The organism is Paenibacillus sp. sgz302115 (assembly GCF_056120445.1).
In genome coordinates, this window is the sequence record NZ_JBVYOK010000005.1 from 115,343 (window position 1) to 173,013 (window position 57,671).

General features: G+C 50.5%; 55 protein-coding genes, 2 pseudogenes and 1 riboswitch. Of the genes and pseudogenes, 9 read left to right on the forward strand and 48 right to left on the reverse strand.

All coding sequences use genetic code 11. From position 1 onward, the window contains the following. Positions 1-25 precede the first annotated feature (25 nt). From AC0LWN_RS12475 to AC0LWN_RS12610, 28 genes are all read right to left on the reverse strand, one after another. Positions 26-910 carry a carbohydrate ABC transporter permease gene (locus AC0LWN_RS12475; RefSeq protein WP_474665687.1) on the reverse strand — a complete coding sequence of 295 codons (885 nt, stop codon included), beginning with the start codon at positions 908-910 and terminating at the stop codon, positions 26-28. A gap of 28 nt (positions 911-938) precedes the next feature. Beyond that, positions 939-1,820 carry a carbohydrate ABC transporter permease gene (locus tag AC0LWN_RS12480; protein ID WP_474665689.1) on the reverse strand — a complete coding sequence of 294 codons (882 nt, stop codon included), beginning with the start codon at positions 1,818-1,820 and terminating at the stop codon, positions 939-941. A gap of 85 nt (positions 1,821-1,905) precedes the next feature. Then, positions 1,906-3,264, reverse strand: a complete 1,359-nt coding sequence (locus AC0LWN_RS12485; protein WP_474665691.1) for an extracellular solute-binding protein — start codon at positions 3,262-3,264, stop codon at positions 1,906-1,908. Positions 3,265-3,377: 113 nt separating this feature from the next. Further along, positions 3,378-4,178, reverse strand: coding sequence for a response regulator transcription factor (locus AC0LWN_RS12490; RefSeq protein WP_474665693.1), 801 nt, complete (start codon positions 4,176-4,178; stop codon positions 3,378-3,380). Next, complete coding sequence (locus tag AC0LWN_RS12495; protein WP_474666068.1) at positions 4,162-5,868, reverse strand: cache domain-containing sensor histidine kinase; 1,707 nt, start codon at positions 5,866-5,868, stop codon at positions 4,162-4,164. Before AC0LWN_RS12495 ends, AC0LWN_RS12490 begins: the two co-directional genes overlap by 17 nt. Positions 5,869-6,113: 245 nt before the next feature. Further along, entirely contained in the window at positions 6,114-6,392 is a 279-nt protein-coding gene (locus tag AC0LWN_RS12500; protein WP_474665695.1) for a hypothetical protein, read from the reverse strand. A gap of 69 nt (positions 6,393-6,461) precedes the next feature. Next, positions 6,462-7,568, reverse strand: a complete 1,107-nt coding sequence (locus AC0LWN_RS12505; protein WP_474665697.1) for an MBL fold metallo-hydrolase — start codon at positions 7,566-7,568, stop codon at positions 6,462-6,464. A 102-nt stretch (positions 7,569-7,670) separates the two neighbouring features. After that, the gene (locus AC0LWN_RS12510) at positions 7,671-8,384 is read right to left on the reverse strand and encodes an HAD family hydrolase (RefSeq protein ID WP_474665699.1); all 714 of its coding nucleotides are present in this window, start codon (positions 8,382-8,384) and stop codon (positions 7,671-7,673) included. A gap of 59 nt (positions 8,385-8,443) precedes the next feature. Next, positions 8,444-10,030, reverse strand: a complete 1,587-nt coding sequence (locus AC0LWN_RS12515; protein ID WP_474665701.1) for a histidine kinase N-terminal 7TM domain-containing diguanylate cyclase — start codon at positions 10,028-10,030, stop codon at positions 8,444-8,446. A 180-nt stretch (positions 10,031-10,210) separates the two neighbouring features. Then, positions 10,211-10,459, reverse strand: coding sequence for a type B 50S ribosomal protein L31 (locus tag AC0LWN_RS12520; protein WP_458965130.1), 249 nt, complete (start codon positions 10,457-10,459; stop codon positions 10,211-10,213). Between the two features lie 223 nt (positions 10,460-10,682). Next, a complete protein-coding gene (locus AC0LWN_RS12525) occupies positions 10,683-11,126 on the reverse strand; it encodes a hypothetical protein (protein ID WP_474665703.1) in 444 nt (147 codons plus the stop codon). A 61-nt stretch (positions 11,127-11,187) separates the two neighbouring features. Beyond that, positions 11,188-12,069 carry a GNAT family N-acetyltransferase gene (locus AC0LWN_RS12530; RefSeq protein ID WP_474665705.1) on the reverse strand — a complete coding sequence of 294 codons (882 nt, stop codon included), beginning with the start codon at positions 12,067-12,069 and terminating at the stop codon, positions 11,188-11,190. Continuing rightward, a complete protein-coding gene (locus tag AC0LWN_RS12535; protein WP_474665707.1) occupies positions 12,069-12,857 on the reverse strand; it encodes an SDR family oxidoreductase in 789 nt (262 codons plus the stop codon). Before AC0LWN_RS12535 ends, AC0LWN_RS12530 begins: the two co-directional genes overlap by 1 nt. Positions 12,858-12,903: 46 nt before the next feature. After that, complete coding sequence (locus tag AC0LWN_RS12540; RefSeq protein ID WP_474665709.1) at positions 12,904-13,551, reverse strand: alpha/beta hydrolase; 648 nt, start codon at positions 13,549-13,551, stop codon at positions 12,904-12,906. Between the two features lie 90 nt (positions 13,552-13,641). Then, positions 13,642-14,496 (reverse strand): diguanylate cyclase domain-containing protein, encoded by an 855-nt coding sequence (locus AC0LWN_RS12545; protein ID WP_474665711.1) that lies wholly within the window; start codon positions 14,494-14,496, stop codon positions 13,642-13,644. Further along, the gene (locus AC0LWN_RS12550) at positions 14,486-16,582 is read right to left on the reverse strand and encodes a cellulose biosynthesis cyclic di-GMP-binding regulatory protein BcsB (RefSeq protein ID WP_474665713.1); all 2,097 of its coding nucleotides are present in this window, start codon (positions 16,580-16,582) and stop codon (positions 14,486-14,488) included. The genes AC0LWN_RS12545 and AC0LWN_RS12550 overlap by 11 nt, the downstream gene beginning before the upstream one ends. A 29-nt stretch (positions 16,583-16,611) precedes the next feature. Then, positions 16,612-17,862, reverse strand: coding sequence for a glycosyltransferase family 2 protein (locus tag AC0LWN_RS12555; RefSeq protein WP_474665716.1), 1,251 nt, complete (start codon positions 17,860-17,862; stop codon positions 16,612-16,614). A gap of 26 nt (positions 17,863-17,888) precedes the next feature. Next, the gene (locus AC0LWN_RS12560; protein ID WP_474665718.1) at positions 17,889-19,424 is read right to left on the reverse strand and encodes a hypothetical protein; all 1,536 of its coding nucleotides are present in this window, start codon (positions 19,422-19,424) and stop codon (positions 17,889-17,891) included. Beyond that, on the reverse strand, positions 19,421-20,974 hold the full coding sequence (wsfD, locus tag AC0LWN_RS12565; RefSeq protein WP_474665720.1) for a glycan biosynthesis hexose transferase WsfD: 1,554 nt from the start codon (positions 20,972-20,974) through the stop codon (positions 19,421-19,423). The genes AC0LWN_RS12560 and wsfD overlap by 4 nt, the downstream gene beginning before the upstream one ends. A 33-nt stretch (positions 20,975-21,007) precedes the next feature. Continuing rightward, positions 21,008-22,150 carry a hypothetical protein gene (locus AC0LWN_RS12570; protein ID WP_474665722.1) on the reverse strand — a complete coding sequence of 381 codons (1,143 nt, stop codon included), beginning with the start codon at positions 22,148-22,150 and terminating at the stop codon, positions 21,008-21,010. A gap of 170 nt (positions 22,151-22,320) precedes the next feature. After that, positions 22,321-23,301: a potassium channel family protein gene (locus tag AC0LWN_RS12575; protein WP_474666070.1), complete on the reverse strand. Its 981-nt coding sequence runs from the start codon at positions 23,299-23,301 to the stop codon at positions 22,321-22,323. 37 nt (positions 23,302-23,338) lie between these two features. After that, positions 23,339-23,731: a DUF350 domain-containing protein gene (locus AC0LWN_RS12580; RefSeq protein WP_474665724.1), complete on the reverse strand. Its 393-nt coding sequence runs from the start codon at positions 23,729-23,731 to the stop codon at positions 23,339-23,341. Beyond that, positions 23,728-24,384, reverse strand: a complete 657-nt coding sequence (locus AC0LWN_RS12585) for a signal peptide protein (RefSeq protein WP_474665726.1) — start codon at positions 24,382-24,384, stop codon at positions 23,728-23,730. Before AC0LWN_RS12585 ends, AC0LWN_RS12580 begins: the two co-directional genes overlap by 4 nt. Further along, the gene (locus AC0LWN_RS12590; protein WP_474665728.1) at positions 24,371-25,594 is read right to left on the reverse strand and encodes a glutathionylspermidine synthase family protein; all 1,224 of its coding nucleotides are present in this window, start codon (positions 25,592-25,594) and stop codon (positions 24,371-24,373) included. Before AC0LWN_RS12590 ends, AC0LWN_RS12585 begins: the two co-directional genes overlap by 14 nt. Continuing rightward, entirely contained in the window at positions 25,591-26,292 is a 702-nt protein-coding gene (locus tag AC0LWN_RS12595; RefSeq protein WP_474665730.1) for a hypothetical protein, read from the reverse strand. The genes AC0LWN_RS12590 and AC0LWN_RS12595 overlap by 4 nt, the downstream gene beginning before the upstream one ends. A 24-nt stretch (positions 26,293-26,316) precedes the next feature. Then, on the reverse strand, positions 26,317-26,523 hold the full coding sequence (locus tag AC0LWN_RS12600; RefSeq protein WP_474666072.1) for a hypothetical protein: 207 nt from the start codon (positions 26,521-26,523) through the stop codon (positions 26,317-26,319). 415 nt (positions 26,524-26,938) lie between these two features. Continuing rightward, on the reverse strand, positions 26,939-28,237 hold the full coding sequence (locus AC0LWN_RS12605; RefSeq protein WP_474665732.1) for a nucleobase:cation symporter-2 family protein: 1,299 nt from the start codon (positions 28,235-28,237) through the stop codon (positions 26,939-26,941). Next, entirely contained in the window at positions 28,231-28,845 is a 615-nt protein-coding gene (locus AC0LWN_RS12610) for a xanthine phosphoribosyltransferase (protein ID WP_474665734.1), read from the reverse strand. The genes AC0LWN_RS12605 and AC0LWN_RS12610 overlap by 7 nt, the downstream gene beginning before the upstream one ends. Positions 28,846-28,943: 98 nt before the next feature. After that, positions 28,944-29,047: riboswitch (purine riboswitch) on the reverse strand. A gap of 212 nt (positions 29,048-29,259) precedes the next feature. Between AC0LWN_RS12610 and AC0LWN_RS12615 the strand changes: the two genes are divergently transcribed. Next, the gene (locus tag AC0LWN_RS12615; RefSeq protein ID WP_474666074.1) at positions 29,260-29,844 is read left to right on the forward strand and encodes a hypothetical protein; all 585 of its coding nucleotides are present in this window, start codon (positions 29,260-29,262) and stop codon (positions 29,842-29,844) included. Between the two features lie 161 nt (positions 29,845-30,005). Here AC0LWN_RS12615 and AC0LWN_RS12620 read toward each other — a convergent pair whose 3' ends face one another. Further along, complete coding sequence (locus tag AC0LWN_RS12620; protein WP_474665736.1) at positions 30,006-30,686, reverse strand: S-layer homology domain-containing protein; 681 nt, start codon at positions 30,684-30,686, stop codon at positions 30,006-30,008. A gap of 84 nt (positions 30,687-30,770) precedes the next feature. Further along, complete coding sequence (locus tag AC0LWN_RS12625) at positions 30,771-31,154, reverse strand: winged helix-turn-helix transcriptional regulator (protein WP_458965111.1); 384 nt, start codon at positions 31,152-31,154, stop codon at positions 30,771-30,773. Between the two features lie 130 nt (positions 31,155-31,284). Between AC0LWN_RS12625 and AC0LWN_RS12630 the strand changes: the two genes are divergently transcribed. Together AC0LWN_RS12630 and AC0LWN_RS12635 are read left to right on the forward strand one after the other, a co-directional pair. Then, positions 31,285-32,490 carry an MFS transporter gene (locus tag AC0LWN_RS12630; RefSeq protein WP_474665739.1) on the forward strand — a complete coding sequence of 402 codons (1,206 nt, stop codon included), beginning with the start codon at positions 31,285-31,287 and terminating at the stop codon, positions 32,488-32,490. 53 nt (positions 32,491-32,543) lie between these two features. Beyond that, on the forward strand, positions 32,544-33,386 hold the full coding sequence (locus AC0LWN_RS12635; RefSeq protein ID WP_474665741.1) for an aldo/keto reductase: 843 nt from the start codon (positions 32,544-32,546) through the stop codon (positions 33,384-33,386). A gap of 339 nt (positions 33,387-33,725) precedes the next feature. On the opposite strand, the gene AC0LWN_RS12640 is transcribed toward AC0LWN_RS12635, so the two are convergent. Next, a complete protein-coding gene (locus AC0LWN_RS12640; protein WP_474665743.1) occupies positions 33,726-34,655 on the reverse strand; it encodes an AEC family transporter in 930 nt (309 codons plus the stop codon). A gap of 177 nt (positions 34,656-34,832) precedes the next feature. Between AC0LWN_RS12640 and AC0LWN_RS12645 the strand changes: the two genes are divergently transcribed. Both AC0LWN_RS12645 and AC0LWN_RS12650 read left to right on the forward strand, forming a co-directional pair. After that, entirely contained in the window at positions 34,833-35,171 is a 339-nt protein-coding gene (locus AC0LWN_RS12645; RefSeq protein WP_474665745.1) for a winged helix-turn-helix transcriptional regulator, read from the forward strand. A gap of 149 nt (positions 35,172-35,320) precedes the next feature. Then, positions 35,321-36,040, forward strand: coding sequence for an SDR family oxidoreductase (locus AC0LWN_RS12650; RefSeq protein WP_474665747.1), 720 nt, complete (start codon positions 35,321-35,323; stop codon positions 36,038-36,040). 57 nt (positions 36,041-36,097) lie between these two features. On the opposite strand, the gene greA is transcribed toward AC0LWN_RS12650, so the two are convergent. Continuing rightward, positions 36,098-36,577 (reverse strand): transcription elongation factor GreA, encoded by a 480-nt coding sequence (gene greA, locus AC0LWN_RS12655; protein WP_474665749.1) that lies wholly within the window; start codon positions 36,575-36,577, stop codon positions 36,098-36,100. Positions 36,578-36,774: 197 nt separating this feature from the next. Between greA and AC0LWN_RS12660 the strand changes: the two genes are divergently transcribed. Then, positions 36,775-38,217: an FAD-dependent oxidoreductase gene (locus tag AC0LWN_RS12660; RefSeq protein WP_474665751.1), complete on the forward strand. Its 1,443-nt coding sequence runs from the start codon at positions 36,775-36,777 to the stop codon at positions 38,215-38,217. 671 nt (positions 38,218-38,888) lie between these two features. On the opposite strand, the gene AC0LWN_RS12665 is transcribed toward AC0LWN_RS12660, so the two are convergent. From AC0LWN_RS12665 to AC0LWN_RS12690, 6 genes are all read right to left on the reverse strand, one after another. Continuing rightward, on the reverse strand, positions 38,889-39,071 hold the full coding sequence (locus AC0LWN_RS12665) for a hypothetical protein (protein WP_474665753.1): 183 nt from the start codon (positions 39,069-39,071) through the stop codon (positions 38,889-38,891). Positions 39,072-39,218: 147 nt separating this feature from the next. Further along, positions 39,219-40,919, reverse strand: coding sequence for a carbamoyltransferase family protein (locus AC0LWN_RS12670; protein WP_474665756.1), 1,701 nt, complete (start codon positions 40,917-40,919; stop codon positions 39,219-39,221). Continuing rightward, the gene (locus AC0LWN_RS12675) at positions 40,916-41,485 is read right to left on the reverse strand and encodes a GNAT family N-acetyltransferase (RefSeq protein ID WP_474665758.1); all 570 of its coding nucleotides are present in this window, start codon (positions 41,483-41,485) and stop codon (positions 40,916-40,918) included. The genes AC0LWN_RS12670 and AC0LWN_RS12675 overlap by 4 nt, the downstream gene beginning before the upstream one ends. Then, entirely contained in the window at positions 41,482-42,738 is a 1,257-nt protein-coding gene (locus tag AC0LWN_RS12680; RefSeq protein WP_474665760.1) for an MFS transporter, read from the reverse strand. Before AC0LWN_RS12680 ends, AC0LWN_RS12675 begins: the two co-directional genes overlap by 4 nt. A gap of 167 nt (positions 42,739-42,905) precedes the next feature. Further along, a complete protein-coding gene (gene cmoA, locus AC0LWN_RS12685; RefSeq protein ID WP_474665762.1) occupies positions 42,906-43,637 on the reverse strand; it encodes a carboxy-S-adenosyl-L-methionine synthase CmoA in 732 nt (243 codons plus the stop codon). Then, positions 43,637-45,478 (reverse strand): ThiF family adenylyltransferase, encoded by a 1,842-nt coding sequence (locus AC0LWN_RS12690; RefSeq protein WP_474665764.1) that lies wholly within the window; start codon positions 45,476-45,478, stop codon positions 43,637-43,639. Before AC0LWN_RS12690 ends, cmoA begins: the two co-directional genes overlap by 1 nt. Before the next feature lie 339 nt (positions 45,479-45,817). Here AC0LWN_RS12690 and AC0LWN_RS12695 point away from each other — a divergent pair. Next, positions 45,818-46,144 (forward strand): annotated as a pseudogene (locus AC0LWN_RS12695) (IS1380 family transposase); the annotation flags it as partial. A 237-nt stretch (positions 46,145-46,381) separates the two neighbouring features. Here AC0LWN_RS12695 and AC0LWN_RS12700 read toward each other — a convergent pair. Continuing rightward, positions 46,382-47,863, reverse strand: coding sequence for an MDR family MFS transporter (locus tag AC0LWN_RS12700; protein WP_474665766.1), 1,482 nt, complete (start codon positions 47,861-47,863; stop codon positions 46,382-46,384). Between the two features lie 194 nt (positions 47,864-48,057). Here AC0LWN_RS12700 and AC0LWN_RS12705 point away from each other — a divergent pair, with 194 nt between their 5' ends. Beyond that, entirely contained in the window at positions 48,058-48,540 is a 483-nt protein-coding gene (locus tag AC0LWN_RS12705) for a MarR family winged helix-turn-helix transcriptional regulator (RefSeq protein WP_474665768.1), read from the forward strand. A 520-nt stretch (positions 48,541-49,060) separates the two neighbouring features. Here AC0LWN_RS12705 and AC0LWN_RS12710 read toward each other — a convergent pair. From AC0LWN_RS12710 to AC0LWN_RS12730, 5 genes are all read right to left on the reverse strand, one after another. Further along, positions 49,061-49,348 carry a DUF6509 family protein gene (locus tag AC0LWN_RS12710; protein WP_474665770.1) on the reverse strand — a complete coding sequence of 96 codons (288 nt, stop codon included), beginning with the start codon at positions 49,346-49,348 and terminating at the stop codon, positions 49,061-49,063. Positions 49,349-49,943: 595 nt separating this feature from the next. Further along, positions 49,944-51,041 carry a dual-specificity RNA methyltransferase RlmN gene (gene rlmN, locus AC0LWN_RS12715; RefSeq protein WP_474665772.1) on the reverse strand — a complete coding sequence of 366 codons (1,098 nt, stop codon included), beginning with the start codon at positions 51,039-51,041 and terminating at the stop codon, positions 49,944-49,946. 211 nt (positions 51,042-51,252) lie between these two features. Further along, on the reverse strand, positions 51,253-52,599 hold the full coding sequence (locus tag AC0LWN_RS12720) for a polysaccharide deacetylase family protein (RefSeq protein WP_474665774.1): 1,347 nt from the start codon (positions 52,597-52,599) through the stop codon (positions 51,253-51,255). A 5-nt stretch (positions 52,600-52,604) separates the two neighbouring features. Next, a complete protein-coding gene (locus AC0LWN_RS12725; RefSeq protein WP_474665776.1) occupies positions 52,605-53,327 on the reverse strand; it encodes a hypothetical protein in 723 nt (240 codons plus the stop codon). Between the two features lie 221 nt (positions 53,328-53,548). After that, a complete protein-coding gene (locus AC0LWN_RS12730) occupies positions 53,549-54,091 on the reverse strand; it encodes an acyl-CoA-like ligand-binding transcription factor (RefSeq protein WP_474665778.1) in 543 nt (180 codons plus the stop codon). Positions 54,092-54,145: 54 nt separating this feature from the next. Between AC0LWN_RS12730 and AC0LWN_RS12735 the strand changes: the two are divergent. After that, positions 54,146-54,298 (forward strand): annotated as a pseudogene (locus tag AC0LWN_RS12735) (group II intron reverse transcriptase/maturase); the annotation flags it as partial. 96 nt (positions 54,299-54,394) lie between these two features. On the opposite strand, the gene AC0LWN_RS12740 reads toward AC0LWN_RS12735, so the two are convergent. The 4 genes from AC0LWN_RS12740 to AC0LWN_RS12755 all read right to left on the reverse strand — a co-directional run bounded on the left by AC0LWN_RS12740 (position 54,395) and on the right by AC0LWN_RS12755 (position 57,647). Continuing rightward, positions 54,395-54,682 carry a hypothetical protein gene (locus tag AC0LWN_RS12740; RefSeq protein WP_458965096.1) on the reverse strand — a complete coding sequence of 96 codons (288 nt, stop codon included), beginning with the start codon at positions 54,680-54,682 and terminating at the stop codon, positions 54,395-54,397. A 171-nt stretch (positions 54,683-54,853) separates the two neighbouring features. Next, positions 54,854-55,210 carry a nucleotide excision repair endonuclease gene (locus tag AC0LWN_RS12745; RefSeq protein ID WP_474665780.1) on the reverse strand — a complete coding sequence of 119 codons (357 nt, stop codon included), beginning with the start codon at positions 55,208-55,210 and terminating at the stop codon, positions 54,854-54,856. 115 nt (positions 55,211-55,325) lie between these two features. Then, positions 55,326-56,321 carry an NAD-dependent epimerase/dehydratase family protein gene (locus AC0LWN_RS12750; RefSeq protein WP_474665782.1) on the reverse strand — a complete coding sequence of 332 codons (996 nt, stop codon included), beginning with the start codon at positions 56,319-56,321 and terminating at the stop codon, positions 55,326-55,328. A gap of 774 nt (positions 56,322-57,095) precedes the next feature. Further along, positions 57,096-57,647: a TetR/AcrR family transcriptional regulator gene (locus tag AC0LWN_RS12755; protein ID WP_474665784.1), complete on the reverse strand. Its 552-nt coding sequence runs from the start codon at positions 57,645-57,647 to the stop codon at positions 57,096-57,098. Positions 57,648-57,671 lie beyond the last annotated feature (24 nt).

Sequence of the window (57,671 nt, forward strand, 5' to 3'; positions counted from 1 at the left end):
TGGCGCAGCGCACTCGCCTCACACATTACCCTTTTACAGAACCAGCCGCAATTCCCTCAACAATCCGCTCGCTCATAATCAGGAACACCAACAGAATCGGTAGAATGCTGATCATCAGAGTCGCGCCGATGGCGCCCCAATCCGTAGTGTATTGGCCGATGAAATTCTGCACCCCGACTGTAAGCGTCTTGAAATGATCTGAGCTAATGAATGTGTTGACGAAAATGAACTCATTCCAGTTATAGATCATATTAATAATCGCCGTAGTAGCCAGCACTGAGGAGGTCATGGGCAGCACAATCCGGAAGAACATTTTATTCACGGAGCAGCCGTCGATAATTGCCGCCTCCTCCACTTCCTTCGGCAGTGAGTAATAGAAACCGAGCAGGATCATGATGGTTGTCGGCAGGTTGAAGGCCACATAAGACAGGATGATGGAGACCGGGTTGTCCGTCAAATGAAGCTTGTTGAACGTACTGAATAGAGGAATCAGCGTAGAATGGACCGGGATCATAAGTCCCACCATGAACAGGCCCAGCACAAACGAGCTGCCCTTCCATCTCATACGGGTTACCGCAAAGGTAACAAAGCTGGCAAAGAGTACGGTAAGCGCCAGCGACACCGCTGTAATCCACACACTGTTGATGAAATACTGCCCAATATTTCCGTTCGACCACACATTGGCGTAGTTGCTCCAGTGGGGATGTGCCGGAAGCGCAAAGGGAGCCATATTGAAGACTTCCTGATTGTTCTTCAGCGAGAAAATAAACAGCCAGACCAGCGGCAGCACCTGGATCACAGCCACAGCAATGAGCGCAATATAGAGCAGGCTGTAGCCCGATCTGCGCAGCAGATGGCTTCCGTTCCGCTGCCGCAAGGGCGGATAGCTGTAAGCAGCTTCAGTTCTCATAAATACTCCTCCTTTCCCGTGGGCTGGATCAAGAATATTGAATCGTCTCTTTGGAGGCGGTAGCCTTGCGGATCAGGTAGGTCGCTGCCAGACAGATCAGCAGCAGGAAGAAGCCGATGGCACTGCCATATCCGAAGTCAAAGCTGCGGAACGCCTTATGATACATATAAGAGGCCATCACCTCACTGGCTCCGTTGGGGCCGCCGTCAGTCATCACATAGATGAGGTCAAAATATTTCAGCGACCCCACCACCGACAGCACCACCGTAACCTTAATCACCTCGCTGATCAGCGGCAGCTTGATCCGGGTAGCGATCTGCCAAGGGCTGGCTCCGTCAATCCGCGCCGCCTCCGTCAGCGACTCGGGGATGTTCTTCAGAGCGGCATAATAGATCAGGATATAAAATCCGGCGTACTGCCAAATGATCGGTATAAACAGCGCTATCAGCACTATGGAAGGTTCAGCCAGCCAAGAGGGCGGGTTATCGACTCCCAGCGACATCAGCAGGTCGTTCAGCACCCCATTCGTAGGATGGTAAATTTTCATCCAGAGCTGGGCAATGGCTACCGAGGACAGCAGCATCGGGACCAAATAGATTTTACGCAGCAGATTCGCTCCCTTGATCTTGCCCGACAGCACCAGCGCAATCCCCAGGTAGCCGATCAGACTGACTCCCGAGAATAAAGCGAGCAGCAGGGAGTGCAGGGCACTTTGCCAGAAGTCGGAGTCCTTCATCAGCACCTTGTAATTATCCAGCCCGATAAAGACCATCTTGCTGATTCCATCCCATTGGTTCAGCCCGTAATAGCCGGTCAGCACAATCGGAATATATATAATGCCCATGATCAGCAGCAGGGAAGGCAGCACGTAGAGTGCAATCACCAGCTTATTGGACATCACTTTATCCATGAGGTATATCCTCCTTTCCTTGTGTTGCAGGAACGGAAAACTCCAGCACCCAGGAGACTTCCGTTCCCGCCAATCACCCGAAGCTTCAGTTTCCTTTCTCTATCGCTTCTTTATGCTTGGCCGCGAACTGCTCTGGCGTCACCGCTTTGCCGAATAACGCCTGAATCATATCCAGGTGAACCTGGGCGGCGTTCGGCTTCATCTGCACATCCGCAAACAAAGTGATGCTGCTGGCATTGTTAAGCTCGTTAAGCAGGTCCACATACAGCTGCGGCAGCTTGGTATTGGAGGTATCCACTTTGGTAGCCGGAATAACGCCTGCTGTAGTCACGGAGTCCTGTCCCCATTTGGATACGAAGTATTCAACAAATGCTTTGGCTTCTTCTTTTACCTTGGAGGATTCAGCTACGAACAGGCCGACACCGGGACCGCCTACCCAACTGTTGATGTTTCCTTTGCCGCCGTCTACGGTAGGGAACTTGAAGAATCCAACCTTGTCCTTGAATGCCTGCGGGATATCCGGGTTCGTGGTGAAGTTCGGCAGCTCCCAGGTTCCCATCAGGTACATGGCCGCTTTTTCATTCATGAATTCCGATTTGCCTTCGTCATTGGATAATCCGTTGAAGCCCTTGTTGAAGGCATTCATGTCTACCAGGGACTGCACTTCAGCCGCTGCCTTGATCAGCCCCGGATCTTCGAAGGAGCCTGAACCATTGGTTGCTTTCTTCAGCGTATCGCTGCCGGCAATCCGGTCAGCCAGATACATATACCACAGAGACCCGGTCCAGCGGTCCTTGTTGCCCAGAGCAATAGGGGCCACGCCATTATCCGAGAGCGTTTTCACAACTTTCTTGAACTCATCATAGGTAGTGGGAATCTGCAGATTGTATTTGGCGAAAATGTCCTTGTTATAGTAAATTGGCGAGATATTCAGCTCGATAGGCAAGGCATAGGTTTTGCCGTCCACCGCATAAGCCTCCGTAGTACCGGCAACAAATTTATCCTTCAGCTGTTCACCGCCCAGAATATCATCCAGCGGCGCGAACAATCCGCCCTTCACATAAGGCTCCATGAAGCCTGCCGCCCATGTAATGCCAATATCCGGCAGCTCGTTGGAGGCCGACAGCACCTTCAGCTTGTTCTTGTACTGCTCATTCTCCAGCACTTCCTGTTTGATTGTGACGTTCGGATGCTCCTTCTGGTAATCGTCGATGATCTGGCCAACCAGCTTATTCTGCTGAGCCGAGCTTCCCGCCGGCCATAAGTGCATCATCTTGATCGTAACCTTCTGTGCCGGTGTATCAGTGGATGCCGCTGTATCGGCTGGGGCCGCAGTGCCGTTCCCGGCAGCATTGTTGTTTCCATTCCCCCCGCCGCAGCCCGCCAGAACGAGCGCCAGCATGGATGTCAGTACCAGGCTTTTGGTTATCTTGTTCTTTGGCATTCCTATAACCTCCATATTTTTCGTTTGTGCGGTGGTTGTAACCGCTCTCAGACAAATTTTAACATCACGGCCGGAGGACTATAAGATCACGCTCATTGGCTATAATTCCACTTTTATTGGATTTCGCTCCGCTCATCCTTCATTTGCTGGCGGTACCGGCTTGGGCTTATATCCTCCAGGGACTTGAACACCTTGATAAAATATTTATCCGTGCGGTAGCCTACACGCTCACTGATTTCTCCGATGGGCAAGCGGGTCTGCAGCAGTAGCTCCTTGGCCCGCTGAATTCTCAGGCGGGACAAATACTCGCTGAACGATACACCGGTCTGCTCCTTGAACAGTACGCTGAAGTAGCTGGCATTCAAGTGAAGCCTCCCGGCCACCTCGGCCATAGTCAGCTGCTCGTGCAGGTGCTGCTCCACAAGGGCCAGAGCTTCTTTTACCGGCTCCCCCATGCCCTCCGTATCAGGATCAATTTCCAGCAGCTTGTGATCGGCCAGCTTCTCCAGCTTCTCACGGCGCTGCTGTTCTTCCTCCTGCTTCAGAGCCGTCTCTACGACCTCCAGCAGCTCCCCTTTGTCCAGCGGCTTAAGCAGATAATTGAATGCGCCGAGCCTCAGTGCCTGCTGCACATATTCAAATTCGGCGTAGCCGGAAATAACAATAATAACCGGCTTGCGGATCTGGCCTTCCATGGAGCGGATCAAGTCCAGTCCACTGACCTCCGGCATGCGGACATCGGTAATCAGCAGATGCACCCGCCCATGCTGCAGCCGCTCGCGCGCATCAATTCCATTGTCAGCCGTCTCTATGATATAGCGGCCAGCCGCCCAGACCTCCAGCGTCTGCCGGATGCCCTGCCGCGTTCTCGGTTCATCATCCACAACCAGAATTGTCCTATTGCCCAGGCTCATACGTATGTCCTCCATTATTCGGGATTTCAAAAGTAATTAACGTTCCCTCAGACGGCTTACTCTCAATGTCAAGCCCTTCCATCCCCGTTCCTTCCGCTTCATAGTACAGCTTAAGACGCCGCTGCACATTTACGAGCCCTACGCCCGTTCCCTTGGCAGAGATGGGCGGTCCGCCCGCAAGCGCGCTGCACAGCAGCCGCAGCGTGTCCGCATCCATGCCCGGCCCATTGTCACGAACTGTTATCCGGGTCCAGCCTTCACGGTGAGACGGAGTGGCGCTTACACCAACTGTTCCGCTGCCTACCCGGCTCTCCACCCCATGAAGAATGGCATTTTCGACAATAGGCTGAATAAGCAGCTTGGGCACGGGTACGGCAGCCTCTGCCGGTTCGAGCTCGATATTCCAGGACAGGCGGTCCCCCATCCGCATCTCCATTATTTTCAGATAACGCCTAACCTGCTCCATCTCTTCTCCAAGCGTAACCCATTCATCCGTGTTCGGGTTTCCGATAATGTACCGGAACAGTCTCGACATAACGACCACCAGCCCGGCCAGCTCTTCTTCGCCCTTCTCCTCCAGCGACCAGTTGAACGCTTCTAACGTGTTGAACAAGAAATGAGGATTAATCTGCGCCTGCAGCGCTTTAAGCTCTGTGCGGCTCTGCAGCACTTCCTTCTCGTACACCACCCGGATCAGTTCATTCATGCTCGCAATCATGCCGTTATACGTATTATTCAGTTCCCTCAGCTCCATTGTAGATACCGACTCCTCATTAGGAGTGAGCACCCCGAGCCTGGACTTGCGCATCGCCCGGATCAGATGGATGATCGGCCTCGTGATCATGGTGGACAGCACAAAGGACATAATTAGGAACAACAGGGCTCCGATTCCGCCCGAGACCAGCAGTACCGTCCTCAGAACAGAGAGACCTTCAGTGACATAGCTTACCGGAGTGAGCACCAGCAGCGTCCAGTTTGTCTTGTCCGAACGCAGCTTCACCTGCACATATTCCTTGCCCCGGAAGGTGACTGTCTGGTCCTTACTGGCAAGCAGCGGCAGCAATTCCGCCTGCGGTTCTTCACTGCTGCCCAGCAGCTCGCCTTCGTCATTCACCAGCAGCACAGACTCGCCCCCGTCGCTGCCGGACAGCGGATCATCGAGCTGGAAGTAGCTGCGCTGGATGCGGGCCATTAAATAGCCGCCCCGTGAGAACCAGCGGTCCATCAGGCTGACCTGGCGGATAGCCAGCAGGCTCTCACCATCGCTGGGATCGACGCCAATCCAGACCAGCCTGCCCTTTTGCAGATTAGCTTCGGTGATAAAAGGATCGCTGATTCTTGTCTTCAAGCTGCCGTCTTTGATCGGGAACAGCAGCCGATAATCCGCCGTGTACAGCTCCAGCGAACCCACACTCGGCATATAGGCCTGGTAGCTGGAAATAATCTGCAGCAAGGACTGCCGCTGATTGAAGGACACGGATTTGCCGTTCAGCTCCTCCATCAGCAGATGCTGAACAGTCGGATGATTCGCCACCTGCTCCATTAGACTGTCGATCTGGCCGATCAGCGCATCCAGCCTCCCGTTCGCCTGCACCGCAGTCTGTTGGATGTGACGCTCGGCATTATTTTTCAGCAAATAGGATACCCTGTTGTACACCAATGCCCCGGACACTGCAATAATAATCAGCATAACCAGCAGGAACCCGATGAATATTTGATTCCGCAGCGTATTCAGTTCTTTGACTCTCGCGTACACTTGGAATTCCCTCTTTCCTTGATAGCGTTACCAAGAATAATTTTCCAAAAGTTCTTCCGCTTGTCAAGAAGAATCGGCGCTATAGGAATATCAATCAGGACTTACAGGCAAAAAAATAGCCAACTCCTCAAAGGGAGCCGGCTTGTTGTATCCAAATTTCCTGTAACGCATGCAAGGGATCAGTCGATATATCCGGCTAACCCTTTATCCATTAAGTAGTCCATTTCCGCATCGAGAATGGTCTCCACGGTCAGCTCATCCAGCTTCACATCGCGCTGAGCCACAACATAGTCAACCAGATCATCGCTGTCGATATCAACCTCGCCTTTGGCGTTGGCTTTGGCGTTATTAATGAAAGTCTGCTCATGCTTCAGCACCAGCCGGATCAGCTTGGGGTCCACCTTAGTCTTGGCGGACAGAACCTTCACCAATTCCTGCTCATTTACTTGATCGCTCATAATTGTTAGTCAGCTCCTCGGCATTTATGCGCATTCATTGTAACACAACTCTCCACTCTGCCGCGCCTCTCATTTCCACCATGCACGCGACGGAACCTCCGCCGAACCGGCATAGACCGGCTCGCCGATTCGCGGTGTAGCCAGCCGCACCCCCCGCGCCTTCGCAGCCGCGAAGACACGCTCCACCGGATCGGTCCAGTCATGCATTGACAGGGTGAACGCTCCCCAGTGGATCGGAATCATCAGCGCGCCCCGCACATCGAGATGCGCCTGCACCGTCTCTTCAGGCACCATATGAATGTCTGCCCAGCGCGGATCGTACTGGCCGCATTCCATCAGCGTCAGATCAAATGGCCCGTATTTCTCGCCAATCTCGGCAAAGTGGGGGCCGTAGCCGCTGTCACCGCTGAAAAATATTTTCGTCTTCTCTCCCTGTATGATCCACGAGCACCACAGTGTAGAGTTCCGGTCCAGCAGGCTGCGGCCGGAGAAATGCCGGGCGGGAGCACTGGTGAGGGTAAGACCGGCATAGCGAATCTCATCCCACCAGTCCTGCTCGCGGATTTTCTCACGGCTTATCCCCCACCGTTCCAGGTGAGCTCCGACCCCAAGCGGCACAATGAACATACCTACCTTATCCTTCAATTGTCTGATCGAGCCATAATCGAGGTGGTCGTAATGATCATGGGAGAGCAGAACGGCATCAATGTGAGGGAGCGCAGAAATCTCGACCGGCAGCTGTTTGCTGTAACGCCGGCCCCCGATAAACGGAAATGGCGAAGGCGAGCTTCCCAGCATGGGATCGAGGAACAGCGTCACTCCATCTATCTCCAGCAGAAGAGCGGAGTGGCCGAACCACGTTACCCGGGTGTCCCGGGTCTGTTGAATGGAGCCCGGCTGCAGCGGCTGGGGTACGAGCGGGTACTCCGGTCTTGAGCGGGGATTGCCCTTGATGAAATCCTTAAGGATCGAGAGGCTGCTTCCCGCATTGTTATCCGCCTTCACGGCTATAGCCGGATAGGCAAACTTGCCATCCTTATAATTAAGCGAGCGGCTGAGCGCCTGCTTTTCCTTCTTGGAGGCTCTCCGCCCAAATGAAGGGTAGAACGTCATTACGCTGTAAGCAACTGCAATCAGAACCCCAATGGAGGCCGCAATAATAATTAGTAAGGTCATATAATAGTCCTTCTCTCCGGTGTGTTAAGATCATGGACATATTATACGGCGGCCCAGCCAAGCGGGGCAAATATCGGATCGGCAGGAGAGGACAGGGGGAAGCTACAGATTCCATCCGGGTATTTTACGCAAATCCCCATCCCAGATCTGCACCGTGCTCTGCACCGGAACGTTGTCCGGGGAAGAGGCGGTACGAATAAAGCAGGAGTCGATCCCCACCGCCGTTGCGCCGGCAATATCGGTACGCTGATCGTTGCCAATCATGATCGCCGAGCTTAAGTCCGCGCCATAGGTCTGTGTCAAATAGCGGTAGAACAGCGGATCAGGCTTGCTTATCCCGGCCTCCGACGAAATCGCCACGCCATCGAACAAGTGGAGAATACCCAGCATGGTCAGCTCTGCCTCGATGAAGGTTTTCTGTCCGTTGGAGAGCAGAAATACCTTTTTGCCGCCGGATCTCAAGCGCTTCAGTATCTCTTCAACTCCGTCATACAGGGAAATCCGAATCATGGACAAGGTCCGCAGCCATCTTACCGTCTCATGCAGCCAGGCTTGTCCAGGGTTGCCTCCCAGTTCAAGGGCTACTGACCGGAAGACCTCTTCCATCACAAAATCAGGGAACTCGCAGTGCTGCGCGGCGGCAGCAAGCTGACGGTCCCGTTCCAGAAGAAAACGCCTCTGCAATTCATCCCCGGTAATGCTCAAGCCCTGATAACCAAAATGAAGCGCTAGGCGCTCCCACACCTCGGGCCGCTCCTCATCTGTCTCAATGTCGATCAGCGTGCCATACAGATCAAAAATATACGTCTGATACATCCTTTATCCTCCCATCCCTTGCTTCTATTTCACTATAATGAACTGAGCAGCGGTCCAGCCTACCCTTCCAGCGCTTCGCGCATGGCAGACTCACGGCCCAGCGTCACTCTATTCTTGCCGGTGGCCTTGGACAGATATAATGCATCGTCCGCCTGGCGGTACAGCTCCTCGAAGGTTACATCGCTGCGCTCCGTGAACGCAATGCCAATGCTGACGGTAAGCTGGATGCTATACCTGTCGTCCAAACGGACCACATGCCCGCCCATGGTAGCCCGGAAGCTCTCCGCCTCCTTCAGCGCCGCACTCTCGCTGCCTGCGAAAAAGCACACAGCAAACTCTTCACCGCCGATTCTGCCGGCGATCCCGTTATTTTGGTAAACCTTAAGTATTTTTTGGGAGAAATCAACCAGCGCCTGATCGCCGGCCATATGTCCATATGTATCGTTAATCAATTTGAAATCGTCTATGTCGAACAAGAGCAGCGCGATGCCCGCGCCATCCTGCACGGTATATTGCTGCACCAAACGCATGAAATGCCTGCGGTTATACAGCCCGGTCAGATCATCGACGGTAGCCTGCAGCAGCAGCTCGCGCTCATACCGCTTCTTCTCGCTGAGGTCACTAAGCACAATCAGCATACCGGCAGTATTCGCATTAATCCCTTCAATCGTAATCAGCGAAACGCCGTACCAGGCGTCTTCCCGGCCGGGCGCATCAATCTCGAACTTCCCTTCCATCCTTCGCGCGTAATGCCCGGCAATGTCCTCACAGCGGTTCAGCAGCAGATGGATGCTCCTGCCCATCCACGTACCGGACTTCTGCTCAGGCTCCTCCCCAAGCAGCACGGATAACATGGACTCTGCAGCCGCGTTCACATCAATGATGTTGTCATAGCGGTCGGTCAGCACGATGCCGTCTTTCATATTTTCAAAGATTTTATTCTTAGCCAGCGGATAGAGCGCAAGCCGCGGATCACGGAACAGGGAGAGATACCCGGCAACAATCGGCGGCAGATATGTAAATGCCGTGAAACCTGTAATCGTAATTTTCAGGAGTGGAAGCAGAAAAACAGAAACCACCGGAATCAGCAGCCCCGCCAGCAGCATCAGGTTCCGCCGGAAGTAATACTTGGGTGCATTAAGCAAAGAAATCGCCAGCAAATAGACAGCATACACGCCAAAAAGCTGGTCATACGCAATGAGAAGCATACTGAGGACTGTCGGCTGAACAACAATCCCGCTGACCCCTGCCACTGTAGCGACCCCAATCTCACTCCGCATCAGGTGATGATAAGAATCGGTATAGATCAGCAGAACATCAAGCGCCACCGGAATGCAAAAGAGAGCAAGCCTCCTGGCTAGCCCTTCCGAAGAACGGGACACATACTCTCTGATCACCGCATACGTAAAGATCGTACTCAAAAAGAGCGGAGCCTGCTGCAGATTTTTCCACCAAAGCTTGCCCTGGAACGAAACCGATAAAATTTCTCCGGCCGTAGCCGCGAATATTGCGCTGACCAGCAGCATTAGAATCCATAAATAGCGTCTTCCTGGTGTTGTGCGATGCTTGAATGAACTGACGCCCATGTAGAGACTTAGAACACTGCCCATTAGTAGATAATACGGGTAACCCTGCATCCACGGCATGTCATATTTCCCCTATTTTTCATGATAGCTTTGCCTTATTATATCTCACTCCTTCATACAAATGAATCTTTCTCCCAAAAAAATACTATTGTCCTGAGAACGGGCGTTTGAGCAAAAAAAGAGGACCACCCATCCGCCATCTGCATGGCTGTGGAGTAATCCTCTGTACGGTTCAAACCGTTATTTCTTCTGGGCCAGCCGTTGTTTGAACTTGTCAACACGGCCACCAGTTTCGGTTTCTCTTTGTTTACCGGTATAGAACGGGTGGGATGCGGAACTGGAGTCCACACGGATCACAGGGTAAGTGTTGCCGTCTTCCCATTCCATCGTTTCATTAGACGATCTCGTGGACGAGCTCAGGAATTTGAACCCTACGCTGGCATCCAGAAAAATCACCTGATTGAACTTTGGGTGTATGCCTTCTTTCATTGCCGTAGCCTCCTTTCCGCACATATTCAATCTATATGCTAATCTGAAGCGGTCTCTTGGTCTATTGGAGAATTTACGTTAGACAAAGGGAATTATGTAAATCATTGGATTTACACGCCACAACATTATACGTGATGCCATCCAAGGAGTCAACTACTGATACTAATCCCCGCCGATGTTAATCCCAGGGCGATCGTTTACAGATTTTTTTGAACCCCTGTACTCAAAGTTTCAAGAAATAATGACTTCGGAAGCATTCACCTATTTGCCAGGTAACTGAGTGGAGTATCCCCTCTTCACCCAATTTTACTCCAATAACGTCCAATAACGGCATTTCTGCTGTTATTTCTGGGCGCACCTCCCAATCTCGCTCCAACAACGGCATTTCTGCCGTTATTACCAGGCGCACCTCCCAATCTTGCTCCAACAACGGCATTTCTGCCGTTATTTCCAGGTGTACCACCCAATCTCGCTCCAACAACGGTATTTCTGCCGTTACTACCGGGCGCACCACACAATCTTGCCCCAACAACGGCATTTCTGCTGTTATTTCCGGGAGTATCTCCCAATCTTGCTCCAACAACGGCATTTCTGCTGTTATTTCCAGGTGTACCACCCAATCTCGCTCCAACAACGGCATTTCTGCCGTTATTTCCAGGCGAAGCACCTGCTTACGGTTCCCCTTGTTTCACCTATTTTTAGTTCTTTTTCGTAAGCGACAGCCCTGATTAATCTATCGGCCGCTGCATATAGAGGAGCTCGTTGCCGAGCCGGAAGCCCGCCCGTTCCAGCCAGCCTCGCATCAGGCTGTCGGAAGAAGGGACATGCACCGCACTCAGGCTGACCCCGCTCCCGCTGAAGCGAAATACCCTGTTGAGCAGCAGATGAAGAAGCTCCCCGGCATGCGGCAAGCCATCTCGCAGCTTGCCAGGGTAGAGCTGAATGCCGCTAAGCTGTCCCGTCCCGGAATATACCCGCCGGAACTGGACATACCCGGCAGCGATACCGTCCTGCTCGGCAATCAGGCAGCGTCCATCCTTGAGACTCTGCCAGTGGGTCTGCCAAGGGCCGGAGTAATCGTAGAACGGCAGCTCCGCGGCCTCCGCCGCAGCGCACTCGCGAATCTGCAGGCCGGCGTCCGCAAATTCAGCCGCCCGGGGAACGGACAGCTCTCCCTCCAGGGAGTAGAGCTGGGTGGTTCCTTGTCCGCGGTACCCGTATTTTTCATACAAGGCAATCGCGTTCTTGTTCTGCACAAAGGCTTCAAGTGTCGCTATCCGCGCACCAGCCACCTTATATCTTCTTATATTCTCTTCCAGCAAACGCCCGCCTATTCCTTGACCCCGGTAGGCCGGAAGTACGGCAGTGCCTCCGTTCCAAGCCATTTTCACCCCATTCACTATGCGGTATCCATTCAGTGTGAAGCCTACTGCCTGCTCGCCCGCATAGAGCATGACCGATTCCTCCGGCTGCAGATCCTCCCGGTAGAAACGGCCGAGAAAGGTACGGTAATCCATTTGCATATTGGCGTAGTAATCCTCAAAGCCCGAATTCCAGGCCGTGAGGGCAGCTTGCAACGGAATTTCATTCAATGTTCTGAAAGTAACCATTACAGCGACTTCACCATCCCGCCATCAATCAGCAGCGACTGGCCGGTGATATAGGTGTTGGCAAAAGAGCCGAGGAATACGGCGGCTTTACCGAACTCCTCGGGAGTGCCGGTCCTTCCGATTGGAATCTGAAGCAGCGCTTCCTGCTCAATCTCCTCCCGGGAGATGCCCTGAGCCTCCACCCGCTTACTGTCTAGTTGCAAAATCCGGTCCGTGCCGATGCGCCCGGGCGCAAGCGAATTGATCAGAATGCCCTCCGGCGCAAGCTCAGTCGCAAGAGTCTTGAACAGCGCGCTCACGCCGGCCCGGAAGACGTTCGAGAGGATCAGCCCGCGTATCGGCTGCTTGATGGAGACCGAGCTAACGCCCACAACGCGCCCGCCGCCCTCTGCACGCAGGTAAGGCAGCGCCTCACGGATCATGCGGACCGTGCCCATCAGCGTAAGCTCATAGCCGCCTTGCCAGTCGGCATCGGCCATATCCTCGAAGCCTCCGCCTGGAGGCCCGCCGGCATTCGTGACCAGCACGTCCAGCCCGCCGCCGTATTCGGCCGCAGCCGCAATTGCCCGCCGGATATCCTCCGGGCGGGTCACATCCATCTCCGCCACGGCAACCTCCTGACCGGTTGCCTCTGCGATCGTCCGCCGGGCGGCCTCAAGCTGCGCCAGGCTCCGGCTGGCAATAGTCACCTTCGCCCCTTCGCGCGCGAACTCCAGCGCGGTGGCGAGACCCAATCCCTTGCTTGCCGCTGCAACAAATACCGACTTGCCTGTAAGACCTAAATCCATTCTCTCCGCCTCCTTGTTCCGATAATCGTATTATTCGCTTGTTCGGTCAGTCCAGCGCAGCATCCTGCTTCAGCCAGTCCAGCAGATCACGTTGATTCTCCGGCAGCACGCCATGGCCTGAAGGATAGGTGCGGAAGGTCAGCCGGGAGGTCAGACCTTTGAAATAAGCCGCTGTCTCCTGGCCGATCCTTATCGGAAAGACAGAGTCGTGTTCACCGTGGGAGATGAACAAGGAGACTTGCTCCATATTCTTGATCGCATATTCCGTCTTCACAAATTCGGGGACGTAGCCGTTCAGCGCGACGATGCCTTTGATCGCATCGCCCATTGAAAGCCCCAGCGACATCGAAAGAATCGCGCCCTGACTGAAGCCCAGCAAGTAACGCCGGCCAGGGTCAATCGGGTATCGTTCTGAAGCATACTGGGCAAACTGCTCCAGCTTCTCTACCGCATGATCGAACTGCTCCCGGAGAGGGTTGCCGATACTCTTCAGCTCGTAGTATTGATAACCGGTCCCGACGCTAAGGTCACCGCGTATACCGATCAATATGAATTCGCCGGAGAGCGGCCCGGCAAGCGAGAGCATATCGCGCTCATCGGAGCCTTTGCCGTGCAGCAGGAAGACTACCGGATACTTCTCCCCCTCCTGATAACCCGCTGGCAGACTTATTTCATATTCATAGGGTGCATTCATCGTCTAACACTCCTCCATTTGTATTTGTACTGCTAAGTATATCAAAAAAATAAAGGCGATGAGCCGCCAGCACGCTCATCGCCATCTATACTACACATCATATTCCAGTTGCTTCTTGGCCTGGACAATAAAATCGAACGGATTCTCAATCGTCTCTGCATCATATTGCATGGCGCCGATTTTTAGCCCCAGGTTCACTTTGTATTTGTTCGAGAAGTCCGTATCATTTAATTCCTGCAGCTTCAGCTTTATCCGTTCAATGACAATCTTGGCCCCTTCACGGTCCGTGAACAGCAGCAGGCCCCAGGTGGCGTCCTCCTTGTCCAGCAAATACAGCGCATCATTGGTACGGATGCTGGATTGGCTGAGCTGGGACACATCGTAGATTGCCTCGGACAACTGCTCCCCGGGGATTAACCGGCGAATTTCATTCCAATACTTCACCTTGATCACAAGCAGGGTCAGCGGAATTTGATACCGGGTTGAGATGCCGGTGAACAGATTGGCATCCTTCTGGAACGAAATGCTGTTCCTCAGATCGGTATTCTCGTCAACGGCGGCGAGATTGGCTGCTCTTTTCTCCAGCCGCTCGTTCTCGGCCTGCAGCTCCCGGATGCTCGCAGTGAAAACCCACAGCACCACAGTAAGCAGCGGAGTCATAATCAGCCAGAAATACGTGCCAACGCCAATTGTATCTCCCTGAGATACCGTCTGGTAGAGAATAAAGGAGCCATAGCCGAAGATAAAGGCAAGGTTCAGCACCAATCCTGCAGTTACCGTTGTGAAGTAAGTGACCAGGGCCAGCAGAAACGCAATATTCAAAATAACAATGTTCTGGATGTAATGATCCGGCGAGCCTGCTATATACACGATACATATGAATATCAGTACCAGAAAGACCAGAAAGCCGAGATCGGAAAACAGGCTGCTGCGGTTACGTTTCACGCTTATCACCACGTTTCTTCAGATGTTTGCGAAGCAGCAGAAGCAGCGCCACAATCACCAGCGTGACTGCAAGCACGACCGCTGCCACGAACCCGAGCACATCGCTGCGGTCCGTGATCTGCGCGATAACAGATTCCTTCGCCGCTCCGGTAATGGTTTTGAAGCGGTAGGCGCTGACGTTGCCATCCTTGTCAGCGATTACGCCGTCTCCGTATACCCGCCATTTGTCCTTCTCACTGGCAATCAGCTTGGAGACCAGATAAACCTCCTCCGGGCTGACGCCTGTCACCGCAAGCAGGCCCCGCCCGCTCTCATACGGCGACACCACAAGCTGCAAGGTGCCGATTTCCGCACCGTACCGCTCTTCAATGCTCATCTTCTCATTGGAGACGATTGTGCTTCCGTCCTTGCTGTACCGGAAATACAGCTTATCATTATTGTCGCGGATCACCTTGTTGTTCGCATAAGACCCGATGGCAATAATATTATCGTCCTTCAGAGTAGCGGCTTCAACGGCATCCGTGTAATATTTAACCTCTCCTGTGTTGCCGCCGGCATATTGGCCGAGCAGGTTGAACACATTGGCCATACTCTGATAGGTATAGCTATCCATCTTCTGCGGCAGCACTACAGCCACATGATTGTAGATTCCATCCCGCAGGAACGGATACGGATAATTGTTGAACAGCAGGTCCGTACGGTCCTTGGTGTTCAGATGCATCTCTGTTTCCTTGCTGATATAAGCCCAAGGCATTTGCTCTGTATTCGGAGTACACACAGCACTCAGCATCTCCAGATCAAATGCCACCTTCACCGAGAAGTTGCCGGAGATGTTCAAGCTTTTCGGGATCACCAGATTCAGGGTGTCGCCATTAGCCAGCTCCTTCGACAGCTTCTTGCTGCCAATCGGCGTGTCGCCAACGCTCACCGTCACCAACGAACGGTTAAAATCAAGATTTTCCGCATAGCGGAAGTTCAAGCTGATTTTACCGGAATCCGCAATCGAGCGGTTGGACGGCAAAGCCACAAAATATGTCTGCTCCTGATGATTCGGGCCGGTCAGCTTGTCCCCGGTTTCGGTTAACGTGATGTTGGAGCTGATGGCAAGCGATGGGGAGGCCACCTCAGTAGCATCATCGACGGCCTTCGTATCACTGCTGATCTGGCTTACCAGTTGGGTGTTCTGCATTAGCCGTCCGGCCTTGATCAACAGACTTTCCTCCTTGGAGGTTACGACCAGTGTAGGCTGGCTATCCTTGTTGACCAACTGGATCAAGGCATGGGTACCCAGATCGACGGAGGAATCGAGCAGGCTTCCCAGCTCGCTTGGCAAGTGGTCAGCCATCGCCACCATCACCACAAGCCCTTTATCCTTAACAGCTTCTTCACTGTAAGGCAGCAGGGGCAGTGTCTTGTCATTTATCGTATTGGACTTGGCGAAGCCCGATAAGGTGTAGGTCGCCGCTTCCAGCTCTGCACCGCTGGCATTATCCGGTACGGTCAAGAGGCTGCTGCCGCTTTTGATGTTATCCATGCCGGAGAACCGTGCACTGAAATCACTGATGCCGCCGGTCAGAGCCTTAGGAGTGTAGGCCACCTCAACACTGGAGGTATTATACAGATGCAGCCAGTTCTCTGGCGTATTGTCCACATAACAGACCTGATTATCTGAATTGGCCGTCCGTAGGTACCCCTGAATGCCCAGCGTGTTAACCCCTTTCTTAAGGAAGCCCTTCGGCGCTGGAATTGTCAGGCTCTGCTCCCCGTTATTTTCACGGGAGGGCCTGAAGGAGTAGAACGGGCTGCCGTTCAGCGACAGCGTCACACTGGAAATCCGGTCTTCGTTAATTTGTGAAACCTGAAAATGCAGATTAACCTTCAGGCTGTCCACATTCCAATAGTCCATAACTGTAAAAGACTGCTGCTGCGAGCTTGACCCCTTAAGCAAATTATCGCTGCCACTAAAGAAAGTTTCGTAGGTTAGCCTTCCGTCCCCGGGAACCGCAGCTAGGGCGGACGCCGCCTGGAGCGGGATCAGGAAAAGGGAGAGGCATAGCACCCATATCATCATCTGTTTTTTGTTCATATTCTGTCTCCTGTGTCGCTGATTTCGTTTCAGTAGCGTTCGGTTTTGTACCATTTGGCTTCCCGTTTAAAAATAACGTCCTTGAGGTAGTTATATAAGCCGTAAGCGGCAACGACCATCCATAGCTGGCAGTACGATACATACATGAGCATGATGATCCACAGATTGGACAGACTCATCTCGCCCTTCTCCGTCGTCAGCGTAACGAAGATGCCTACAACGAATAGAATAATCGCGAGCAGCCACAAAAAGCCGCTGAGTGAAGCAATCGTCGTATGCACATAACCCATTGCATGAAGCACCAGCAGTAAATCAGAAGTTACCAATGAGATCAATAGCAGGAAGTAGATGGAAAGATAATATAGTATATCAAAGCGGATTTTAGCCGCTGACTTGTTGAATAATAGCGGGATGTTCTTCACGATCACATAGATATTCCCCTTAGCCCAGCGGGTGCGCTGCTTGAACCAGACCTTCACCGTCTGCGGCTCCTGCTCCCAGGTTACGGATTTCGGCTGGAACTTGATCCGGTAGCCCATCATGTAAATGCGGAAGCTGATCTCCGTATCCTCGGCTATCGCCTTGACGTCCCAGCCGCCGATGCTCTCCACAATGGATCTGCGCATAATGAAGTTGGTCCCGGGAATCGTGCACAGCTTGAACAGCTTCCAGCGCCCTGCCTGGGCCATCCATTGAAATGACAGGGTCTCAATGTTGATGAATCGGGTGAGCAGGCTCGCATCGCGGTTGCGGGTGCGGAATTTGCCGATGACTGCGCCAAGCGTGGAATCCTGCATGATCTCGGCCACCAGGTACTTCAGCGCGGGTCTCTCCGGTGTATTGTCCGCATCGTAGATCGCGATCAGTTCACCTTTGCTGCGGGCGAAGCCGATGTTTAGCGCATTTGATTTTCCTTTGCCGCCTATGACAGAGTCCGTATTGATAATAATGAGATTGCGCTGCGGAAAGCGGCGTTGAATATTCCCCAGCAGTACGGCGCTGTTATCGGAGGAATTGTCGTTAATCACAATGATCTCGTACCGGTCGTGCGGGTAATCGAGGTCCAGCAGGGACTCGACGGTCTTGCTGATGACGACGCCCTCATTATGCGCAGGAACCATGATCGTCACGAAGGGATATTCGCCCTTAATTTCCGGCACAGCTTCTCTTTCGGTCTTCATGTAATACAGATAGCCCGCAATAATCAGAGCCACATTCACCAGCAGCAGGGACCAGATGCAGATCACCGCAATTACCATCAGCACGTCCGAGATCGTCATGTTCCTTCTCCTAACACGAATTTTCGTTACTTCAAATATTTCTTCCGGTACAGCCTGTAACCGAACAACAACAAGACAGCCAGAAGCAGCAGTGCAACAATAATCACCACGATAAAAAATTTATTCTGCACACTGAACAGCTTCGTGAAGCTTTGGAACTGCTTTTCCTTATAGCTATAATCGCTGCTTACAGCTTCCGGGGTATAATCGACATTCAATTCCTTGCCGTTGACCTTAATCACCCCGTCCGAAGAGAGCACGGTGTTCGTGTCTGTAACCACCTTATGGGCTTCCTGCTTATAATCGGCAAAAGCAATCCACTCCTGATCCAGACTCTGCAGCAGCTTCTGCAGCCCTTCTTCACTGTCCGGAAAATCATAGGTGACCGCGATATCCATCGGCAGCTCCGGCGTCGATTTGGAGCTGTGCCCCAGCCTCTGCAAGAATTCCGGTGGCAGACTGTATATGGAAGAGGGGAACGCCTTGGATACATTCGTCCGATCCATATATCTCGCCGCTACATCAGGATACAGCACCGCCGAATCAAAGAAGCTCATCCCCCGCCCTGCATATTCCTTGTCATAGGTCCAGTAGCTTTCCGCACCGACACCCAGCGGAGCCAGACCGTTATTAATCAGAACATTGATAAAACCGTTCATTTTATCGTGCAGCGTATGATCGTTGCTGTTAATAGGAGGTCTAACCGCAGGCACGTTGACAAGGATGCTGCCGTTGCGGGATTGCACAATTTTCAGCGCCTCCAGATAACGTTTCATTGCCGGAAAGTCCGTGTTGCCGAACACTGGCTGAACACTGGCTATGAACGGAATACCGTTCTGGTACAACTGATCCGCCGCCTTCTCCAGAAGCTCCAGATTGGAGAACGGGTAAATCTCTTTCAGCAGCAGATAGGTATGGGGCGTTTCCGGATAAGCAAGCCAGTCCTTCAGCACATAAGCCATCGCGACTGCACTTGCGTCTCCTTGCTTCAAATAAGGCGCATACGTGTATTGTCCACCGCTTACTGCATAAGGCACCTCGCGGTCACCGTTTTGAAATGTCAGACTGCCGTATGACCGTGCCGCCTTGCTTGCCGCAATATAGGGCATTTCCTCTACCTGCAGATATGTACCGGAGAACCCGCCCACCGAGAGCGCCACGCTCCCTTCAGACCACACAGCCGTAGTAAGGTGCATTTCCTGCTTCATGCGGCCCGGGATGCTGTATCCTGTATACAGCAGCTTGCCCCGAAAGCTCTCTACATCCTGTAGATAATCTTCGTTTGTAATGGACAGATCCGCCTTGTTAATAACTGTAATGACTCTGGAGTAGGAATCCAGGGTTCCTTTCTCATACTCATCCAGACTCAACACCGTAACCTTGGTGCTGTAGGCTGCCAGCAGCCGCTGAAGCTCTGCCACATTGCCTTCCCGCGCAGTTCCCTTCGCCAAGCTGTCGTATAGCAGCAGGACATGCTGAGGGGCAGCAGCGGAATGTGCCGGAGCAGGAAGCAGCAGCGCCGCCATGAGCAGCAGCACAATAATCAACCCTCCACGCTTCACACGCTCACGCCCTTTCCGGCTCCAGGATTCGCAGGGAGAGCAGGAGCGGCCCGTTTCGCTGTCGGAAGCTTTCTCCGGGCGCGGAATCCACGGCTGATTACACCGGCCAGAACCAGGAATGACACCAGGTCAAAGGATTGTGTGAACAGAAATTCATGCTTGGCTATATCGGCATCGCCCGCCCCGATGATGGAGACGAAGATCCCGGACAGACCGACGAGCATGGTTGCCACGATCAGCATTAATCTTTGCATGGAGCGGAAATTCCGCGCCTTGACCGCCGCCACGAAGGACGGCATATAGATTCCCGTGATCACCGCCATCCAGAGGAGGATGAAACCGAATGTCCGCGGGGCCAGCTTTTCTTTTAGAACACTGTATAGGGTGAAAAAATGGCTCTGCGCCCGGAATTCTTTTCCCACCGATTTCTCGTAATTCCCCATAGCGGCAGGCTTGATGGTATATGCGCTCTTGGCCGCAGTGTTCAGAATAGAGCCCATCTGATCGGGATGGGTCAGATAATATTTCAGAATCGACACAAACCCGTACCGGCTGTAGAAATCCTTCTCCAGAACATCCGATTTCACATCAACGGTTCCGTATTGGTCGTAATACGTATTTTCCTTCAGAATGGCGTATTGTTCATTGATTCCGAATGACTTCAGGGCCGTCTCCGGATTCTCCGATTCCATCAGCACCCCGCGGGTCATCGCATGATATTGGTTGATATTCACAAATTCCTTGGAAATGTTCAAATAGGTTGCTATTCCGGCGAGCATCATAAGAGCAATAGCAGCAGCCGTAAGGTAACGAAACACACGGTCTTTACGAATCCAGATAAGTGAAACGGCAAACACAGAAATAACCATGCCCACCGGAGCATTTTGTTGCTTGGAGGTAGTCAGGATGAGGGTGCTGATCAGAAAAAGAGCCAGCATAACATAATCGTTATATCTTTTGCGGTATAGCAGCAGCCACGAGGCGAATACGAAGATCATCATGATCATCACCACGCTCTCGCTGAAAAAGGAGTTGAAATAAGCGGTATAACCCGTATCCCCGAAAATAAAAATAGCAATCACCGCAACTATCATTCCCCGCTTGCGGGACATTGTGTATGTAACAGCTTCGATCAATAAGTAGACGGCAGCCACATATAAAATCATATAAATGGCCGCTTGAAAACGGATATCGAAGACCTCTTTGCTGAATACCAGCTTATTGACCACGATGGCCAGCTTGATAAACAGCGATTGGGAGGATACCAGCATCGAGCTATTCTCGTTATAGTATTGATAGATTCCAAACTGCTTCACGAAATAGCCGAAATACCTGCTGTCGTAATCCGGCAAGTTGAAGTACAGACCATTGCTGTAGATAATACGAAAAAAGTCGCCGTTGTCCGCCATCCCCACATAAGGAGCCGTAAACAAAGCGAACGCCGTAATCAATAATACTCCTAAGGCTGCTATCGAAGCGGGCGATACCCGGAGGCCAGTAAGCATGACAGGCTTGCGCGGTGCGGTTTGTAATGTGTTGTCTTCAATCATGCGGGTTCACCCTTCACTGCTTTCGGTTTGGAGTTAATAGGAATAGGCTAATAGAGCCATAAGGTTGTCAAAAGAGTAGGCCTGTCCGGTATCCGTATTTCCGAACCCGCCGTACAGCGGACTTCCGGCATCCGTAACCCGGAATTCATTCATCCGTTCAATGCCCGCCTGATAGAGAGCGTCGTCGCCGACCTCCGCACCAATCATGGCCGCAAGGGCGTAAATCGCCGTGGAACGGATATCATTCAGCGGTTTCCCGTCACGGCTATATTGCCCGTACAGCGTTCCCGCCGCAACCTGCTCCTTGATATAGCGGATGCTCGCCGGCTTCTCCCGGTCAATCTCGGCCAAATGCAGAATGGAGAGCAGTGATTCCACCGTATTAATCCCCTCTGAGCCATAGGTCCCGGTATCATAATTGAATCTAGTCTCATAGAACGGGAATGCATCCGTCAAATATCCCTCTTCGAGAATTCCATCCATATTATGCAATAATATACCGCGCTTTTCTATAGGAATCGCTAAATTTCGCAGAACACTCAGATCAATATAACATAAAGTCATAAACTTGTTAGTATTTTTGTAAACATCGTCATAAAAATCATACATATATCCATCTTTTACATTATTGTCATAGAATCGCTGTCCGTACTTATCAGCCTCTGCGGTGTAGGCGGGTTCCTTAAAAGCTTGTCCGGCCTCATACAAGGCTCCGATCAGACGCAAGTCATCCACTGCCGCGTTCACAGCATATTGCTTCTGCAGCTTGGGACTGTAACGGTAGCTGAAGCCGCCGTCCCTATCAAAGGTTTGCTTCGCCAGAGCCCACCGGGCGGCAAATTGCTCCTTGTTGCCTTCAAGCACAGCCGTTCTCATCAGGAGCGAGGCCGATTCGCTAAGGACCTCATGACCGCTCGCAGCTTCGCCCGATTCGTCTGTTTCCAGCAGATTCGTATACACGCCATAGGGGCCCGTAAGCTGCTTATTTATAAAAGCGTACAGTTCTTGCTGCTCTTTCCGGTTATGGGTGCCCCGGTCAGATGCTGGCGCAGGGGATACAGCCGTGATATCGGCAGTTGCGGCGGAAGGCTCCGGCGCAGATTCAAAATTGCCGCAGGAGGTCAATATGAGTAGAGACAGTACACAAGCGGTCAATGAGCTGAATTTATTTCCCAATCCATCACGTCCTTCAGGATAAGGTTGTTTTGTTGCCTGTACTATTATAACGGTAATATTTATCACAAATTTAACTATATTTCAACTCCCCTGAAAGCAATAAAGCTGCCCATGAGGTCTTATACGACCCGGGCAGCTCTATTGCTTATTGGTATGGATATAATGACCGGTTATCCTTTGATCTGCCGGTAAGTCTCCTCATCCGATATGATGTATAACCGGGCATCCTTGGGGATGGGCTGACCCAGCTTGCGGTTGATGCCCAGATCGCCGCGGTCGGACAGCAGGGTTGCTCCCCGGAGCAGCAGCGCCTGAAAGGCATCACCGTAGGTATGCCAGGCAGCATCCCGGGGGATTTCATAGATGTCGTCCCCATGCTGCCGGCTAAGCAGCTGGGTAATCACCTCGGAATTCCCCTCCTGCAGCGCCGACCTTACGGCAAGCCTTGAGATCGCATCGTGCGAAAGCACGAACTCGTTCACATTAACATGGTGGAAATTCTGAATGTTCTTCTCCTGCATAATTTCCACTGTGGTATGTACCTGGGGAGCAATCCGGTCAAGGCTGGAGGCGATCAGCAAGGTTTTGCCATCCGTCAGCGAGGCTTCATCAATCCGGGTATCCCCGAATACGATGGCTGCTCTGGCTGTTTGAATTTTCGCCTTCAGCAGAACGTCGTCGCTTGAAGCGTCGCCGCTGATGAAGTGAACCTGCTCCATCTGCTCCAGCGGATGCTGCCCGCTCTCATCAATGATCACAATCCGGCAGTCCGGCGCATAGCTGAGAATCTCGTCAACGGCAGCCTGTGTTTTGCGGTTCCAATTAATCACTACAACATGATCTTTCCCGTGAAAGCTCAAGGTCCCGGCTCCTCTCCTTCTTTGCAGCTCACCCATTGCATCAATAATCTTCCCGATAACCAAGCTGAGCAGGCCAATGCCGAAAATGTACAGGAATATGGTAAATAGCTTACCGATTACTGTTTTGGCAAAAAAATCTCCATACCCAACCGTGGCCATCGTAGTCATCACCCAGTAGAAGGCATTGAACCAATTTTGGAAGGTACCCGGTTCCAGCGTAAACGCGATAGTTGCGCTCAGAACAATAAAGCTCAGGATAATCAGTCCGATGGACCGTTTCCTTAGACGCATCAATTTGGTAGAGATTCTGAGTAGGAAATGCATCGGCTTAAATGATCAGACTGCTGACGGCGAAGGCTGTTCCGATGAACACCATGCAGAGCATAGTGCCAACGGCGGTATTTCCCTGCTTCAAATGATCGGAAATTTTGAATCCCGGTGTGAACAGCTCAAAGATCCAGTAAGCGGCGATCAGGCAGACATAGCCTACCGCGAACCAGAGCATCATGAACCAAATCGAAGTATTCGTATACGCTGCTACGCCAAGGATAATCGCCGTGGCCAGGAATTTGCCGCCAAGCGCCAGGGCTACGGCCACATTGCCCTTCTTCAGCTCCTCCATGTCCTTGAACGGAGTCATCAGGGTGAACACAAACATTCCAAGCACTTGAAGCAGAATAATCGTTAATACACTGACTACTAAATTAATAACTATCGTCATTTCGCCCACCCCCGAAATTTTGCATAGGCCGAATCATAATCGGCGAAATCATGCACTTCCTCCAGCACCACAGAGGCCTTCTTTTGTTTCTCCAAAGCCTTGTAGCGGTTATCGTCGATCGGCTGCTTGATCCGGTTGCCGGAAGGCAGCTCAATTACAGCAAAATTTCTGGTTTTGTTCTTGTATTTGGTCTTATACACCCCAACCAGATCCACATCGGTAGTGATCGACACCTTCAGGTTCTTCAGATCGAATATAGCCGACTTCTGATCGCCATAGGATTTGATCGTAGACCAGGAAGACAGCCGGATATCGTTCTTCTGATCGGCATCCGTCACAAGCTCGGCATCCATGAACTGCAACGTCCATATCTTGTCACCGGTAGCATAATTGCCGTCATTCGGAAGCATCTCATTGTCCGGCAATACCGTCATGTCGCTGCCGATCAGATCGCCCACCGTGCCCTCTACTATCCGGTAATCCCACGGCACACGTGATACGCTGTCCGTCGTCTCGGTATCTGTATGAAACACACTATTGCTATTGCCGGAGCACGCGCTGAGCAGCAGCACTGCCATCAGAAGCATGCTGAGCACGGCCCCCGTCCGGGCCAGCCTGCGGCCTCCAGTCCGGCGTTCTCTACCCTTGTTCATCTTCAACCCCCCTCACTCCTAGCGCAATAAAATGACTGGCATTGCCTGTAATCGGTCCGCCTGCCCGGCCCAGAAGCCCGCAGGGCTTGCCGTTGATTACGAACATGCCGGTCAGCAAATGAAGCTCCCCTTCCGCTGTCTGTATGCGGGCCATTTCGGCTCTCTTCTGGTATACCGTAGGAAACAGTACGCTGCTGTCAAAACCATCCTCGTCTTCAATTTCCAGCGACCCGCTGTCGTCGAAGATCCGCACCGAGCCTCCTTCGCGGCCGAAGACGGATTTGGAGACAAAACCGCCGGAGAATACCGGCTTATTATAGGTCGGCAAAATATAGCTCGATATGGCTTGGCGCTCCTCTTCATTGTAGAGCAGACCCAGCTCATACATCCCCCATACTACCGCTACCAGCCCCTTGGACTGCAGCAGAATACTGTGCGGACCGTTGAATAACTGCAGCTTCCCGGTCTCAATGGCATAGGCGAGCGCCTCACCGCCATCGTCCACAGCCATCCACTCCTTGGGGTAAAGGGCGAACATCCGCTGGATCACCCGGTTCTCTCCGTCCATAACGGTTCCTTCGTCGATCCACAGATCGAGACAGTCCACGCAGCGGATATCCAGACCGCTGTGCGCCACCAGCGCCTCAATGGTCCCGGAGTCCTCCATATGCGAACCATAGGCGACACAAGCCGCCGTATCCGGCCGCTCGATAGCCCACGCAGCGGCGAGTTGGTCCTTCATTGCGGTATTCCGGCTGGCAATTCCGGCCTGCTCGCAGATCCACGGCGTAGCGATGGAGGCTTCTACATAGCCGGTTGGCGTATCCGCATTCAGCTCCAGCAGCTTAATGGTCCCGTCGCCGGCTACAGCAAAATCAAATCTCGCGTAGCGGCTGATCAGCCCCTGCTCCGGCATTGGCGTTTCGTCCAGCATCTCCCAGAGTACGGGCGGGATTCCAAGCAGCTCATACAAGTCATGCCGCTGATGAACATAGCGGACTGCCTTGTCGAGAATAGACCAGAGCTTGCTTGACGCTTCCTCCAGCTCCTTGTAGGTCTCGCCGCGCATCACGGCAATCGCATCCATCCAGTATTCCTCGTCCTCCAGGTCGGCCCAGGTAAAGCCCAGCTCATGCAGCCTCGCTACCCGTGGCGCCCGTTCCAGCCCCGACTGATCCAGAAACTCAAATACGCTGTCTGCTGGGATCATCCGCCAAAACCGCTTTTACTGGAGCTGCTTCTGCCGGAGCTTGATCTCGATATCGAGCCTGATTTGCTGCCCTTGCTTGAGCTGGTGGACGAGCTCAGCCCGCTGGATTTGCCCCCTACTCCACCCGCTTTGGATGAAGTATTTCTTCTGGTGATGGAACCGGTGGATGAGGTTGAGGTCCGCGGCTTCACCACTGAGCCTGCCACCGGCTTGTTCTGGAAGCTGCCGCTGTTGTAGCTTGGCGCCTTGTAAGTCTTCTTCGTGCCACCATAGTAGGTCCGGTGATCACTATACCAGCCTCTCGAAGAATAGTTCGAGCCGCTGTTAAACAACATGTGGTACAGCAGCAGATCATCCCAGCCAAAGCCGGAATTATAGCCGCCGTAATTGTTGATCACTGTCGTCCCGCCCGAAGTCGTCGCCCCTTGGTCTTCCTGAACAACCTCTGCGGCACTCTCTTCCGGGTAGGGAATGTTCCAGTCTACATTTTTGTCGAAATAAGCTTTGACCTCTTCGGTAGACCAGGATACCAGCGTCGGCTCCTCTGCGGAGCCGGTTGCGCTCACGCCCCCCGGAACGAATAAAGCATTGGCCAGCAGGGCAATGCCGAGCGAGGTGGACAATACCCGGATCGGCTTGCCTTCAGGGGTGAATAGCTTTGACACGACGGGTTCTTTCGCCTGTTCATCTTTTTCCAACTTGAGACTCTCCTTTCCTGACATTTAACCTTCGACGCGCATCGGGACGAGCAGAAGCTCCAGCTTCCCTTCGTCCACATTCAGCCGTCCTTCAACCGCTTCGAACTCACGGCCGCCGACTACAATATAATTGACATGCTCCAGGGCAGTAATCATATTCATGCTCCAAGTGCGTTCCTCAATGATACGCAGATCGCCTTCCGGCATTTTTTCAAACAGGATGACACTCATTCCATTATCCACTTATTACACATCCTTCCTGATCACTATTATGCTTCTGATACGCTGTCAGCACCATTTCGTTTCACCCTGTCACACGTAAGCGATGAGATTTGGGCGGCTGGAAGCTTTTTCACAACAACCCTAGCAAATTATACCTTGGAATACATTAGCAGATAAAGAAAAAAAGCCGATTTCCGTTATTTCGGAGTCGGCTGACTGATTTTTTATTAAAATTTTTCATATTAGGGTACTGGTCGTAACTGCGGGGAATGTTTGGACTTCCGGCCGCTGTTGTCTGCAGATTTCTTGATTTTAACCGCTCTCCGCGGTAGAAATCCGCAGACAAAGGCGGTCGCTATCGCTCCTCCAGTTCCAAACTTCCCCTCCGCACTCCTACCTTTTTATGTTCAACTTCTATAAATATTCACTTCGCTTCCGGTGCTGCGGCAGCGGAGGCCGCACTCTCCTTCGTTCTGGAGAGGAAGATATTCAGGATGATCGCTGTAAGTGATCCCGAGACAATCCCGTTCTGCAGCAGCATTCTGGCGAACTCCGGGAGCTGGTCGAACATCGAGGGCAGTACAGCCGCGCCTAGGCCTACGGCGATGCTGCACGCGGCGATCAGCAGATTGCCGTCCTTGCGCAGATCCACCTCGGAAAGAATCGACATCCCGGAGGCTGCGACTGAGCCGAACATTACAATCATGGCACCGCCAAGCACCGCATTAGGCACCACCGTCGTGAGTGCCGCGAGCTTCGGCAGCAGCCCCAGCACAACCATAATTCCTCCTGCCGCAAAAATAACATTCCGCGTCTTTACACGGGTCAGCGACAGTAGCCCTACATTCTGGGAGAATGCTGTATAAGGAAAAGCGTTGAACAATCCGCCCAGCATAATGGCGAGGCCTTCGGAGCGCAGGCCATTAACGATTTGCTTTTGCTCAACCTTCTGGTCCGTTGCTTTGCCTACTGCAAAATATACGCCGGTGGATTCCACCATCGAGACAATATTGACGATAATCATCGTAACGATTGCCGTAATGCTGAATTCAGGCCACCCGAAATAGAAGGGCTTGGCAATACTGACCCAGGAGGCGCTGCCTACGCTGGAGAAGTGAACCAGACCCATTGCATAGCCGATAGCCGTTCCGACCACCAAGCCGACCAGTACAGAGACAGAACGCAGAAATCCAGTGGCCAGGCGGTTGACGGCCAGGATAACGAGCAGCGTAATCAGGGCCAGCAGCAGATTGCGGGGTGCTCCGAAATCGGCGCTGCCCTGTCCGCCGGCCACATTATTCATTGCTACCGGAATGAGCGACAGTCCGATGATGGTTACTACAGAGCCGGTCACCACTGTAGGGAAGAACTTCAGCAGCTTCCCGTAGACCGGGGCTGCCAGAACAACAAATAGACCTGATATAATGATTGCGCCGTACGCCGTTGCCAGGTTCGACCCCGAAGCAATGGCAATAATCGGACTCACCGCAGTAAAGGTACAGCCCAGAACGACCGGCAGTCCGCTGCCGAAATGCTTGCTGCTCATAATCTGCAGCAGGGTCGCCAGCCCGCAGGTGAATAAATCCGCCGCGATGAGGTAGGCCATTTGTGCACCGCTCAGATTCAGCGCGCCCCCCACAACGAGAGGCACAATCACAGCCCCTGCGTACATTGCCAGCACATGCTGGAGCCCTAAAGCGAAGACTTTCTTTTTGCTTAACATCCCGCACTCTCCTTGGTCATTTCTTCTGTATTGGTATTGTCAATGAAATGGACTTCCCCCGGCGCCATCGAAGAGATCCGTGCCAGAGCATGCACAGCAATCCCTCTCTTCTCCAGCAGGCCGCGTCCCTCCTGAAAGCTTTTCTCGATCACACAGCCCACACCCAGCAGCTCCGCCCCCGATTCCTCTACAATATCCGCAAGTCCAACAAGCGCGGCCCCAGTAGCCAGAAAATCATCAACAATCAGCACTTTATCCCCGGGTCCGAGATATTTCTGCGAAATGCTGATCGTGTAATCCTCTTGACGGGTGAAAGAATGAACCGGCGCCGAATATACCTTTTCCGACTGTGTAACGGCTTTCTTTTTCTTCGCGTAGATGAACGGGACGCCCAGCGCAATACCCGCAGCCATGGCGAACTGAATTCCGCTGGCCTCGACGGTCAGCACCTTGGTGATCGGCTGATGCCCGAAGATCCGCCCAAATTCCTCTCCGATTTGCAGCGCAAGCTGCGTGTCCACCTGATGGTTCAGGAACGAGTCCACCTTCAGCACCGTATCCGATAGAATCAAACCTTCCTGCCTAATGCGTTCCTCTAACACTTTCATAATGCGAATGATCTCTCCTTTTTTTGTAAAAAAAAGACAGACCCCTTGAGCGTTTCTCTCAAGTGAATCTGTCCTTCCAGGGCATTGCAAAAGAGCCCCAGATGCGCTATTTCACTCATAGTCGGACAATTACAGTGGTTATCCGGTAGAAACTTATGGGCCCTATTCCCAAGATTATATGAGTAGATATGAATGTTCTGTTTGAAACCTTTGTATATCTTACACGCTCTGCCCACTCCATACAAGCAAAATTTTAAGTGTTTCATACAGTTTCCGAATTTTTCATGAAAACATCTCCGCTCCGGGTGACTGTCCGTTTAGGCAGATGCGGGTTTACGGGTCAGCAGCGCCTTTATCCCTCACGCTTTGAGCCATAGCGCATTAATGGTAAGGAAACCTAATTTGAGAGGAACGATGCGGGTGTCTAATCTTAAAGCAAAGGACCGGATAGTCGTCATTATTCAAAAAGGATCGCGGCGGATCATTACCCGCACACCGCTGGCAGGCGTAGACCGGCTGGTGTTCGTCATCAACAACCAATATACGAATGCGGCCAACACTACACAAATCGCCAGCGGGGCCGGCCGAAGCAGCGCCAGCGGCAGCAATGCTGCTATTGCATCACCCTATACCCGCCAACAGCAGAGCGTTGGCGCAGGGGGAGACGCTGCGAACCTGGGAAGCGGAGGCAAGGGACAACGCAGAAGTAAGACGCACCTCCCTCTCCTCTATCCACGCGGCAAAGAAGTGGTGGTTGTGATCAACAACCAGACCGTCAAGCTTCCAAGGGGCAGCAAAAGCTCCTCGGCAACGCAGATCGGCAGCGGCGGCGGAACCTACAGCACGGGCGGAACCAACTCAGCCATCGACAGCCCCGCCACAAGACAGCAGCATGCAGTCGGCGGCGGTGCAGGCGGTCATGCCCTGAACAAAGCCTCCGCCAAGCGGCGTCGGGATAGCAGATATTCCGGGCAGAAGCGGCAGATCACCCGCCGGTAAGTGAATGCCCATGCAAAAACCGCAAGTCTCCCTTATGGGAAGCTTGCGGTTTTTGTTGTTCGCAGCGCCGGATGCCTGGCCAGGAATGGGCCGCATATCCGGTTGTGCTTAAGCCCGGAGCTATCCGCCGCCCTTAAGCGTATAACCTGCCGCCCTTGACCTTACTCCGGGAGGCCTCCAGCCGGAGCCGGATGTGCAGCGATATATTCGAGCGCATTATAGATCATTTCAGCAGCTTCGGCGCGGGTGATGCCGGCAGCCGGATGAAATTTGCCGGCGCTGTCCAGACTGGCGATTCGCAGTGCCAATGCCCGCTGGATGGAGCCGTCATAGCCGTTAGTGAACTCGGCGCTGTCGGCAATGTCCACCGGCATGATTTTGATCATCGGAAGATTGCTGGTCTTCTCAATGGTCAGAATCAGCCAATGGGTGAATTCCTCGCGGGTCCAGTTCTTTGCAGGGTCCAGATCAGCAGGCAGATCCATAGCATTATTCGCGGCAATAATCAGCGCATTTGCATACCAGGCATCATTGCTTGCTTTGACGAAATAGTCCTTAGCCAGTGGTGCTTTGACGAAACGGATTGTGTCCAGGTTAAGTCCGAACGCATTGACGAACATTTGGATACCCTGGGCTGCAGTAACGGGGGCATTAGGCATGAATTGAGCAGCACTTACACCGTGAAGCACACCCTTCTGCTGGAGCGCCACGATTTTATCTCTGGCAGGCGTGCCGGAGAGATCCTGAAAAGCAGCCGCAGCCGCAAAGCTTTGTCCGGCAAAGGTTAGCGCCAGCAGTGCTGCCGCCGATAAAGTCAGCCAATTGAATTTAGTTTTTTTCATTTCTCCTCACCTCTTCCCTTCAGACGAATAACCTGACCAAAGGTTGCAGCAGAGCTGCCTATACTTGGAGACGAGTTTCGCAGATTACGCCTGCACATCTTCCATCTTCTTGTTGTTCAGCACATTGTCTTCCAGCACAGCGAATTTGTCGCCATATTCCTTGATGATATGCCGCTCTCCCCATGCACACAGTGAATCCAGAATCGACTGCAGCGTCCGCCCGTAATCGCTTAGCTCATATTCTACCTTCGGCGGCACCTGGTTATAGCTGATCCGGTTCACAATACCGTCCTGCTCCAGCTCTCTTAGCTGCTGAATCAGCATCTTTTGCGTAATAGCCGGCATGAGGCGCTTCAAATCGCTTGTCCGCAGCTTGCCGTGTGTCAGATGGCAGAGGATGACACACTTCCACTTGCCCCCAATCACCTCCAGCGTAGCTTCGACTGATATATTATATTTCTTAGCCATCGTTGCTCCTCCTCTTATAGTTACTTTTTAGTAACTATATAACTAAAAAGTACGTACTACCCATAATCGCCTCAGTAATTCATAATAGCACTTACCGGCCGGTGATTACCATACTGTAGGAGTGGAAACCATGTCCTTAAATAGAAAAAGAAGTACCCTGGCGCTGCTCGCGCTGGCGATCAGCGCCTTCGCCATTGGAACAACCGAGTTTATCAGTGTCGGGCTGCTCCCGCTGATTGCTGATGACCTGCATATATCCGTGACGACAGCCGGATTAACCGTAACCTTGTACGCGCTCGGCGTAACCTTCGGCGCGCCTGTATTAACGTCGCTGACGACAGCCGTCTCGCGTAAAACGCTGCTTCTCTCGCTAATGCTGCTCTTCATTGCCGGCAACAGTCTGGCTGCCGCTGCTGGCGGAATAACCGTACTGCTGCTGGCCCGGGTAATTTCCGCGCTCTCGCACGGCCTGTTTATGTCGATTGCTTCGACCATCGCCGCCGACCTTGTGTCCGAAGACCGCAGGGCCAGCGCCATCTCGATCATGTTCACCGGGCTGACGGTCGCTACCGTTACCGGTGTCCCGCTTGGCACGTTCCTCGGGCAGCAGCTCGGCTGGCGGGCTGCTTTTATCGCCATTGCCGCTGTTGGTGTTATCGCGCTCATTGCCAACCTGATTCTCATACCGGCAAGTCTGCGCAAGGGAATCCGCACCCCGCTCCGGGATCAGGTCAAGCTGGTGACGAACAGCCGTCTGCTGCTTGCTTTTGCCATTACAGCTCTGGGCTATGGAGGCACCTTCGTTGTCTTCACGTACTTGTCTCCGCTGCTGCATGAGATCAGCGGCTTCAGGGAAGAGACGGTTGCTGTTATTCTGCTTGTCTACGGTATCGCCATTGCGATTGGCAATGTGATTGGAGGCAAGGCCGCCAACCGCAGGCCGTTGAATGCCTTGTTCTATATGTTTGTCCTGCAGGCGGTTGTGCTGCTGGTGCTGACCTTTACTGCTCCCTTCAAAGCTGCAGCTCTGATCACCATTTTCTTCATGGGGCTGCTCGCCTTCATGAACGTGCCCGGACTGCAGGTCTATGTAGTGATGCTCGCAGACCGGTTCGCCCCAAGCGCCCGTGATGTCGCTTCCGCCATGAATATTGCCGCCTTCAACGCAGGCATAGCCATCGGCGCCTATCTTGGCGGTGTTGTCACCGATCATATGGGACTGATTCACACCGCTTGGGTCGGCTCCCTTATGGTGCTTGGCGCGGTAATTCTTACCGCCTGGAGCCGAGCATTGGAGAGTAAGGATGCGCAATCCCTGCAGAGTGATGCGGCCTAACCGGCATTCACTGCTCATTCTCATACTATAACCATTCAGGAGGTTTTTACATTATGGCACAGCATTTACAAGATACGACCCGCTTGCACAGCGGAGTGAATATGCCCTGGTTCGGGCTTGGAGTTTTTCAGGTGGAGGAAGGCGCGGAGCTGGTGCAGGCGGTTAAGTCAGCCATTGCACACGGCTACCGCAGCATAGACACCGCTGCCGTCTATCAGAACGAGCGCGGCGTGGGCCAGGCGGTAGCCGAGGCCTTGAACGAGCACAGTCTGAGCCGCGAGGAGCTGTTCATCACCTCCAAGGTATGGAACGCCGATCTTGGCTATGAAGCAACGCTTGCCGCTTACGAGGCCAGTCTGGAGAAGCTGGGCCTTGCTTATCTGGATCTGTATCTGATTCATTGGCCGGTGAAGGGTAAGTACAAGGAGGCCTGGAGAGCGCTCGAAACTCTGTTCAAGTCAGGACGGGTCAAGGCCATCGGGGTCAGCAACTTCCAGATCCATCATCTGGAGGATGTTATCAGGGATGCGGAAATCAAACCGATGGTCAACCAGGTGGAATTGCATCCCTACTTGTCCCAGCAGGCGCTGCGGGACTTCTGCAAGGAGCAGGGCATCCAGATTGAAGCCTGGTCGCCTTTGATGCAGGGCCAATTGCTGGAACAGCCTGTACTAACGGAGATCGCAGCCAAGTATGGCAAATCGGTAGCCCAGGTGATCCTGCGCTGGGATCTGCAGCACGGGATTGTCACCATTCCGAAGTCGACGAAGGAGCACCGGATTATCGAGAACGCCTCTGTGTTCGATTTCGAGCTGAGCGCGGAGGATATGAACCGGATCGACGGTTTGAACCGTGATCAGCGAGTAGGTCCCGATCCCGACAATTTCAATTTCTGAGCTGCAGCTAGAAGAGACATTGCAGAGATTGCAGAGGTCAACAGTTACCGGTCAGCAGGGAGAGCCGAGTGGAAAAAGTACAACTATTCTAATGACGTTTGGCCCTTTCCAGGCATTTAGGTGGAAAAAGGGTACCTAATTCATCTGCTTGCCCTTAATTTGCCCGTTAACGGAGAAAATAAGTGAACTTTTTCCCACTAGCCGCCTTCCAGCTTCTGAATCACTGAATTTAAGTGGAGCAATTCCCACAAAATATAGCGCAGCCCTTCCTTACATCTGCTGAAAGGAAGGGCTGTTTGCTGTATCCTGCCATGCTGCTCTGACCGCGAGACCTCCATTTTATGCTCCGCCTACAATGGCAATAAGCACCGGCAGCACAAGGAAGGAAGCCAGCGTTGTCCATAGAATGCACCGCGACACCAGCGAAGGCGAGCTGCCGAAGCGTTCGGCCAGCACGACGGAATTGACGGCGACCGGCATGGAGGCCAGAATGAGCAGCACCGCAAACAGCGTTCCGTCGATATCCAGCAGGAGCAGCAGCAATGCGGCAATCAGCGGGGCCAGCAGCAGGCGGACCGTAATGCCGGTCCAGAAGGCGAGCTGCACGTTGCGGGCTGTACGGACTGTTTGAACTTTTACCATCTGGGCGCCGAGAACAGCCAGCACCACAGGTGAATAGGCCCCTGCCACCATGGATACTCCAGAAGCCACTTCATGCGGCATATGCAAGCCGAGCGTACGCAGCAGGAGGGCCAGCAGCGCCGCATAGATGGACGGCAAAGAGAATACCGAACGGATGGCGCTGCGCACGGAGAACTGCGATCTTGCGGCGAAATAGACGCCGATTGTATTGACGATCACCATCTGGGCGATGACATAGACCGATGCCTTGTCGAGACCAAGCTGGCCGAAGGCCAGAAGCACCAGCGGCAGGCCGTAATTCACGCTGTTCGTAAAGGTGGAAATCAAGGTCAGGCCGGCGGCTTCCGGCGGGGCCAGCTTCAGTATTTTGCCAAGCAGCTTGGCGGTTGCCCACAACAGCAGCAGGTTCAGCAGCGCAAAGGCGAGTGTTTTGTACACATCATCGAAGGAAATCTCAGCGGTAGCCAGCGTATCGAGAATAATCGCCGGACTCAGAAAATACAGGTACAGCGTCAAGAGCGGCTTCGTATCCAGGTTTTTGAACCGCCCCAGCAGCGCCCCTGCAAGGACCGGAATGGACAGCGGCACAATCACTTGGGCTAAGGTCGATAACACGGACTGAATCATTGCCAGGACTCCTCTGCTCTATAGTTTCTCCTAATATACCCCCCTCAGGCAAAAGCCGTCTAAGATAAGGAAACAATATGTGTAATAGAAAATACCTATGAGCAGCATGCTTCCCAAAAGATAGTATTGTGATATGATTAGCTAAAACCGTTATTTTTACAGGAGGCTGACTTAGAAATGGATGTTATGGAACCAGTCATTCTGACCAAGGGCACCCCAGGCGAGCCCTGCCCCATTGCCAAAACCCTCGATGTTATCGGAACCAAATGGACCTTCCTGATTATCCGTGATTTGCTGATCTGCGGCACCATGCGCTTCAGCGATCTGATCCGTTCCCTGGAGGGCATCAGTCCGAAGACGCTTGCGCTGCGGCTCAGAGAGCTGGAGAATCACGGCATCCTGGAACGCACCGTATATCCTGAGGTTCCGCCCCGCGTGGAGTATACCCTGACAGCAAAGGGGAAGCAGCTTGAGAACATTTTCATTGAGCTGAAAAGATATGGACTCGCGCTTTAAAAAATATTTCTCCTCACAGCTCAGCAGCCACACAAAACTATACTTTCTGTAACTGCATGTATGAAATGTAACTACTTCCCTAAGGGAAGTTATAGGATTATACTCTCCTCACAGAGCACGAAGCAAGATACTTTGAAGGAGGAATTCACATGTTAACAGGACAAAAGGTAGTTATTATCGGGGGCAGCTCGGGAATCGGTCTTGAAACGGCGAAGCTGGCCGCAGCAGCAGGCGCAGAGGTCGTCATCGCCAGCCGCTCGGCGCATAAGCTGGAACAGGCCAGGGAGGCTATCGGCACGGCAGCCAAAGTAAGCTCCTATGCGCTGGATATTACGGATGAGGAGCAGGTGCAGTCTTTCTTCGGGGAGCTGGAAGCCTTCGACCATCTGGTGGTCAGCGCAGCCGAAACAAGCGGCGGCGCTTTTCTGACCACCGCTACAAGCGCTTCGCGTAAGCTGATGGAGAATAAGTTCTGGGGTCAATATTATGCCGCGAAATACGCTGCGCCCAAGCTGAAGCCCCACGGCTCCATCACCCTGTTCTCCGGGGTCGTGGCCTTCAAAGCGATGGCCGGCTCCTCCATGCTGGGCGCAGTGAATGCCGCAGTGGCAAATCTCGGCCAGACCTTGGCCCTCGAACTTGCTCCGCTGCGGGTCAATATCGTCTCGCCGGGCATCATCGACACCCCTTCACGCGCCGGAATGGCGGCAGAGGCCCGAAATGCATTCTACAGCAGCATAGCAGGCAAGCTGCCAGTGCAGCGGGTAGGCACGGCTGCCGATGTCGCACAAGGCGTGCTGTATCTCATCCATAACGGCTTCGTGACAGGCACCGTACTCCATGTAGAGGGCGGCCATACCCTGATCTGAGCCGCAAGGCGCAAAAATCCCTGTACCCCTTAGCGATAAGGGGACAGGGATTTTGAATTACAACATTTTAATTTCCAGCAGCTCGTATTTAATGATACCCATCGGGGCATCCACATTGATGATGTCGCCCACCTGTTTGCCGAGAAGCTCTTTGCCCAACGGACTTTCGTAAGAAATCTTGTTATCCAGCACATCGGCTTCAGCCGGACCCACAACTCTATATTCAATCTTCTCCGAATACTCCACGTCATTCAGGGTTACGAGGGAGCCGACACTTACCTTGCTCAGATCCATAGTGCTTTCATCCACGATCTGGGCTTTGGTCAGCATTTTCTCCAGAATCATGATGCGGGTCTCCATGAACGACTGGTCTTCCTTGGCGGAGTGATACTCGCTGTTCTCCTTGAGGTCCCCGTAGCTGATTGCCAGCTTTAGCCGGGCCGCGAGTTCCTTCCGTTTCACCGTCTTCAGATCCTTAAGCTCCTCTTCCAGCTTAGCCAAACCTTCTTTGGTCAAGAACACTTCTTCATTGGACATGTCTACAACTCCTATTTTTGCTCGCTTTTATTGTATTTTACCCCATAATCGGCTAATATGCGAAATGAAAGCAAATCGTCACTTTTCACGTACAGGAAAATAGCCCCATAACGTGTAGAATATTCATTGAGTACTTTATACGCTTAAGATAAAGTATATCTATAAAATCCAACAGACAGTCAGGAGCACAAGAGTACATGTTCACGTCAACCCAAAGCTTTCATCGCTTCAAAAGCATCCTTGCCGCCGCACTAACCCTGCTGCTGCTATCCATCAACCCCTCCTTTACCGCTGCAGCACAGTCCGCGGCTCCTTCCGGGGTATTCCCACGCTATGATGTTGTTGTCATCGGAAGTGAAATTCAAGGCGTTCTGCTCGCCAAGGAAGCCGTCAAGGCCGGCCTGAAGGTGCTGATGCTCGATCCCCGCAGCAAGCCGGGCGGAGAGCTGATTCAAGGGCAAATGTTCTTTCTCGATGATGTGAACGATAATAAGCGGAGAAGTCTGGTACAAGGCGAAATCAAGAATCTTTTTACCGGGTACAAAGCAGGGAAGATCCGTAAAGCCGCCGACTTCAACAAATATTACGATAAGCTGATCCAGGGAATTCCCCTGAAGAGCGGAATTGTCATTGATGCGGTTAACACAGAGACTCTAGGCAGCGGCAAAACGTTGAAAACCCTAAGCTATCATGGCAAGGACGGCGCCAAACATACAATTCAATCCCGTTACTGGGTTGAAAATACCGATTTCAATGCCTTGAGCGGCCGGTTGAGTGAAGTGCGGATTCCGGGGATGGAGTCGCTCTACAATGGCAAAAAACCGGACTATATGGCGGCAACCTACATGCTCAATTTCAAGAATGTGGATTGGCGCGCTCTTCATCAGAGCATTCTTGACGATTACCCGTTAACCAATGTACGCAAAAAATACGGTCCCAACACCTATGTCGATTGGCACTTCGCGACCGGATTCAGCAATATTACCAACCACTTTGCTTCCCAAGATAAACAACTGCGGCTGCGCGGATTAAATGCCGCCTATCAGAATGACGGCCAGGTGATCATTAACGGCCTTCTGATTTACGACGTGAATCCTTCCGACCCTAAATCTGTGCAGGCGGCGATTGCAAAAGCCAAAGCCGAAGCGCCCCGCATTCTAAGCTTTTTGAAGGGCAAGATCCCCGGGTTCGCCAAGGCAGAGCTTAACGGCTACCCTGAATACCTCTATATTCGGGACTACAACCGCTATGAGACTAAATATGTTCTCGGTTACTCCGACTTAATGAACAGCCGGATGTTCTGGGATAATGTCAGTATTGGCGGCTACCCTATAGATTTACAGGGAACGCGGGCCATTCCCAGAGGAATCGGCTTCGGCAAGCCAGACCGCTATGGTCTGCCGCTGCGCTCCTTTGAGCTTAAATCCTATGACAATGTGCTGGTGACAGGGAAAAATGTGGGGGCGGGCATTAAGGCCTACGGCAGTGCGCGGATTATGCCAACCACCGCCTTGGCGGCACAGACCATCGGGATCATTCTGGGGCGCGAACGCGACAAGCGGCTGGCTGATCTGAACACAGCGGACTTCCAGAGAATCCACGCCTATCTGCACAAAGATTACAAGATCGTCCTGCAGTAAGCTGCGTCAGGCTGAACTTCAATTCTGCACGAATGCCACAACCGCCTCTCCGGTTCAAATGAACCCGGGGAGGCGGTTGTGCTTTAAATATAGAAGGGGGGTATCCTAAATTCCGAAAGTGACTCTGTTCGGAAAAATGAAAAGATGCTCAAATCTTTGGTAGAATGGTGTTAATCAGAACAACATCACCCAAAGAGAGGAGCACCTTACATATACTATCAAAATCAAGACCGAGTTTTCACTTCAACATGCATCAAGCATGGGCAGCAGCACAATCTTCATGGACTACCTCGAAAAAATCAAGCTTTCATTTCAGGCACGTTGTAGTAACTATCTTGTTCCATGGTTGCACTTCCCTATTCCCGGTTACCATATCCTGCTTTACCTCATCATCGTCTGGATCCTTGACTACAAACGGTTCTTTCATTCCGCAGGCTGCAGCAGGATGCGCTTGGCTAATAGTTTCTCAGGCGACGTTACCCGCAGTATACCCTGCTATACAAAGAATTGATCTGTCTTAACAAGACATGTCCGAATCTCCATGAGGATTTGCGAACTATCAACCACAGGTTATTTTGCCCTGTTAACCGCCTTCCCCTATACTGGACCTAGATTCCATGTTCTCTGAGAACGTAAAAAAGCCACTCGAAGGCAGCTCGCGGATAATAATGTCAATGATACTCATCAATATAATCATTGTCATTTTCCACATCTTCATAACAATTATCGTAAGAGCTATCATATTCAACAATGTAATCCCTACCCATATCATAACAATCCTCAAAAGCGCAGTTGTAGCCATCCTGATCATATACATCCCTATCACTCATGATTCTAGCTGGATCAAGTCTCATACTAATGTACGCTCCCCACCTCAGTGATCTTTATCTTCGTAGACGTTAATACCAATTTTCTCATCGGAAGTTTATCGTCTTATCTTCTGCATAGCGAAAATGAAGATGGATGTAGCAAAAAAATACTGCGGAATCGTTTATGATATATTACCAAATCATATAATCTCCCAGAATCAACGCATCCAGAGAACTCTTTGCAAAACAGCTTATGGCATCAGAGGGGGATTCAACAATCGGCATGCCGTCGAGGTTGAACGATGTGTTGACTACTAAATAAAATCCGGTCAGGTCCCCGAAGTGATGAATCAAACGGTAGAACTTCGGATTGGATTCTTCGGTTACTGTCTGTAAACGGGCAGTGTTATCGACGTGGGTGATCGCTGGTAGGTAGGAACGTTTTTCTTTGCGTACCACCGCGGTGAACATCATCGACTCACTCTCACCCTTGAAATCCATGAAATACTCCTCTGATTTTTCTAACAATACACTGGGTGCGAAAGGTCGAAATGCCTCCCGTTTTTTGATATCAAGGTTGAGTCGATTCAACACTAACTTATCGCGCGGATCAGATATAATACTACGGTTGCCTAGTGCACGCGGACCAAATTCTGATCTGTCTTGGTACCACGCAATGACTTGTCCATTCGCTACCATCTGCGCAGCCTCAACTTCCGTATCTTGCAATGGACGTATATTTAGGTTCGGATAATCTTTTAATATCTCAAGTAAACCCTCCTCAGTCACTTCAAACTGTTTGCCCAAATACAGCGGCATATCAAAGTTCGCTTTCACAGGTTTACCTTCTTTTCTCATCCACTCAGTAATCCCATACAGTGCGTTTCCAATGCATAAACCTTGATCTTGGGGAGCTGGCGGCACAAATACGCTTTCGACATTAGGCAAATTGAGCAATACACTATTTGTCAGACAGTTTAGCGCTACACCACCGCCGACACATATGTGAGATAACGAATGATTAAATAGTAGTCGTTGAGCACGATGAGAAGTCCACCTTTCTAACTGATACTGTACATATTGTGCCATATCTGCATGGATCTGACGTAATGGGTCCTTTGGTTCGCGCGGTCCAGGAATCTCCACACCTAATTTGCCAAAAAGCGCTTGTACATCTTCTACTGCGTCTCCACTATCCGGCACGATGCAATGAAGGTTACCATCGTAATCCTCTTCATATGCATCACCGATCGAGAGCAGTCGATTTGAACCATATGACGCAAGGCCCATTGTTTTGCCTGCATTATGATAATTACCAAGACCTAAGTATCGGGTTAATTTGTTGTATAACTTACCAAAACCGAGTGCGTATGGATAATCAAAATCACGATCCAGCAGGGTAATAGTGTCTCCTTCCGCAAGATAGTAGGAATTGCGCTCGCACGCATTCTCGAACATTTCTGGAGAGACTTTAGGTCCGATGATCTGACCCTCGTTATCATTAACAATCACCAATGCACTCTCATAACCGCTAGTGAAATAAGATGCATAAGCGTGAGACAAATGGTGAGACGGAACCACTACAAGCTGCTGGTGTTCATATAGTTGGAGGTTAGTTTTCAATTCATTAATAAGCCACTCTGGTACATCCAAAGAAACGCCATAATAGCTGACCACAAATTGATCCACATCAGCCATCGTTATACCGCAAGCATTCAATGCATATGGCAATCCCCAAGTAAAGCCACCATCATATTTCTTGTACGACAGGCGTTCCTCCGTAATTGCGAAAAGAATTTTTTCATTCTGGTAAATACAAACCCCCCCACCGTCTACTGCACGAATATTTTCTCCTTCATCGACCATGCAGGCATTTAAACCAACTGTAATCATTTCAAATCCCTCTCTTTCACGCGGGCGAATACCGCCGTATTCCGTAAATCCCCGGTAGGGGTCAACGAATCATTTTTCAAGATACCTTCTAATTGAAAATCAGTCTGTACCGCAATATTTCTACTTGCCGCGTGACGTTCGTCACAACGAATCTCTAGACGATTGGCATTTAAGTCCTCAAACGCAAAAGCACTCAAGCGTCGGACTGCCTCACTTATATAACCTTGACTCTGACAGGACATACGGGACCAATAGCCAATCTCAAATTTACGAATCTTCCAATCAATTCGATGCAGCCCACTGCTTCCAACAAACTGCCCCGTCTCTCGATTGAAAAGATAGAACTTCAATTCCTCACCATTTAAAAAAGCTTCTTGTGCCCGCTTGATAGTTTCAAGTGATTTTTCAACACTTGGTTCTTCCTGCGCCCAAGCTAGCCATTTTCTTAACAATGAAAGCGATTCAGTAATTGCTTGTGTTACCACTTGCGCATCTGAAAGATCAGGCATTCTTAAGATCAACCTCTTGCTATACAATGTGTTGGGAATTATCAGTTTCGGTTTCATAGGGATTCACTCCTAACAGCTTTGGATTTCGGTACAACGAATAAAGACCTAGTTAATTCATTTCGATGCATTTGACTCATAAAAAGTATAACCAGCGACATCAAGGTCGCAACGCCTAATCCGATAAACCCTACTACAATCGGAGCCGCACCAATTACGGCTACAGACAAGGCCATACCGACTGGATTAGCTGCTTGATCAATTAATTGGAATGTAGAGTTGACACGTCCCAAATATTCTTCCGGACAATGTTGCTGGATCATCGACGAACGTTCGATCACATACAGCATGACTCCAAAGTCTATCAGGAACAAGGCCACCGGAATTTGATACCATGATGGAATCCCCAATAATAAGAATCCAATAGCAGTGCTTGAATAACCTATAACAAACAAATTCCCGAGTTGCTTGCGCTTGAGATACCGCGCTGACAATGTTCCCATGAATAGTCCTAATCCCGAAAAAGCAGTGAAATAGCCGACATATGTATCATCAAACTGAAACCCTGATTTCAAGTAATAAATTATCATTGTCAGTTTTGGCGCTACAGCGATCGAACTTATAAAACTTGAAAGTGCAAATAGACGTAAATTGAATGTCCCAAGTGCAACACGAAATCCATCACGCATATCATGCAAGACTTTTTTATTTTTTTGTTCTTTTAGGATTTTTCGATTTGGTACGTCTACCAGATGTAAGCAATAAATCATGAGTACAAACGTGAGTGCGTCTAAAATGACCAAGTGCATTGGAGCAAGAAACATCAGCAAGATTCCACCGATGACTGGACCAGACAGCATTGATGATGTCCAGACTGTTGTAAATGCCATATTGGCATCAACCCGTTCCTCACCGAACAACAAGGGTATAATCACAAAATTGGCAGAACGTGCAAACAAATTCACAGCATTTAAGCTAAATCCAACTGCTAACATCATCCAAGGAGCCAGCAAATCAAACCAACCTGCGATCGGCAAAACCATAACGATTATTATTTGAATGTAATAAGAACAGAATAAGACATTGCGTGGATTAATACGATCTAAAAGAGTACCTATAAAAGGTCCGAGAACTACCTTTGGCAATTGAATTAACACAGCCATCGTACCCATAAGGGCAACTGATTTAGTCAAGTGATATATCAGTAACGGGACAGCAAGATCGAAAAAAGCATTTCCTAGTGAGTTAAAAAACGTACCAATCGCATATCTAGAAAACTTCCGATTTTTCCAAATCGAAATCTGCTGGTTCAAAAAGCTCCCCTCCATAATAGCTGAATAAAAATTGGACAAGAAGATTTTTACATCCCCTTGTCCAAGCAGTTAACACTAGTTTCTCAATTTTGCAGAGGAACCTTTAACAACTGTCACTTTACGTACGTTCAACATATGATTCACCTCCTTTCATGTGGCGTCGAAGCTTATTTAATAGCGATTACCACACCGAAATTGAGGTATTTAAAAATGGTTGAGATCGTAATAAAACCAGCTTTTTGAAGCATTTCGTAGTTTTCTTGTTCGGTGAACGGGACGAGCACATTTTCAAGCTCTTCACGCTTTTTGGCTATCTCGATTTCGGAATAGTGATTCCGACCTTTGAATTCGTGGTACATGTTTATATACTCACGATTGAATTTCGAGTGTTGATCGATGAGCTTTTCAAACAGTACGAGAATCCCACCTGACTGCAATTTATCGTAGACCTGCTTCATCATATCCACTCGCTTAACAGGACGAATAAATTGCAAAGTAAGGTTTAGCAGAACACAACCTGCTTGCTTATAGTCATTAAAGTCAGTGATATCTGCTTCCAATAATTGAAATTCGCTCACACTTCCGATAACTTCGGTAATTTTCTCTCCAGCTTTTTCTAGCATCCAGCTAGAGTTGTCAATGCCGATGTATGATAGGTTCTTTGCATTCTGTACCGTCTGATGGAGCAATATCAAGCTCGTCCCTGTCGCACAACCTAGATCGTAGACCGAACTATGATCGTTGATATTGTTCTTGATAAAATCTGCGATTAATTGCTGGACCTCATAGTAATGCGGGACACTACGCGAAACCATATCGTCAAACACTTTGCTAACCGTCTGGTTGAATGAAAAGTTCTCTACCACCTGTTTATGTAGATAAATCGAGTCAGAAGTCATCACGCTTTGCTCCTTTTCAAAACAAACACTTGAAAATATGGAATCTGAGAGCATTTTTCATATAATATTGGATGCTTTTCTCGTATTTCATTAGATGGTTGCGGCTCCAATAGAGATACAATTTGGAAACCCGATTGAACGAAAGACTTAAAGTAGCTATCAGTGGTGCGATGGTACGTTTTAATACCATCCATAACAATGTCGCCATCTTTATTCTCCCGCGACTTGACCACTGCTCCTTCCGTAAAATAATCCACAATGTTAAAGTCCTCATAATTCCATTTATTGTTATAGTACGTTTTATTCCAATAGCCAACATCTTTGATAGGATGAGGAAGAGTAACGATCAGTGTACCATTTTCAGTCAGAAGCTGTTGGAATTTTTTTAGTGTTGGTCGGATATCGGCTAGATAATCAAGAATATTATTGCAAACAATATAGTCGAATTTGTCCGTAAATTCCATATCCTCTACATTACCAAGAACTGTCTGCACAGATCCAATTAAGCAAGTAGAATGGTTTTTAGCTTTCACGAGTTCTAGCATCTCAGCTGAGATATCATTGGCGAGTACATTTGCTCCTTTACTCGCAAAACGTAATGCTTGTTCTCCAGTTGCACACCCAACATCCAATATTTTGGTGCCCTTACGAACTTTGACGAGGCGGTCCATTAAGTTATCGAGTAGAACAGCGTTGAATGAATCACTTTCACGTTCTTCTTCATATATTTCCGGAAGCGTCTTGCTTATTAGTAACGACCTATTTTTTAGAGTCTCAGAAGCTTCACTATGCAGATGTCCGCACTTCGGACAAGAGTCTTTTTTTGTGAATTTTTCTTCATATATGCGATAATTCTCTGAGTTTATCAGCAAACGATTGCTGTGAGTTTTGGTCTCAAGTTCAAGTAAATAACGGATTGCTTCGTTAGCTTGTATCGAAGCTACCAACGAATTTAAAGGGCCAAAACTTGGTGCTTGGAATGCTCGGTTGAAATTGGTATCCAACTCTTCCATATTATCGGAAAATTGATAAAGGTCGCCGTCACGCTTGTAGCATTCGTAACAAGCCGTGACACCTGGAATCACTAATGGCCCTACAGCACCGTATGACTCGATATACCCCGCGTTGCTGTACGCAAATCCATATGTTATAGCAGCGTTGTTAATCCATTCGTGAATGAACATTGGGGAATCAGCCGAGAGAATGACAAAGTCACAATCGTGAAAATGACGATGGAACAATTCCTCACCAGCAATTGATTCAACAACAGGTACCACTTCAATTGATGAGTTTAGCAAACGGAGTTGTTTGGCTGCCGCTTCTACTTTCAACTGACCTACATGTGTTTCGTTGTATAGAAATTGACGTGTGAGATTGGACTTTTCAATTGTATCTCCATCTGAAAAAACAAGTTCACCTACGCCGGCACCAGCCAAGTTCATCGCAACATTGCTACCGATCCCTCCCATTCCAACCAAACCCACTTTTTTACTGGACAGTACTTCTTGTGCATGCACTGGATCGAGTCCAATCATATCGTAATATAAATTGTGTCTCGAGTAACGATCCCCACTGTCATATGGACGATCAGTGACAATACCGTTATCTACTAGATCCTGAAGTAAGAGTTCTATCTCAGGTGGAGTCAATTTCTTCTCGGCTTGCAAATACGTTTTGACCTCAGTTAACTCTCGGAACTCGGATAGATATTCAAGAAGTTCATGTAAGTACTCAGGGGCATCATCAATGATTAGACCATTTGGCGGCATTGTTCCTACATGAATATTTTTATCAATTTTGTGGATAGAGAGGTAATTCTTTAATCGAAGATATGGCTTCATCAAGTTGACCTCCATGTTATGAGCCATTAAATTACTTTATATGGATAATTTGTAATTTAGATATTACCCTTAAGATTTTCACATGACAACCACCATTTTTAGTCATATTTCCCTATTTGTAATGTTTTAAGTTTAATATATTTAGGAAAGTATAATGATTCTTTATGTATTTGTAATTATTCTCCTTATATCTCCATTTTTTATAAGTAACTTCTAATTGATCATAAGTACTCATTCCTAAATTTCCAAAGTGACTCTATTGAAGAATGAAAAAGATGCTCCAATCTTTGGTAAAATGGTGTTTATTCGAACAACATCACCCAAAGAGAGGAGCATCCTATATTTACTACCAAAATCAAGACTAAATTTTCACTTCAACATGCATCAAGCTTGGGCGGCAGCAAAATTTTCATGGACTACCTCGAAAAAATAAAGCTTTGAGGCGCGTCGCAACAACTGTCTTGTTCCAAGGCCAGTAATTCCCGATTCCCGTATCCTGCTTCACCCCATAGGATTGTGAACCATCAACCACCAGTTCTGCCCTGGTTATCGTCTTTCCCTATACTGGACCTGGATTCCACGGTGGAAACGGTATACGGACAACAATCCCGCGCCGCCAAAGGAACAAATCTATATAAGCCGGGGCGTAGAAGTTATCATCCGCTTAATAAGCTTACTAGAATGAATCATCCATAAATTAACATAGAAATCCGAGAACCTCTCATAGTGGGTAGAGGAAACGTTTACTCAAATGCGTCAACTTGCTCACTTGACGCTGGAAATGGCCCTGCTTTTTTAGCCCTTCTGTGTTGGGCAAATGCTCGTTAAGCTGGAATCATTGGTTTTCGAAAGTCAGTTTTACGCTATCCATCATCCTTCTATTTCTACCTTTAGCAAGCTCCTTCAACTGTTCAGTTCCCGCTCCGCAGCAGCGGGGTTTAGTCTGATGCTACGGGCTTTGGACGTTCCGCTTCTCAGCAGAATGGTTAACGGAATCGCCAGAACCCCAATCACTGTGGCAACCAGAAAAACATCCTGAACGGCCAGCGTCATGCCCTGCGCCTTGATCAGTGTGCCTGCCGATGCCGCTCCGGCACTAAGCTCCTTCTGATGCGTCAAGGCTCTGGCTGTCAGCAATGAGCTGAAGACGGCAATGGAAAGCGCCCCGGCCGCCTGCTTCACCCAGTTCGTAACCGATGAGCCATGACCGGTAAGCTGCTTCGGCACGGATGACATCCCGAAATTGGTAACCGGCATAAAGGCCAAGGATATCCCGACATTGCGCACCCCCATTAGCCAGGATAGCTGTGCATGCGTAGTAGCCATTGTAATCCGGCTTAGCTCCCAGGTGGAGCCCACCAAGAGCAGAATGCCGCTAAGGATCAGCCAGAACGGTCCGACCCTGTTGTACAGCTTGCCGACAACCGGCGACATGACAGCCATAGCAATCGAACCCGGCAGCAGCACCAGTGCCGTATTAAGCGGAGTGGACTGCTGGATATCCTGCAGAAATACCGGAATCAGGAACGTGCCTGAATATAAGGCAATGGTAATAATGCAGTTGATGATCAGACTGAAGGTGAAGCGGCTCTGCCTGAAAACCTTCAGACTCAGCAGCGGCTCCTGCAAGGAAAGCTCCCGGCGGATGAAATAAGCCAGGGCCGCGGCCCCGACAATCAGGAGCGACAGGGTTTTCCATGAGGTCCAGCCCCAGCTATTGCCTTTGTTGAAGGCCATAATGATGAATGCGCCGCTTAGAATAACCGTAACGAAGCCCGGCAGATCAAAGGATTTTGAGTTGCCGGTAACCCGCTGGTAAGGCAGGCATTTAAGGGCGACAGCAATCGCAATGATGCCGATAGGCAGATTGATCATAAACAGTGATCTCCAGCCAAAATAGCCGGTAAGCCAGCCGCCCAGCGTCGGTCCGAAGGCCGGAGCCAGCATGGAAGACAAGCTCCACAGGCTCATTGCAAAGGCCTGCTTTTCTTTTTCGATAAATTGATAAATCATGGTCATCGTTGTCGGAATGATCAGTCCGCCGAATACCCCCTGCAGAATGCGGAAAGTCACCAGAGAATGAATGCTCCAGGCGACCGTACACAGTCCCGAGAAGAATGTAAAGCCGGATAAAGCGAACAAATATAAATATTTATAGCTCCACTTGTCGCCGAAATAGCCGACCACTGGCGCGATTACCCCGGTGGCGAGCAAGTACCCGGTAATCATCCACTGCACCGTGCCAATCTCTGCATGAAAATCCTTCATGAATACCGGAAACGCCACGTTAATGGTCGTTGTGCTCAGGATCGCTATAAAATTCCCGAAAAAAATTGCTAAAATGATCAGCCAAAAGGATGAACCCCGGGCAGTTTGAGTATTCAATAGTTTCTCTCCTCTTTCAAAACACAATGAATGAAAATAAACTTCTCTGCATTTTAGATGTATGATACAATTAAATTATTATATGTGTATTATACAACTATAGTTCTGTAAGTCAATATGACTTATTTCATTCTATTTTCATTCCAGCTTATAATAATGGAGAAGAGTACTGAATAAAGGAAGGAAACTACACTATGGATGATAAAAATCTGGAGTCCCTCAACAATGAACTGATGACACTCATTCGCCGGTCCTCCCACGACAAAAAACACGGCGGTCTGGACCGCTCGACATATACGCTGCTCTACCATCTGGCCCGACATGAGAAGGTTGGGGTCAAGCTGCTCGCAGAAGAATTCGGTCTCGATACCTCTACGATCAGCAGACAGACCAGCGTACTTGAAGCCAAAGGTTATGCTGTACGGGTGCCCGATCCGCAGGACGGTAGATCCAGCTATTTTCAGATCACCGAACTGGGCGCAAGCAAGCTGGAGGAAGCGCGGAGCATTCGTCTGGAGCGGTATGGGGAGATTTTTGAGGACTGGTCACCTGAAGACTGCCATACCTTTAGCGGGCTGCTGGCCAGACTTAACCGCAAACTGGCACAGCGCAGCGCCCAGGCCAAAGGATTGACGGAAGCGGACGAAGCAGGAAGATTGACGCAGGAACAGCGCTGATTTCTGTGGCTGCTGCACCAGCAGGGTGTGGCAGGTGCCGTAATCACCGTGCAGCGCCCAACCAGGAGACGGCGAGGAGCTCATCCGTAGCAGCGGCTTTTCGCTGGCGATCAAGCTCGACCTCGGCTCCGGGGCCAGCATGGCCTACAATTGCAGTAACATCTTCCGAGCTGCAACAGCTTTTTGACGCCAAGCCCGTGGGCGGGTGTTTGTAGCCAATCTAGAGACCATCAACACTTCTGCTGTACTTTCTACAGTAGAATGAGTCGCAGCGCTGGAGATTTTTAAATCTGCTGCACTTTGTACACTCAAAAAGACCAAAATCGCTCATTTGCTGCCTTTTATCGAAAATCTGCTGTATGGAGTACAACAGATTGAGTTTTTGGAGCATTATCGCTACGATCTGCTGTATAAAGTGCAATAGAGCGGCTGCCATCGTCTACATTCGGTGAATACAACAAAATGAGGGAGCCGCCAAATCAGCAGCTCCCTCTGTTCACTTAGACTTCTATACACCATCTTATGCTGGCAGATGCTCCTTGCAGAACGTCTCAAGCGCCTCTTCCTCGTCCTCTTCCAGGTCAAAATCGAGAATCCGGCCGGTTGTGGTTTCCAGCAGATCGTAGGTAACGATGCTTGCCTGCTCTTCTAACACTTTGACGATTACCCGTGCAGAAACGCCGCCCTCTTCATAGAGCTCGTCGTCCTCCGGCACGTCCAGCGCAATCATGAACTCATATCGCTTGCCGCTTATAATACCGAAAGGGTCTCTAACATCCTCCACGGTATAGCTTTTAAATGTCAACACTTCTCATACCTCTTTTCTTCAATCACATCCAGGCTATTGTATCACAAAATCCACGGCAAAGGTTTCTGCCCCACTGTGCAATAATCTTGTTTCCTGCAAAAAGAAGAGCAGCGCAAGTGTACGAACACTTTGCACCGCTCTTGCGGTAATACGACACCTGCTCATTGCCTCGATAAGCTTAGCAGGCTTGGCCCATTCCCGGCGCGGGAGCCTTATTACGGCATTTCTGCCGCTATTTCGGCTCGGTTCCGGCACGGGAGCCCATTTAACGGCACTTCTGCCGTTATTTCAACCCATTCCCGGCGCGGGAGCCCATTTAACGGCATTTCTGCCGTTATTTCAGCCCACTCCCGCCACGGGAGCCTTTTTAACGGCACTTCTGCCGTTATTTCAGCCCAATTCCGCCACGGGAGCCCATTTAACGGCACTTCTGCCGTTATTTCAGCCCATTCCCTGCGCGGGAGCCTTTCTAACGGCACTTCTGCCGTTATTTCAGCCCATTCCCAGCGCGTGAGCATTTTTAACGGCATTTCTGCCGTTATTTCAGCCCGCTCCGCCTGCAGGGGAGCGGGATATCGCCCGCAAACTGCCCGACTTACCCGGCTGCCACGCCGCTTTTCCCGGCATCGCCGGCCTTGGCCTTCTTGATCTGCTTGCTGCGCAGCTGGCCGCAGGCGGCGTCGATGTCGACGCCGTGCTCAAGACGCGTGCTTACGCTGACGCCCTGCTTTTTGAGCGTGTCGAAGAAGGCCCGCACGGATTCGCGTTCACTCCGCTGGTATTGGCTATGCTCATCCACCGGATTATACGGAATCAGATTCACATTAGCCATCTGCCGCCGGTCTCCGATCAGCTCAGCCAGCTCCAGGGCATGCTCCTCGCGGTCATTGACGTCCTTCAGCAAAATGTACTCCAGCGTGATTCTCCGGTTCGTCTTCTCCAGATAGTAGTCGATGGCAGGCATCAATTTCTCTATAGGAATCGCGCGGTTGATCTTCATGATCCGTGTCCGCAGCTCATTGTTCGGTGCATGCAAAGAAATCGCCAGGTTGACCTGCGTGCCCGCATCAGCGAATTCTCTGATTTTATCAGCCAGACCGCTTGTAGATACTGTGATGCCTTTACCGGCAATCGCCAGACCCTTGTGATGCTTGATGATGGTCAGGAAATTCAGCAGATTCTCGAAATTGTCGAACGGCTCGCCGATGCCCATCACAACCACATGGCTGACTCTTTGCCCAAGCCCCAGGTTATCCAGATGCTGCTGAACCTTCATAATCTGCTCTACAATCTCTCCGCTGGAGAGGTCGCGGCTCTTCGCCAGAAGCCCACTCGCGCAAAAGCTGCAGCCGATGTTGCATCCAACCTGCGTGGTCACACAGACGGACAAGCCGTATTTCTGCCGCATCAGCACCGTCTCGATCAGGTTGCCGTCCTTCAAGCGGAACAGGAATTTGATGGTGCCGTCCGCCGACTCCTGCTTCACATGCTCTTCCATCGACTGAAAGACAAAATGCTCCGCCAGGAGCTTCACCGTCTCCCCGTTCACCTCAGTCATTTCCGCAAAATCTGTAACCCGCTGGCGGTACAAAGAATCCCATATCCGGGACGCGCGGGATTTCTTATGGCCGTGCTCCACTAGCCAAGACGCCAATTGTTCTAAAGTTAATCCATAAATGGATGGTTTATTCATTTCTTATCCTCTTTTCAAAACAGTAAAGTTCAATTCATTCTACCTTGCAGAGACCCGGCTAACAACATGCATTTATTGTCTCAAATTTCTTTTATTAAAACAAGAAGAATCCCCGTCCCACCGCCACCGGTCTCCGCATACAAAAAAGCGTACCCACAGCCGCAGGATACGCTTCTTGACGTTAATAGAGCATAGATTACACAAGGACGGGCTATTTTAAAATGGCAAATTTCAGCTTCTTACTCTTCAGGTAGTCAATAATTTCAGGAAGCGCCTTGACGGTAATTGCTTTTTCGTGCAGAAGATATATGCCCCCTGAAGGATCGGTATTGTGAAAATAATGGAGGATCTGCTCCGCTGTATCCACCTTCCAGTCCTCTGGATCACGGTTCCAGAGCAGCACCTTGAGGTGCTGTCTGCTGACTTCTGCAGCAAGCTTACTATTAATAGCTCCATAAGGCGGACGAAATATAGTTACTGGCACCCCAGTATCCTGCTCCAGCTCGCGGACCGACCGGGCCAGATTGGTCCGGTTCTCTTCAATGCTGTTCTTCGTCATCTCGCTGTGATCCCAGGAATGACTGCCTACCGGCATCCCATGCTCAGCGGCATAGCGTACTTCTTCAGGATGCTGCTTCGCATTCTGGCCGATAAACAGAAAGTTCGCCGCAACCCCATGCTCCTGCAGAATATCCACGATTTGCCGGGTATACTGCGACGGTCCATCATCAAACGACAACGCCACATAACCTTTGGCCAAACTGTACTCATATCCGCTTCCTTCCAGCTCCAGTGGTTCAACCAGCGGGTTCTGTGCCTGGGCGGCTTCCGCCCTTTCCGGTTCCTGTTCCGGCTCCTGTTTTGGTTCCTGTGTCGGTTCCGGTGACTGCTCTGGCTTTGCTGACTGCTCCGGCTTCGGTTCCGGTAAAACCTCATCCTGCTCACCCTGCAACGAAGCCAATTGGACCTCTGGGACATGGGAGGCAGAAACGAGCTTCCCGGCAGCTTTTTCCGGCTTAATGAAGTCTTCATGGGCTTCAGCGCTGTTGAGCAATTTGTCATCCATCCGCAGGAAGAACAAGACGAACAGGAGGCTGAACAGGATATACCGCAGGACAATGGGCCGGGCAAGCCGGATGGCATCTTTTCTACGTTTCACGGGTTGGAGCTCTTCAGAAGGGAGTTCAGCTTCAGCCTGAACCGTCCTCACTTCTTCTGGCGGATGGTGCTGCTGCTTAAATTGTAGTAGCTGTGAGACATACTCTTCGGAACAGGCAAAATACAGCGGCTCGCTGAATGTGCTGTTCATCTTGATGAGAGTGCTGAAATAGGTGCGGCGAAAAGGGTCCCACTTGGAGTAAAGCGACAGCCTTACTCTTTGTCCTTCAAAAGGGCCAAGTGAGTTCATTTGCAGGTATGTAAATTCATCAATGAGGAAAATTTGCTGCGTATATCCGCCGCTATGGGTTATACCTACCTCTATCTGATAACTATCCTCCTGATGCTTAAGCGATAGCAGTTCTATCAGGAGAGCGGCGTTTTGTTCAACAAGTGGCATAAGACCTATGTATCTCCGTTCCCGTCATTCGGTTCTACCGGTAGGGCACTGCCCCCAAAGGGTACCGTCATGCGGGTGGTGAAATCGCTGATCATGCTGGAGAGGTAGGCTTTCTCCTGCCGGACCGTATCATATTTCTGCTTCAAATGGGCGTTCTCTGTTTCAAGACGTCCGATCTTTTCTTCCAGCTCGTTCATTTTCTTCAGCTTTTCCGATATCGCATCGTTATGCTTCTGCACAAGATTGGCATACTTTTGCTGCTCCAGCTCGATAGTGCTCTTGAGCTCATCCATATCCGAAGCCAGGGTGGTGTGCAGCTCACGGTAATCTTCCATTACCTGATCCACCTTCAGATTCCGTTCCACCAATTTATGCTCCAGCTCACGGATGTTTTTCTCCCGGTCCTCAATGACCTTATTCAAATTCTTCAGGTCCTTGTTCAGACGCTCCACATGCCCACTCGAATGGGTCAACCGGTCCTGCAGCTCATGAATAGTCGATTCCGCGTGCCCTCTGGCCTGAATCATCTGTTCTACCGCAAAAATTAAATCCAGCGACTTCTTGTCAAGCTGCGCTTTCCCCGTGGAAACAATACCGGAAAGACTGTCACCTGGTTCGTATGCTTCTGCTTCCTCAGGAGGACCTTCCGCCTCTTGAACCTTTTGAACCATGTCAGGCCTGAGCTGCTTGTCCACCGCGTCTTTCTTCTTAAAAAAAGGTGTCGCCATCTATCCTATCACCCCATTAAAAATGTCAAAAAATGTCGAGCGCATACGCATTTATTATAGTTGATTTAGCCTGTATGTAAGTGAGCCTAAATATCTAACTTTTCAATTGCATCCTAAGGCCTACTTTAACCTTTTACAGCATTGTAGGATTAAAAAAGACACCCGCCCGGAGTGCCTCTGCGTTGTTGCCTATAAAGTTGATCTGCAGATTTGCTCCTGCCCTACAAGGGCAGGCCTTCCTCCAGTTTGCTTAAAGCCCCCTCCAGCAAAGTGGAAAAATCGGCTTCCGCATGCTCTGCATAATGCAGCATCACCGATATATTGACACCTATGCTTGCCCCGGCGAAGGTACGTACCGCGAAATCCTCCCGCTGCCGGCCCGTGCGCTTACAAGTCATATCAATGATTAAGTCCATCATGCTCAGCATGTTGTTAAGCATCGCGGACCGCAGCTCGGGGACCGACATTACCAGTTCGTTCCGCTCACGCATCGTCGCCAGCTCCCCGGGAGTCATCTCCTTAACACCAGATAGCATAGCGTTGCGCAGCGCCTGCAGCGGACTCAGCTCCGCCGGCTGGCTCTCAAAGGAGGAGATCAGCAGAGGATCGTAGTTATCAATAATCAGCACATCTTCCTTTGAAGAGAAGTAGCGAAAAAAAGTGCTGTAGGAAATCTCCGCAGCCTCTGCGATTTGCTCCACAGTTGTCGCTTTATAGCCAAGCTCGCGAAAGAGCCGCAGCGCATGCATTTGAATGCTTGCCATCGTTTTTGCTTTTTTGCGTTCACGTAAGCCTGCTTGCCGATGATTCAACGTCAATGCAATATCTTTGTGGCGAGTAAGCGAGTAGGCGAGCGTTTCGTAGAATCGGTCAGCCGGTTTGTAGAAGGGAAGCTAAAACTGAATTTGAACCGGGAGAAAAGTGCGGTAGCCAGACCCTGGCACCGGAAGTTTTTAGGATTCAGTTTCCTGATGTATAGCACTACTTGAGTATTAGGTTCAATTGGTGCTTTTAAATTATAGAAATAATGCTTACAAATAAAGGAGAAGTAGAATTATAATTGTAAGTTATGGAGCATGAATAATCCACATGATGTATAAAGGAAACAAAAAGTCTGCTAAATTGATTCCTATCCCCAAAAGAGCGACATATCTATTTTTTTTATTCTTAAGGCCCATTAATCCGAAAACCAATCCTATAGGGCTAATATAAAAGAGAGAGATAATGCCGATACCATCTCCAAGTTGACCAGCTTTTATAGCATAGTAATCAAAAAGAAAAATTAAGACTACAAAAACACCAATTATTAAAGAATAAAATGGATATGCTAGATTTGATATTCTTTTTTTACTCATTTCAATTTCACCCTCCATACATTTATATGTAAAATAGAACTACAGATTTCGATTCAAGTTTACATTATATAGAAATTTTTGGCTATTCAAGGATTTTGAAATAGAATGGGTGCAAAAAAGTTAAGAAAAAAAGCGTAATCCGTTTGGACCACGCTTCTTACGCTTAACAGCTTATTTATAAAACACTTTTTCCACATTGTATTTGGCTCGCAGCTTGTTCGCAATGTATGTCTCATAGATTTCCCGGTCAACGGGGTCATCTACGATGCATACCTCGATCTTGGTAACTTCGTCGCGGTGCGGCTTCATTACGGAGACTGTATCTTCAAAATGCTTTTTGATTCGCGGTCTCAGCTTTCTCGCCTTGCCCACGAACAGCAGCTCATCCTTGTCATTGTAGAACATGAAGATGCCGCCCTTTTCCCGGGTGATCAGGTGGAAATCCGTAAATCCGTAAATATGGCTGAGTTCAGGATTCTCCTGCTTCGTAATCGTAACATCCGGCGTTGGAATGGTAATGCTGATCATTGTAGCTCACTTCCCTCTTGGATATAGACATACATAGTATCACAGTTCAGGAACCCTGACTATGCAGAGTGAACGCAGCTTATCTGTTCCTTATCTTTTGCGGGCTTGCTGCATATTATGAGCGGCGCTCAGTCATCTTGGCCTGCCGGCTCTGGATCGCTCTAATTGTCTCCCTAATGCCGTCTTCAAATGATGTTGCCGGAATGGGACCCGCCAGACGCTCGTATTTTCGGCCACTTAACCGCAGCGGCTCTTTCGTCAGATAAAGCATCTCCACAATCTCTTTCATGACTGGAACAAAAAGGCCGAGCAGCGATAAACCGAATGCGCCCACCGGGAGGACCGGCCCCGACTTGCCGCTTGCCGCCCGGGCGAGGCGGACAATGTCTTTACCTGAAATGCTGCCCGCCCCGGGAATGTTCCAGTTCTGCCCGTAGGCTTCATCTCTCAAGGCCAGCTCGACAATCATAACCGCCGCATCGGGCAGATATACATATTCACGCGGAACCGTCATATTTCCGATGAACATCGCCGGTTTACCGGCAGCAATCGCCTCAAGTGTCGAGCCCAAATACGAGGCTTCATTGGCAGTTGGACCATAATAATCAGGCAGCCGGACAATCATCCCCTTGCTCCGGTTCCAGCGCGGACTGAAGAACATCCGCTCGAACTCAAGCTTGATTTTGCCCTTTTTCGTGTGCGGGTTCTTGGGGAAATCTTCGCTGATCGGCTGCTCATCCTTTCTTCTGCCATAGGGGTAGATTCCGTCTACCGCAACTACTTTGGCGGTGAGCCTGTTCGCGGCTTCCATCACGGCTTCTCCCATCGGGAGCAGTCTGGTGGTCATTTCGTTATAAGGCACCGAAGCGCTGTGAAAAATAACATCCACCCCCTGTCCGGCAGCAAAAACATCGTCTGCACTGAATACATCTCCCGTCTTCAGACTGAGTCCCGCTGGATTACCCAGCTTGGCTGCAAGCTGCTCCAGCTTCGGCAAAGACCGTCCAAAGGCCACCGTTTTTACACCTCTTTTCAGCAGCTCGGCAATAATAACTGTTCCTGTTCCTCCGGTTGCACCTAATACGAGAGCCTTCTTCACTTGATTCGTCATTGTAATTCCTCCTAATTATTTGTTGTTATTGATTAATCACTAACTTAATCTTAAAAAAATTTGTGTCTGGGGATAACTGCGGGGATTATGCAGTTGCAGTGAGTGTACTGTGAATGTGATTGTTTAGTGAATATGAGTTTATAGTGATTGTGAATGTATGATGGATGCGATTGTATTGTGAATTTGGGTGTATGATGGATGCAATTGTATAGTGAATGCGATTGTATTGTGAATATGAATGTTCGGCAAATATGAGTGTATTGTGAATGTGAATGCTTAGTGATTGATTAATCACTACTAAATGAGTGTGAAGGAACTAAGGGCTTCCCCCTAGCAGATCGTCAGACTCTAAATGCTGGAGTTCAAACGATACTCCGCCGAACGGATTAGGACGTGGAGATCACGCTGCAGGCGTATCAGGCCCCGCGAGCAAGAACCATCTCTTGATCGGAAGAGTCTACCCGTGTGTAGCGGACTGAGCAGCTCTTATTTCTACTGGAAGTCATTTTTCCGCAAGTTAACGGACTCCAGAACCTTTATGTGCGGACATTCACCCCAGATATACCCCCGGAGAGACGATAAGCGCTTTTCGGTCCGTTAGCTCGGCTAAAGTACCCCTTTCGGGGAAATAAGGGCTTTACGGTCCGTTAAGGAACAGGAGGATGGATACGACGAATCCCTCTCTCCCTGACCACAAAGGCTCCATCCTAAGCCACAGATTTAGAACTGTGCTGACTGGTACAATCCGCAGTCTTTCCCTCAAATCTGCCGTGTTCACTCCAGATGCTTCGGCTTCAGCTCCGGCATCTCTAGCGCCATCGCAGCATGGCAGAGCATGCCGTTGGCCATAAATGTACTGACCTCCACTTCGGGATGTGCCATACCGGCTGCTGCGAACTTTTCTTCCATCAGACTGGTTACCCGCCGCATGCCCGTCTGCATAGACCGGCGAATGGCTTCGTCACGGATTCCAAGCGCCTGTACCTGGAGAATGATCTCGCTGGGATGGGTCTCCATCAATTGCTCATACACCCGGATTGCTTCCCCAAGCAATTCTTCCCCGGAAGCCTCCACTGCCGTGAAGGTGCGAATCGTCCGCTCAAACGCCCGGTCCAGCGCCGCCACAAACAGCTCCTCCTTGTTCTTGAACAGCTTGAAAATATACGGCTGGGATATTCCCACTTTCTCCGCTACCTGGGCGGTAGTCGCTTTGAAATATCCATGTTCCGCGAACACAACCACAGCCGCCTCCAATATCTGTTCCCGGCGGTTCACCGGGGTGGCTTCGTCTGTCTTTGTCCGCCCGCTTCCTGATTGCTTATTCATCATGTCCTCCTCTTCCCGTAGTAT

Excerpts from the sequence above, each read along its gene's own strand:
- AC0LWN_RS12725 (WP_474665776.1), bottom strand. The coding sequence starts at position 53,327 with ATGGCGACACCTTTTTTTAAGAAGAAAGACGCGGTGGACAAGCAGCTC.
- AC0LWN_RS12500 (WP_474665695.1), bottom strand. The coding sequence starts at position 6,392 with ATGAGCGATCAAGTAAATGAGCAGGAATTGGTGAAGGTTCTGTCCGCC.
- AC0LWN_RS12610 (WP_474665734.1), bottom strand. The coding sequence starts at position 28,845 with ATGAAAGTGTTAGAGGAACGCATTAGGCAGGAAGGTTTGATTCTATCG.
- AC0LWN_RS12600 (WP_474666072.1), bottom strand. The coding sequence starts at position 26,523 with ATGAGTGTCATCCTGTTTGAAAAAATGCCGGAAGGCGATCTGCGTATC.
- AC0LWN_RS12665 (WP_474665753.1), bottom strand. The coding sequence starts at position 39,071 with ATGAGACTTGATCCAGCTAGAATCATGAGTGATAGGGATGTATATGAT.
- AC0LWN_RS12640 (WP_474665743.1), bottom strand. The coding sequence starts at position 34,655 with ATGATTCAGTCCGTGTTATCGACCTTAGCCCAAGTGATTGTGCCGCTG.
- AC0LWN_RS12475 (WP_474665687.1), bottom strand. The coding sequence starts at position 910 with ATGAGAACTGAAGCTGCTTACAGCTATCCGCCCTTGCGGCAGCGGAAC.
- AC0LWN_RS12630 (WP_474665739.1), top strand. The coding sequence starts at position 31,285 with ATGTCCTTAAATAGAAAAAGAAGTACCCTGGCGCTGCTCGCGCTGGCG.
- AC0LWN_RS12575 (WP_474666070.1), bottom strand. The coding sequence starts at position 23,301 with ATGCGTCTAAGGAAACGGTCCATCGGACTGATTATCCTGAGCTTTATT.
- AC0LWN_RS12585 (WP_474665726.1), bottom strand. The coding sequence starts at position 24,384 with ATGAACAAGGGTAGAGAACGCCGGACTGGAGGCCGCAGGCTGGCCCGG.
- AC0LWN_RS12510 (WP_474665699.1), bottom strand. The coding sequence starts at position 8,384 with ATGTATCAGACGTATATTTTTGATCTGTATGGCACGCTGATCGACATT.
- AC0LWN_RS12515 (WP_474665701.1), bottom strand. The coding sequence starts at position 10,030 with ATGCCGTGGATGCAGGGTTACCCGTATTATCTACTAATGGGCAGTGTT.
- AC0LWN_RS12480 (WP_474665689.1), bottom strand. The coding sequence starts at position 1,820 with ATGGATAAAGTGATGTCCAATAAGCTGGTGATTGCACTCTACGTGCTG.
- AC0LWN_RS12490 (WP_474665693.1), bottom strand. The coding sequence starts at position 4,178 with ATGAGCCTGGGCAATAGGACAATTCTGGTTGTGGATGATGAACCGAGA.
- AC0LWN_RS12720 (WP_474665774.1), bottom strand. The coding sequence starts at position 52,599 with ATGCCACTTGTTGAACAAAACGCCGCTCTCCTGATAGAACTGCTATCG.
- wsfD (WP_474665720.1), bottom strand. The coding sequence starts at position 20,974 with ATGATTGAAGACAACACATTACAAACCGCACCGCGCAAGCCTGTCATG.
- AC0LWN_RS12555 (WP_474665716.1), bottom strand. The coding sequence starts at position 17,862 with ATGACGATCTCGGACGTGCTGATGGTAATTGCGGTGATCTGCATCTGG.
- AC0LWN_RS12590 (WP_474665728.1), bottom strand. The coding sequence starts at position 25,594 with ATGATCCCAGCAGACAGCGTATTTGAGTTTCTGGATCAGTCGGGGCTG.
- AC0LWN_RS12495 (WP_474666068.1), bottom strand. The coding sequence starts at position 5,868 with ATGCTGATTATTATTGCAGTGTCCGGGGCATTGGTGTACAACAGGGTA.
- AC0LWN_RS12635 (WP_474665741.1), top strand. The coding sequence starts at position 32,544 with ATGGCACAGCATTTACAAGATACGACCCGCTTGCACAGCGGAGTGAAT.
- AC0LWN_RS12530 (WP_474665705.1), bottom strand. The coding sequence starts at position 12,069 with ATGGTTACTTTCAGAACATTGAATGAAATTCCGTTGCAAGCTGCCCTC.
- AC0LWN_RS12730 (WP_474665778.1), bottom strand. The coding sequence starts at position 54,091 with ATGGCAAGCATTCAAATGCATGCGCTGCGGCTCTTTCGCGAGCTTGGC.
- greA (WP_474665749.1), bottom strand. The coding sequence starts at position 36,577 with ATGTCCAATGAAGAAGTGTTCTTGACCAAAGAAGGTTTGGCTAAGCTG.
- AC0LWN_RS12580 (WP_474665724.1), bottom strand. The coding sequence starts at position 23,731 with ATGACGATAGTTATTAATTTAGTAGTCAGTGTATTAACGATTATTCTG.
- AC0LWN_RS12675 (WP_474665758.1), bottom strand. The coding sequence starts at position 41,485 with ATGAAACCGAAACTGATAATTCCCAACACATTGTATAGCAAGAGGTTG.
- AC0LWN_RS12620 (WP_474665736.1), bottom strand. The coding sequence starts at position 30,686 with ATGAAAAAAACTAAATTCAATTGGCTGACTTTATCGGCGGCAGCACTG.
- AC0LWN_RS12645 (WP_474665745.1), top strand. The coding sequence starts at position 34,833 with ATGGATGTTATGGAACCAGTCATTCTGACCAAGGGCACCCCAGGCGAG.
- cmoA (WP_474665762.1), bottom strand. The coding sequence starts at position 43,637 with ATGACTTCTGACTCGATTTATCTACATAAACAGGTGGTAGAGAACTTT.
- AC0LWN_RS12615 (WP_474666074.1), top strand. The coding sequence starts at position 29,260 with ATGCGGGTGTCTAATCTTAAAGCAAAGGACCGGATAGTCGTCATTATT.
- AC0LWN_RS12535 (WP_474665707.1), bottom strand. The coding sequence starts at position 12,857 with ATGGATTTAGGTCTTACAGGCAAGTCGGTATTTGTTGCAGCGGCAAGC.
- AC0LWN_RS12605 (WP_474665732.1), bottom strand. The coding sequence starts at position 28,237 with ATGTTAAGCAAAAAGAAAGTCTTCGCTTTAGGGCTCCAGCATGTGCTG.
- AC0LWN_RS12650 (WP_474665747.1), top strand. The coding sequence starts at position 35,321 with ATGTTAACAGGACAAAAGGTAGTTATTATCGGGGGCAGCTCGGGAATC.
- AC0LWN_RS12520 (WP_458965130.1), bottom strand. The coding sequence starts at position 10,459 with ATGAAAGAAGGCATACACCCAAAGTTCAATCAGGTGATTTTTCTGGAT.
- rlmN (WP_474665772.1), bottom strand. The coding sequence starts at position 51,041 with ATGAATAAACCATCCATTTATGGATTAACTTTAGAACAATTGGCGTCT.
- AC0LWN_RS12540 (WP_474665709.1), bottom strand. The coding sequence starts at position 13,551 with ATGAATGCACCCTATGAATATGAAATAAGTCTGCCAGCGGGTTATCAG.
- AC0LWN_RS12740 (WP_458965096.1), bottom strand. The coding sequence starts at position 54,682 with ATGAGTAAAAAAAGAATATCAAATCTAGCATATCCATTTTATTCTTTA.
- AC0LWN_RS12705 (WP_474665768.1), top strand. The coding sequence starts at position 48,058 with ATGGATGATAAAAATCTGGAGTCCCTCAACAATGAACTGATGACACTC.
- AC0LWN_RS12670 (WP_474665756.1), bottom strand. The coding sequence starts at position 40,919 with ATGATTACAGTTGGTTTAAATGCCTGCATGGTCGATGAAGGAGAAAAT.
- AC0LWN_RS12660 (WP_474665751.1), top strand. The coding sequence starts at position 36,775 with ATGTTCACGTCAACCCAAAGCTTTCATCGCTTCAAAAGCATCCTTGCC.
- AC0LWN_RS12755 (WP_474665784.1), bottom strand. The coding sequence starts at position 57,647 with ATGAATAAGCAATCAGGAAGCGGGCGGACAAAGACAGACGAAGCCACC.
- AC0LWN_RS12745 (WP_474665780.1), bottom strand. The coding sequence starts at position 55,210 with ATGATCAGCATTACCATTCCAACGCCGGATGTTACGATTACGAAGCAG.
- AC0LWN_RS12625 (WP_458965111.1), bottom strand. The coding sequence starts at position 31,154 with ATGGCTAAGAAATATAATATATCAGTCGAAGCTACGCTGGAGGTGATT.
- AC0LWN_RS12485 (WP_474665691.1), bottom strand. The coding sequence starts at position 3,264 with ATGCCAAAGAACAAGATAACCAAAAGCCTGGTACTGACATCCATGCTG.
- AC0LWN_RS12550 (WP_474665713.1), bottom strand. The coding sequence starts at position 16,582 with ATGAACAAAAAACAGATGATGATATGGGTGCTATGCCTCTCCCTTTTC.
- AC0LWN_RS12750 (WP_474665782.1), bottom strand. The coding sequence starts at position 56,321 with ATGACGAATCAAGTGAAGAAGGCTCTCGTATTAGGTGCAACCGGAGGA.
- AC0LWN_RS12505 (WP_474665697.1), bottom strand. The coding sequence starts at position 7,568 with ATGACCTTACTAATTATTATTGCGGCCTCCATTGGGGTTCTGATTGCA.
- AC0LWN_RS12690 (WP_474665764.1), bottom strand. The coding sequence starts at position 45,478 with ATGAAGCCATATCTTCGATTAAAGAATTACCTCTCTATCCACAAAATT.